The following is a 56,829-nucleotide window of genomic DNA, read 5'->3' on the forward strand; positions in this document are numbered from 1 at the left end:
ACGTACCCGACCACCCCTGCGGTGGTTTCGAGACAGGCGCCAGGGCGCCTTCCTCAACCACCGACGCCAGAGCTGGCGCGCCTTCCTCGACCACCGTGACCCCGACCAACCTGCCCATGACACGGCTAGGTTGGCTCACGTGGGCGTGATCGAGACCGCGGGCCTGACGAAGGAGTACCCGGGTGTCACCGCGCTCGACGGGCTCGACGTCACCGTGGGCGAGGGTGTCACCGGGCTCGTCGGGGCGAATGGTGCGGGCAAGTCCACGCTGATCAAGATCCTGCTCGGCCTGGTGCCGGCGACCAGCGGGACAGCGACCGTGCTCGACCACGACGTGGCGGGCGAGGGCGGCCGGATCCGCGGCCTCGTCGGCTACATGCCGGAGCACGACTGCCTGCCCGCGGACGTGTCGGCGAGCGACCTGGTCGTGCACCTGGGCCAGATGTCCGGGCTGCCGTACGCCGCGGCGCGGGAGCGGACCTCCGACGTGCTGCGCCACGTCGGGCTCGCGGAGGAGCGCTACCGCCCGATCGGCGGCTACTCGACCGGCATGAAGCAGCGCGCGAAGCTCGCCCAGGCGCTGGTGCACGACCCGCGGCTGGTGCTGCTCGACGAGCCGACGAACGGCCTCGACCCCTCCTCGCGCGACGACATGCTCGCGCTGGTGCGCCGGATCGGGACCGAGTTCGGGATCGCGGTGCTGGTGACCTCCCACCTGCTCGGCGAGCTGGAGCGGATCAGCGACCACGTCGTCGTCCTCGACGGCGGTCGCCTGCTGCAGTCGTCGGCGACCACGGAGTTCCTGCACGCGACCGGGAGCCTGCTGGTCGAGGTGCAGGGGCGCCACGACGCCGACCGGGTCCTGGGCCAGGCGCTCGTCGACGCGGGCCTGGCCGCGCGACCGGCGGACGGGACCCTCATCGAGGTCGACATCCGCGACGAGCGGACCGCCGACGTCGTCCGCGACCTCACCGTCGACCTCGGTCTCGGGCTGGTGCGCCTCCAGGAGCGCCACCACCGGATCGAGGACGTCTTCCGCGAAGGGGGTGCCGGCCGTGTCCAACCCAGCTGAGCACCGCGCGAGCCCCACGGGCGTCATCCACGACCTCGGCTACCGGCCGTACGCCGGGACCCGCCTCGGGGAGGGCTCGGTCGCCCGGTCGTTCTTCCTGACCGGGCTGCGCAACACCTACGGGCTCGGGCGGTCGGCGCGCTCGAAGGTGTTGCCGATGGGTCTGCTCGGACTGATGCTGCTGCCCGCGCTGATCCTCGTCGGCGTGCTGGTGCAGGCCCGAGACCTGCTCGGGCTGGACGAGCAGATCGTCGCGTACTCGACCTATCCGCTGACCACCCAGGTGCTGATCTCGGTCTTCGTGGCGGCGCAGGCCCCGGCGCTGGTCTCCCGGGACCTGCGGTTCAGCACGATCACGCTCTACCTCGCCCGGCCGATGCGGCGGTCGGTCTACGTGCTGGTCCGGCTCGCGTCGTTGACGGTGGCGACGCTCGTCCTCGTCGCCGCTCCGCTGCTGCTGATGTACGTCGGCGGGCTGCTCGCCGACCTCCCGGTCGGCCGTGAGACCGGGCGCATCCTCGGTGCCCTCGTCGGCGCGGTGCTGCTCTCGGCCTGTCTCGCCGGCCCCGCGGCGGTGGTGGCGGCGCTCACGATCCGGCGCGGCCTGGCGGTGGCCGCGATCATCGTCGTGCTGCTGGTCAGCTACACGGTCGTCGCCACGATCCAGGGCATCTCCGAGGAGTCCGGGAACGACGCGGTCGGCGAGGTGGCCGGCCTGTTCTCGCCGTACACCCTCGTCAACGGCGTGCAGGTCTTCCTCTTCGACTCCCCCGTGGCGACCCCGACGCCGCCGACCAGCGACGCCATGGGCGTCGCCTACCTGGCCGTCACCGTGCTGACCGTGCTCGGGTCCGTCGCGATCCTGATGGCCCGCTACCGCAGGATCAGGTCATGATCACCCCACGAAGATGCTCGCTTCGCTCCCATCTCCGCGGGGACCCCGGATGACGGAGATCCGGATCGACCACGTGTCGCGCTGGTTCCGCAACGTCGTCGCCGTCAACGACGTGACGATGACGATCGGCCCGGGCGTCACCGGCCTGCTCGGCCCCAACGGGGCCGGCAAGTCGACGCTGATCGCGCTGATGTCGGGCTTCCTCGCGCCCTCCGCCGGCAGCGTCACCCTCGACGACGAGCCGCTGTGGCGCAACGCGCGCGTCTACCGCCGCATCGGCCTGGTCCCCGAGCGCGAGGCGCTCTTCGACTACCTGACCGGGCGGCAGTTCGTCGTCGCGAACGCCGAGCTGCACGGGCTCGCCGACCCGGGCGCCGCGGCGCAGCGGGCGATCGCCTTGATCGAGATGACCGACGCGCAGGATCGCCGCATCGCGACGTACTCCAAGGGCATGCGGCAGCGGATCAAGATGGCGTCGGCGCTCGTGCACGAACCGGCCGTGCTGCTGCTGGACGAGCCGTTCAACGGGATGGACCCTCGCCAGCGGATCCACCTGATGGAGCTGCTGCGCAGCATGGGCGCCGAGGGGCGCACGGTGCTCTTCAGCTCGCACATCCTCGAGGAGGTCGAGCAGGTCGCCCGGCAGATCGAGGTAGTCGTGGCCGGGCGCCATGCCGCGTCGGGCGACTTCGGCGCGATCCGGCGGCTGATGACCGACCGGCCCAACCGGTTCGTGCTGCGCACGTCGGACGACCGGCTGCTGGCGTCGGTGCTGCTGGCCGACGAGTCCGTGCGCGGCGCACGGTTGCGCTCGGACGGCGGGATCGAGCTCGAGGCGTCGGACTTCGGCCGCTTCAGCACCGTGCTGCCGCGGGTCGCCCGCGAGCGCGGCGTACGACTCCACGAGGTCACTCCGACCGACGAGTCGCTCGAGAGCGTCTTCTCCTACCTGGTGGCCCCGTGACGTCCCGGGCGATCTCGCCGACGACCGTCCGGCTGGGGGTGCGCAGCATCTTCGGGCAGTGGCGAGGCGTGCTGCTCTTCGTGCTGCCGCTGGTCCTGGTCGGCCTGGCGGTCCTGGTGCGCGCCCTCGTCGGCGAGGACGAGAGCGCCGCGGAGCAGACCCTCTACCGGCTCGGGCTGGCCGTGATCGTCCCGCTGGTCGCGCTCCTCGCGACCTCCGGGCTCCTCGCCCCCGAGATCGACGACGGCTCGATCTCCTACCTGCTGGCCAAGCCGATCTCTCGGCACACGATCATCACCAGCAAGCTCGTCGTCGCGTTAACGTGCGTGCTCGCCTTCGGCGCCGTGCCGATGCTCGTCGCCGGGCTGATCGTGCGGTCGGGCGCCCCGTCGACGGCGGTGGGGTTCGCCGTCGGGGCGGCGGTCGGAGGCGCGGCGTACTGCGCCCTCTTCGCGCTGCTGTCGGTGCTCACGCGGCACGCGGTCGTGGTCGGGCTGGTCTACCTGCTGATCTGGGAGGGGCTGCTCGGCGGCCTGCTCGACGGGGTGCGCTGGCTGAGCGTGACCCGCTGGTCGGGCGAGCTCGTCGACGAGATCGCGGACCTGTCGCTCGTCGAGGGCCTCTCGCTGTCGTACGCCGTGGCCGCGGCGGCCGTGGTCGTGGTGGGCGGCACCTGGCTGAGCGGGCGCCGGCTGCGGGCCTTCAACCTCACGGGCGACGAGTAGGCGGCCCACGCGCAGACGACCAGCGCCGCGATCACGTAGGCGTTGCCGACGACGTGGTCGTGCCAGCGCCAGTCGTACTCCCGCCCCTCGCCCCACCCCGGCCAGAGCATCGGGCGCGCCACGAACACGGTGACCCAGGCCGCCGCCGCCCACCGGCTGCGCTCCCGGAGGACCAGCGCCACCGGCACCGCCCAGACCCAGTGGTGCGACCAGGAGACCGGCGAGGCGAGCAGCATCGCCAGCGCCGCCAGGCAGGCTCCGAGAGCGCGGTCGCGGCGCCACCACCGGGCTGCGACGCCCAGCACCACGAGGGCGAGCGGCCCGGCCACCGCCAGCCAGACGACGGTCGACGGCGGTCCGTCGAGGAGTCGCGTGAGTGCGCCGTCGACGGACTGGTTGTGCGCCAGCGCCGGCGGTCCGACCCGCTCCGGGTCGAGCAGGCCGTGCGTCCAGTACGTCGCCGCCGGGCCCGGCATCACCAGCAATCCGGCCGCGACCGTGACCGCGAACGCAGCGACCGCCCGGGCAGCGGCCGCGCGCCGGCCGAGCAGGACCAGCAGCACGACGAAGACGAGCGGGGTCAGCTTCACGCCGGCCGCGAGGCCGACCAGCACCCCGGACCAGCGACGCTCGGGGCGCAGCACGTCCACCAGCACGGCCGCCATCAGCAGCAGGTTGAGCTGGCCGAAGGCGGCGTTCTGCCAGACCGGCTCCATCGCGATCGCGACCAGGCACACCACGACGACCGGCCACGCGCCGGCCGACCGACCCTGCACCCGGCGTACCGCGACGACGGCCCCGGCGAGTGCGGCCGCCGACGCCCCGGTCAGCAGGGCGGCCGCGCACCAGGTGGGCAGCACGCCCAGCGGCACCATGAGCACGGCGGCGAACGGCGGATACGTGAACGGCAGGTCCATGACCGGGTCGCGGGTGCCGTACACCGGCAGCCCGTCGAGCACGGACCGCCCGGCGTGCTGGTAGACGAAGAGGTCGGTGAGTCCACCGCGAGTCGCGCCCCAGACGGCCGCCGCACCGACGAGGACCAGCATCGCGACCGGTGCGGATCGAGCCAGGGCGAGCGATCGACCCATGCGCCCACGCTAGCGGTCATGTCGCGACACGGCAGCCGGGAGCTCGGCTCGGTCGTACCGCACATCGAGTACGTCGCCCGGCGCTGTCGCCCGCTGCCCCGTCCCCTCGGGCATGGTGGAGGGCTTGGAGGAGGGTGCCGTGGCCCGACTGCTCCGCGCGCTGGGCGCGTTCTGCGCCAGGCACAGCCTGCCCGTGATCGCGGTCTGGGTCCTCCTCGTCGTCGGCGTGGGGGCGGCGATCGCCGGCCTGGGCGCGCAGACGAACAATGACCTCTCGCTGCCCGGCACCGACAGCCAGGCGGCCAAGGACCTCCTCGAGGAGCGCTTCGCGCCGCAGCAGAACGGCGTCAACCCGATCGTCTTCGACGTGTCGGCCGGCAAGCTCAGCGACGACGGGCTCAAGCAGGCGGTCAACGAGTCGGTCCAGGCGATGCGCCAGGAGCCGCACGTCCACAGCGTGACGAGCCCGTTGAGCAGTGCCGGTCGCAGCGCGGGGCTGGTGGCCGACGACGAGCAGACGGCGTTCGCGCCGGTGCTGCTCGACATCGGCTCCGGCGACCTGACGCCGGAGATCGCGCAGCGCGTCGTCGACGCCACGCAGCCCGCCCAGGACGCCGGCGTGACCGTCGAGGCGGCGGGGTCGATCGGCTCGACGCTGTCGACCGACGACTCCGAGACCAGCGAGGTGGTGGGCATCGTCGCGGCGATGATCATCTTGACCTTCGTCCTCGGCAGCCTGGTCGCGATGGGACTGCCGATCATCACGGCCGTGGTCGGCCTGGGCGTCGCGCTCTCGGTCGTCGGTCTGCTCGGCCACGCGCTCGCGATCCCGTCGAGCGGGCCCACCCTGGCCACGATGATCGGCCTCGGCGTCGGCATCGACTACGCGCTCTTCCTCATCACCCGCCACCAGGACCAGCTGCGGGAGGGCCGGTCGGTGGCCGACTCGGTGGCCGAGGCCGTGGCGACGTCGGGCAGCGCCATCGTCTTCGCCGGCTGCACGGTGGTCATCGCGCTGCTCGCGCTGGGCGTGGCGGGCATCCCGCTGGTCAGCACGCTCGGCCTGGCGTCGGCGATCGCCGTCGTCGCCGCGGTGCTCGTCGCGATCACGCTGCTGCCGGCGTTCCTGGGCCTGCTCGGGCACCGCATCGGCTGGCTGTCGCTGCCGGCATTCCTGCGCCCGCGACGCGAGCACGGCACCGGCCTGTGGGCGCGCTGGTCGGGCGTCGTACGCCGCCACCCGGTCGTCGTGTCCGTGGTCTCCCTCGCCGCACTGGCGCCGCTCATCGTCCCGGTCCTCTCGCTCGAGCTCGGGCAGGAGGACGTCGGCGCGACCTCGCCCACGACGACCGAGCGCCGGGCCTACGACCTGATCACGGACGGGTTCGGGGTCGGCTACAACGGACCACTCCAGATCGCCTCGGCGTTCGACCCGGTCGCGGCACCGAGCGAGGAGTACACGAAGAAGTACGACCGGGCGCGGTCACTGCAGCAGGACCTGGAGCAGAAGCAGAAGCAGCTTCCCCGGCAGCAGCAACAGCTGGAGGCCCGGAAGCAGCAGCTCGACGCGCAGCAGTCGCGCCTCGAGTCGCAGCAGGCCGCGCTCGAGCGACAGGCCGCGCAGCTCCAGCGGGAGCAGGCCGAGCTCGAGCAGCAGGCCGCTGCCCTCCGGGCGCAGCAGCAGCGGCTCGAGGGGCGGCGGGCCCGCCTGCAGGCGCAACGGTCGGTGCTGCAGCGGGAGGCCAGGGAGCTGGCCGACCGGATCCGGCCTCTGGCGCGGGAGCTGGCCCGGCTCGCCGTGCGCGAGCGCGTGCTCGAGCGCCGCATCGACCGCGCCCGGGGGCGCCCCGACCGGGTCGACCGGCTGCGCGAGCGCCTGGCCGACGTCCGGGCGCGGCAGGCCGTGGTCCGTGACCGGCTCGCGCCGCTGACCGCGCGCGCCCGCGTGCTGGCCGAGCGGGCGCGACGGCTGGCCGGTCAGGCGGCCGCACTCGCCCGCCAGGCGGATGCGCTGCGCAGCCGAGCCGACCAGCTGCAGCAGCAGAAGGCGTCCCTGCAGCGGCAGGCGGCCTCCCTCCAGCGCGACGGCGACCGGCTCCGGCAGGAGGCCGACCAGCTGCGGCGGCAGGGCGACGAGCTGCAGCAGCGGGCCGACGACCTGAAGGCCGAGCAGCAGCAGGCCGAGCAGGAGAAGAAGCAGGCCGAGCAGCTCGAGCAGCAGCTCACGGACATGATGACCCAGGCCGGCGGCGACGAGCGCGGCACCGACCCGCGCGTCGTGGCGCTGCAGCGCAGCCTCGCCGCCACCTCGGGCGTGATCGCCCTGACGCCGCCGCAGATCAACGGCGCGGGTGACGTCGTGCTGCTCTCGGCCGTGCCGTCGACCTCACCGGCGTCCGACGACACCGCCGACCTGGTCGGCGTCGTCCGCGACGACGTACTGCCCGCGACCGACGAGGGCTCGGGCGTCACCTCCCACGTGGGCGGCTACACGGCGTCGTACGTCGACCTCGCCTCGCTGATCTCGGCCCGGCTGCTGCTCGTCATCGGCACGGTCATCCTGCTCGGCTTCCTGCTGCTGATGGTGGCGTTCCGGTCACTGCTGATCCCCCTCCAGGCCGCGCTCACCAACCTGCTCTCGGCCGGCGCGGCGTTCGGGGTGCTGACCGCGGCGTTCCAGTGGGGCTGGGGCATCTCGCTGCTGGGCATCGACACCGCCGACAGCAGCGTGCCGATCGCCAGCTACGTCCCGCTGATGATGTTCGCCGGCCTCTTCGGGCTGTCCATGGACTACGAGGTGTTCCTGGTCAGCCACGTCCAGCAGCACCACCACGCCGGCGAGGAGGCGCGGCGCGCGGTGCGCGCGGCGCTGACGTCGAGCGCCCGGATCACCACGGCGGCGGCCCTGATCATGGCATCCGTCTTCGCGAGCTTCATCCTGAACGACGACCCGACGATCAAGCAGTTCGGCGTGGGACTCTCGGTCGCCGTGCTGCTCGCCGGGATGCTCGTCGTCACGCTCGCACCGGCCGTGCTCGTGCTCATCGGCGAGGCCGCCTGGTGGCTGCCGCGGTGGCTCGACCGCCTGCTGCCGCACGTGTCGATCGAGGGCGAGACCGGGCCGCCCGCCGGCGCCGTGCCGCCGCCCGATCGTGGTGCTCGCTCCGGCAGCGGCACCCGCCGGAAGGTCGGCCGGTAGCGGCCGGGTCGGTGAGGGCCCGCCCTACAGGTGGTCGGGCACGATGAGCGCGTCGGGATCCTGGCGCGGCGGGACGTGCGCGAGCGCTACCTGCACCAGCGCGACCCGGGCCTTGACCAGCACCACGCGACGGATCCGGCCGCCCTCGTCGCCGAGCCGATCCTCGACCGCGGCCGCGACCTGCTCCTCGGTGAAGGTCGGGCGGGTGCCGGGCGCGACCTCGACGTCCGGGAGCGCCACGAGCACCGGCAGGATCTGGTCGCCCAGCCCGTCGAGCAGCTGGAAGCGCTGGAACCGCCCGAGCGCCTCCCAGGCCTCGTCGGCGGTGCGGCGCCCCTTGCGCACGTCCTTGTCCTGCGCGGCGAGCACACCCTTGGCGGCCCCCGTCAGCGCCGCCGTCAGCTCGTGCTCGGTGAATCGCATGGGTCCATCATGGCGGTGGGCGTCGGACCACCACCGGACGGCGGTGTCTCCGGCTCGGTCTCAGCCCACCGAAACGGTGCTGTTCCCACCGCCGGGTGGCCGGGTGACCGGGACGTCGGGGACGACCTCGACGTCGACGGCGGCGACGGTGCCGCCGAAGTACATCTGGGCGAGGTGCGGGTCGGCGAGGATCGAGGCGGCGTCGCGCTGGGTGACGACCTTGCCGGACTCCATCACGATGCCGTCGGTGGCCATCTTCATGCCGAAGCGCACGTTCTGCTCGACGATGAGGATCGTCTTGCCGCTGTCGCGCAGCACCATCACCGAGTCGTAGAGCGTCTGCAGGGCCTTCGGGTCCAGGCCGAGCGACGGCTCGTCGAGCAGCAGGAGCACCGGGTCGAGCATCAGCGACCGCGCGAACTCCACCATCCGTCGCTGGCCACCCGAGAGGTTGCCGGCGTTGTCGTTGCAGCGGTCGGCGACGATCGGGAAGAGCTCGGCCACCTGGTCGTAGCGCTCCTTCACCAGCGCCTTCCTGCGCCGGATGATGTACGCCCCCAGCATGACGTTCTCGCGCACCGACATGGTCGGGAACAGGGCGTTGCTCTGCGGCACCTGCGAGATGCCGCGCTCGAGGATCTCGGCCGCGGACCCCTTGTGGATCGCCTCGCCCTGGAGGTGCACCTCGCCGAGCCGCGGGGTGAGCAGGCCGCTGACCGTCTTGAGCACCGTCGACTTGCCGGCGCCGTTCGGCCCGACGATGCAGGCCACCGAGCCCTGCGGGACGTCGATGTCGACGCCCTGGAGCACGTCGCCGCCGCCGTACCCGGCCACGACGCCCTGCATGGTCAGCATCGGCTGGTCGGTCATCGGGGCGCCTCCACCTTCTCCTCGAGCACGAAGTCGTCGCCGAGGTAGGCGTCGATCACCGCCGGGTCGTGCTGGATCTCCTCGGGCGTGCCGTGGGCCATGTCCTTGCCGCGCGCCAGCACGTGGACCGGGTCGCACAGACCGAGGACGAACGGCATGTTGTGCTCGACCAGCAGGAACGTCTTGCCGTAGGAGTTGAGCTCGCGGATCATCTCCGCCATCCGCTCGATGAGCACCGGGTTGATGCCGCCGGCCGGCTCGTCGAGGAGGATCACCTTCGGATCGAGCATCAGGATCTGGGCGAGCTCGACCAGCTTCTGCTGGCCGTAGGACAGCGCGTGCGCCTTCTGGTCGCGGAAGGCGCGCATGCCGACGTACTCGAGCAGCTCGTCGGCGGCCCGGGCCTCGGCGCCGCTGACCGCGATCCTGCCGAGCTGGCCGACGGTGAACCGGCGCTGCACGGCGACGACGTTCTCCAGCACGGTCATCTCGCGGAAGAGCCGGGTGATCTGGAAGGTGCGACCGAGGCCGCGGTGGGCGCGCTGCCACGACGGCATCCCGTCGATCCGCTTGCCGTCGAGCCAGATCTCGCCGCCGTCGGCGCGGATCGTGTCGTCGATCAGGTTGAAGATCGTGGTCTTGCCCGAGCCGTTCGGGCCGATCAGGCCGGTGATGGAGCCCTCCGGCACCGCGAACGACGCGCCGTCGACCGCCCGGACGCCGCCAAAGTGCTTCCGCAGGTCCCGCACCTCGAGGATCGCGCGGTCCGGGATCTCGGCCCGGTCGACCAGCTCCACCCGGTCGGTGAGCGACGCCAGGCTGCCGCCGCTCCCGATCCTGGCGCCGACCAGGCCGGCCTTGCCCCGGGTGCGGGCCCACTCGATCGCGGACTCGATCGCCGGGAGGATGCCCTGCGGCAGGAAGATCACGACCGCCACGAGCAGGCCGCCGAAGAGGAAGAGCCGCGCGTTGCCGCCGCCCCAGTCGTTGTTGGCCGTCTCGTTGAGCCACTCGATGAGGAAGGCGCCGAGCACCGGGCCCCACAGGGTCGCCTTGCCGCCGATGAGCATGGACAGCACGAGCTGGACGCTGAGCAGGATGCTGAACATGCCGCGCGGGTCGATGAAGGTCAGGTAGTAGCCGTAGACCGCGCCCGCCATGCCCACGAACAGCGCACTCGCCATGAAGGCGATGATCTTCTGCGTCGGGAGGTTGATGCCGATCGTGGCGGCCTTGGTCTCGTCCTCGCGGATGGCGATCAGGCCCATGCCGAGCTTGGTCCGCCGGATCCACCAGGTCATCAGCAGCTGGAGCGCGAGCAGGCCGACGAGCACGTAGTAGAAGGGCCAGTTGGCGATGTCGCGGTCCCACGTCGGCAGCGGGAGGGTCAGGCCGGCGGTGCCGTTGGTGAGCGAGACCCAGTTGACCGCGATCACCTGCACGAGGAAGAGGAACGCGACCGTGATGATGACGAACGACGGGCCGCGCGACCGGAGCGACACGAAGCCCAGCACCAGGGCGACGAGGGCCGCGACCACGCCGGCGACCGGCACCCACAGCCAGACGTTGGTGTCGGGCAGCTTGGTCGCGAGCACGCCGATCGTGTAGCCGCCGAGGCCGATGAACGCGCCCTGGCCGAGCGAGATGTAGCCGGCGAAGCCGGAGATGATGCTGAGCCCGCTGGCGCCGATGGCGAAGACCAGCGAGAGGATGATCATGTTCTGGTAGTAGAGGTCGTCGCTGACCATCGGGTAGACGACGAGCAGCACGGCCGCGGCGAGCGCGAGCACGCGGCCCACCCAGATCGGCTTGATGCGGGACCACGGGCGCCTGGTGCCGGCCTCGGCGGCGCGGGGTGCGGTGGTGCTCATGCGGCGACGGCGTCCTCTCGGAGTCGGGTGCCGAGGAGTCCCTGCGGCCGGATCAGGAGCACCGCGAACACGATGGCGTAGGGGACGGCGGTGGCCCAGGCCGGCGACACGTACGCCGACGTCAGGGTCTCGGCCACGCCGAACATCAGGGCGCCGAGCACCGCGCCGTTGAGACTGCCCAGGCCGCCGAGCACGACGATCGCCAGCAGGCGGGCGATCCACTGGTAGTGCGAGCCGGGCACGAACGGGTAGAGCACGCCGGTGATCGCGCCGCCGGCGCCCGCCGCCGCGATGCCGATCCCGAAGACCAGCGCGGCGACCGAGGCGACCTTGATGCCGACCAGCTCGGCCGACGCCGGGTTGGTCGCGGCCGCCCGGATCGCGCGGCCGAGCCAGGTCTTCGTCAGCACCAGCCACAGCAGGACGAGTACGACGACGGCGATCAGGCCGCCGTACACCTGAGCCTTCGGCAGGAAGAGCCCGCCGAACGTGAACGACTCGTCGGCGTACGACGGCCGGATCGCGGTCGAGTTGTTGCCCCAGATCTCCCCCATCGCGCCCTCGAGCACCAGCGCCAGGCCGAAGGTCAGCAGGACCGTCGACGCCATCGGCGCCGTGCGGACCGGCGAGACCACCAGCTTGTAGGTGATCCAGCCGACGCCGAAGACGATCGGCGTGGTGAGGACGACACCCAGGAGCGGGTCGAGACCGAAGGCATCCCAGAGCCAGTAGGTCACGAAGGCACCCAGGATCAGGAAGGCGCCGTGGGCGATGTTGATCACCCGCATGACGCCGAAGATCAGGGTCAGCCCGCTCGCCGCGAGGGCGTACACGCCGCCCAGCAGCAGGCCGAGGAGGAGCGTCTGGAGCAGCTCGGTCATCAGCCGGCGCCACCTGGGGTCCACCCCGGCTTGATCTCGGCCGTCGACGCGTCCTCGGGCAGCACGATCTCTGCCTTGCCGCCCTGCCACTGGCCGATGAGGAACTCGCCGGTGGGGGCACCGGTGTCCTCCCAGGACAGCGGGCCGAGGATGGTCTCGACCTCGTTCTCCCGCAGCCAGTCGGCCAGCGCCTCCTGGTCGTCGATGCTGCCGACGGCCTCGACGGCCGCCTGGAGCACCTGGCCGGCGGCGTACGCGTCCGCGGCGTCCTCGGGCGGGAGCCCGCCGAACTCGTCCTCGTAGGCCTGGACGAACTCGGCGTTGCCCGGGGTGTCGGCGTCGGGCGAGTGGCTGACGGCGAAGAACACACCTTCAGTGTTGTCCGCACCAACGCCCTCTGAGTACTGATCGCCGAACGAGGGCGCGTTGGTCTCGAAGAACATGTCCGGCGTGAAGTCGGCCTTGAGCATCGAGCGCGTCATGCCGATGCCGTCCTCGAACTGGGCCCCGTGGAACACCAGGTCGGGGTTCGCGTTCTTCATGGCGCTGACGATCGTGTCGAAGTTCTTGGTGTCGATCGCGTAGGTCTCTTCGTAGACCGTCTCGACGCCCGCTTCCTCGAGGGCGGCCTTGGCCCCCTCGACCACCGGCGACGCGAACGGGTCGTCGAGGGTCGGGTACGCCGCGGTCTTCGGGCGCTGGTCCTCCGGAAGGTTCGCCACCCAGTCCGCGAACACCAGGCCCTGACGGTCCGCCGTGGCCTGCTGGGCGAAGAACAGGTACTGGAAGCCTCGGCTGAACATCTCCGGCGACCCTCCGGCCGGCTCGACGTACAGCATCTGGTTCTTCTCGGCGACGGCGGACGCGGGCAGGTTGAGCAGCGAGGAGAAGGTCCCGAGGAGGAGATCCACCTTGTCCTGACCGATCAGTGCGTTGTAGTCGGCGACGATCGTGTTCTGGTTCGACGCGTCGTCCTTGACGACCAGCTCGACGTCGCGGCCGAGCAGGCCGCCGCCGTCGTTGACCATGTCCTGCCAGATCTTGTAGCCCTGCTCGGCCGCCTGGCCGGGCTGCGAGAACTCGCCGGTGAGCGGGAGCGACGTGCCGATGGAGATCGGGCTGTCGTCGTCGTCGCCGGAACCGGAGTCGTCACCACCGCAGGCGGCGAACCCGAAGGCCAGCGCACCCGTCAGGGCCAGGGCGGACAGGCCCCGGCGGCGTGATACGTGGGACATTCTTCCTCCTCGGTACTGCCATGGTTTGTCGCAATCGATTGCGGCTCTGGCAGTCTTGTGAACGGCGCCACAGTCTGTCAAGCGTCTACGCCGAAACGTCACCCGCGACCGGGGACGCGCGACCCCCGCCTCGGCCCTCGGATCGGCACCCTCTTGCAAACGATTGTGGCACCTGCCACGCTCGCCCGCATGACCGAGGCAGACCTCCCACCGTCGCCGAGCCCTCCCGCGGTTGCCGACGTCGTGGTCATCGGCGCCGGACACAACTCGCTCGTCGCCGGGGCGTACCTCGCCCGGGCCGGGCTCGAGGTCGTCGTCGTCGAGGCGAACGCCACCCCCGGCGGCAACACCCGCACCCAGGAGCTGACCCTTCCGGGCTTCGCGCACGACTCGTGCAGCAGCGCCCACGTGCTCATCCAGAACAACCCGATGATCCGCGACGACGAGCTCGGCCTGGTCTCGGACTCCGGCCTGGAGTACCTCGCCACCGACCCGGCCGTCGTCCTTCCCCAGGAGGACGGCGACCTGCTCGTCATGCACCGCGACCTGGGAGCGACCGCGGCCGAGCTGGCGCGGTGGTCGCCGGACGATGCGCGCGCGTTCGAGCAGCTGATCGGCGAGTGGCGCGGCGGGCTCGCCGCGGCGCACGGCCGGTGGAGCTCCCACCTGCCCCAGCCCGACGACCCCGTGACCCGGCGCTACCTCGACCTGCGGCGCCGCAGCGCCTGGGACGTCGTGCACGAGAGGTTCTCGCATCCGGTCGTCCGCTCCTTCATGCTCTGGCTGGCCCTCGCCACCATCCAGGACCCACGGCGTCCGGGCACCGGCTTCCTGCCGTCCTCGCTCGCCGCCGGGCGGCTCGACTTCGGCTGGACGACCCCCGTCGGCGGCAGCCAGGCACTGCCGTCGGCCCTCATCCGCATCATCGAGAAGCACGGCGGTCACGTCGTCTGCGGCGCGCCGGTGACGGGCGTCGGCACCGACGGCGTCCATGCCACGAGCGTGCGCATCGCCGACGGCAGCTCGATCCGCGCCCGCCGCGCGGTCGTCGCCGGCGGGCACCTGACGAAGCTGCCCGGCCTGCTCGAGGGACGCGCGCCGACCGCCGACCTCGAGCAGGCGCGGGACGCGTGGCGGCCGGGTCTCAGCGTGCTCGCCGTCCACGCCGCACTGCGCGGCGACCTCGGCTTCGGCCCCGACGGGCTCACCAGCGCCGCCGCCGGCCTCGGCACGGCCGCCGGGACCGTGCGCCACCTCGACCGGTTCGCGGCCGGCGAGTGGGACGCCGACGACCCGTGGCTGCTCGTCGTCAACCAGACCGCGGTCGACCCGACGCGCCGCCCCGACGACGGCGGCGGCACCTTCAAGATCCTCACGATCGCGCCGTACGAGCTCGCCGGCGGACGCTCGTGGGCCGAGGAGAAGGACGAGTACGGCGCGCGCATCGTCGAGCTCGTGCGCCGGCGCTGCACCGGTCTGGCGTCCGCCGACATCCTCTCCCTCCGGACGGAGTCGCCCGTCGACGTCGCGGCGCACAACCCGCAGAACGTCGGCGGCTCCTGCCACGGCGGCGAGTTCTCGCTCGACGGGGAGGTGCTCGCCGGGTGGCAGCGCTACGACACCGACGTGCCGGGCCTCTTCCTCACCGGCGCGTGCGTGCACCCCGGCGGGTCCGTGTCGGGGCGCCCGGGCCGCAACGCGGCCCGGGCCGTGCTGACCTCGCTCGGCCTCGACCCGCTGGACGTGATGGGCCCGACCTGAGCCCCGGCCACCGCAGTCAGGCGAGGATCCGCACGGGGTGCTCGAGCAGGTCCTTCAGGACGGCCAGCCAGCGGGCCGCGACGACGCCGTCGACGGGCCGGTGGTCGACGGAGAGCGTGACGGTCATCAACCTGCCGGGCACGACCGCGCCGTCCTCGACGACGGGTTCGTCGCGCACCGCCCCGACGGCGAGGATCGCGGCGTGCGGCGGGTTGATGATCGCGGCGAACTCCTCGACGCCGTACATGCCGAGGTTGGTGACGCTGATGGTGCCGCCCTCGAGCTCGTCCTGCCGGAGCCTCCCGTCGCGGGCCCGCCCGGCCAGGTCGCGCACCCTCTCGGCCACGGTGCTCACCGGGAGTGCCGTGACGTCGCGAAGCACCGGCGTCACCAGGCCACGGTCGGTGGCGACCGCGACCGCGACGTCGACGGTGTCGAAGGTGCGAACGGCGTCGGGCATCCAGACGACGTTCATCTCCGGTACGGCGCGGTGCGCCGCCGCGACCGCCTTGACGACGAGGTCGTTGAGGGAGACCTTCACCTCGCCCGCGTTGATCTCGGCGCGCAGCGCGACCAGGGCGTCGGCGCGCACGGTCGCGCGCGCGTAGAAGTGGGGCGCCGTCTGCTTGCTCTCCGTGAGACGCGACGCGATCGCCCGGCGCCGGCGGGTGTGCGGTACGGCGCCCTCCGCGGACGGTGGTTTCGAGACAGGCGCTAGCGCGCCTTCCTCAACCACCGAGGGCGGCGTACCAGCGCCTTCCTCGACCACCGGGGACGGCGTACCAGCGCCTTCCTCGACCACCGGGGAGGCCAGCGCCTTGTCGACGTCGCGGCGCAGGATGCGCCCACGCGGGCCGGTGCCGACGAGGTCCTCGATCGCGAGCCCGCCGTCCTTGGCGAGCTTGCGTGCCAGGGGGCTGGCGAAGACGCGGGTGGCCCCGTTGGTCGCGGGCGGCGCGGTCGTCGGGGCCTCGACCAGCGATGGGTCGTACTCCTCCCCCGCGGCGCCGAGGACCGCGATGGGCGACCCGACCTCGACCCGGGTGCCGGCTGCGACCAGCACCTTGAGCACGACCCCGTCCGCGTCGGCCTCGACGTCGACCAGCGCCTTGTCGGTCTCGACGGTGGCGAGGGCGTCGCCGACGGTGACCTCGGCGCTCTCGGCGACGAGCCACTCGGCGAGGACCGCGTCGGTCGCGTTGGCGGCGACCTCGGGCATGCGCAGCACCGTGGGCACGTCAGTACCTCGCGATCTCGACGAGCTCGGCGATGACCTCGTCCTTCTGGGCGATGGCGGCGCGCTCGAGCACCTTGCTGATGCTCGGCGACGCCTCGGCGCCGGTGACCCGCCGCACCGGCGCGTCGAGCAGGTCGAAGAAGCGGCGGTGGATCTCGTCGGCGAGCCACCCGCCGTACGACGTGCCGACCGCGCCCTGCTCGGCGATGAGCACCTGGTTGGTCTTCGTCAGCGACTGCTCGATGAGCTCCCAGTCGATGCTCGCGCGGTCGAGCCAGCGCAGGTCGATCACCTCGGCGTCGACCTGGCCGAACTCCTCGACCGCCTCGAGGACGAAGGGGACCATCCCGAGGTAGGTCAGCACCGTGACGTCGCTGCCGGGGCGGCGCACGACCGCCCGGCCGACGGGCAGCACGTAGTCGAGGTCGTCGACCGGCCCGGGGCCCGTCGAGCCGTAGAGGTCGACGTGCTCGAGCACGACGACCGGGTCCTGGCAGGTGAGGGCGGCGTTCATCAGCCCGACGTAGTCGTAGGGCGTCGACGGCGCGACGATGCGCCAGCCCGGGTTGGTCGCGAAGACGCCGGCCGGGTCCATCGAGTGCTGCGACCCGTAGCCGGTGCCCATCGCCACCTTGCTACGCAGCACCAGCGGGACGCCGGAGCCGCCGCCGTACATGTGCCGGGCCTTGCCGATCTGGTTGAACAGCTGGTCGGCGGCGACCCACATGAAGTCGGCGTACATGAACTCCACGACGGGCGTGTGGCGGCCGTCGAGGGCGATGCCGCCGGCGAGGCCGGCGAAGGCGTTCTCGCTGATCGGGGTGCCGAGGATCCGACCGGGGAAGCGGTCCGGCAGACCGCGCGTGGCGCCGTTCGTCCCGCCGTTGAGACGATGCACGTCCTCGCCCATCACGACGACGCCGTCGTCGGTCTCCATCCGGCGGCGCATGACCGCGGCGACGGACTCGATGAACTTCGTGTCCTGCACGGGCACGGCGAAGCCGGCCGGGTCGACCACCCGCGCGCCCTCGAACTCGGCGAGGTCGCCGCGCACGCCGACGTCCACCCAGTCCGGGTCGGGCCACTCCGTGGCCCGGATCTGCCGCTGGCCCGGCTTGCCGCCCGGCACCGGCTCGACCAGCCGGCTGCCGATCTCCTCCATGACGGCCCTGGCGGTGGCGACGGCCTCGGCGGTCTCGTCGGCGGTCATGATGCCGCGCCGCTCGAGGTGGGCGGCGGTCTGCCGGAGCGGGTCCCGGTCCCGCCAGGCGCGCTCCTCCTCCTTGTCGCGGTAGCCGAACGCGCTGCCGGCGAAGGCGCCGTTCTGGTGGAAGAAGCGGTAGGTGTCGGCCTCGACGACGGTCGGGCCGCGCCCGCGGCGCATGTGCTCGACGGCCTCGGTCATGGCGAGGTGGACGGCGAGCGGGTCCATGCCGTCGACCTTCCAGCTCGCGATGTTGAAGCCGAGCCCGCGGGCCGACAGCCGCGGCTCGGCGGTCGACTCGTGGACCGACGTCGAGACGGCGTACTGGTTGTTCTCGATGAAGAAGCAGACCGGGAGCTGCCAGGCGGCGGCGAGGTTCATGGTCTCGAGCGTGGAGCCGATGTTGACGGCGCCGTCGCCGAAGTAGGTCACCGCGACCGCGTCGGTGCCGGCCTGCCGGTGGGACCACGCGAATCCGGCCGCCTGGGGCACGCCGCCGCCGACGATGGCGTTGGTGCCCATCGCGCCGGCGGCCTTCCACTGCAGGTGCATCGAGCCGCCCCGGCCGTGGCTCCAGCCACGGTCGAGACCGCAGATCTCGGCGAGCGTGCGCAGCAGCACCTCCCGCACCTGCTCCGACGGCGCCTCCAGCGGGTCGAGGCCCTTGGGCTCGACGTGGTGCAGCGCCTTGGCCAGGAACTGGTGGTGACCGCGGTGGGAGCCGTTGACGGAGTCCTCGCTCGTGAGGGCGAGCACGGAGCCGACCGCGCCGCCCTCCTGGCCGATGCTCGAGTGCGCCGGGCCGTGGATCAGGCCGCCGCTGGCCAGGTCGAGCACCTGCTGCTCGAAGCTCCGGATCCACACCAACTGCGCGTAGATGCTGCGCAGCAGGTGCGGCTCGGCGGCGTCCCAGTCGGCCTCGGTCGCGACGACCTCGACCCACGGCGAGGCGGGCACGAGGGGGTGGTGCTCGGGCATGAGCCCTCCTTCGGCTGTCTTCTCTCGACCGCACGATGCCACAAGATTGGATCCAAATTCCAGATCCAGATGTGCTGGACGTCCTACACCTCCGGGTGCTTTGCTGATCTCGGAGGACGAATCGGATCCGAAAGGGATGCTCGATGCCGATGCCCGGGCTGCGCCGGATGGACCACGTCGGGTTCACCGTGCCCGACCTCGACCAGGCGCACCGGTTCCTGGTCGACGTGCTCGGCTGCGAGTACCTCTACTCGCTCGGGCCCTTCCGCTTCGAGGACGGCGACGACTGGATGCTGACCCACCTCAACGTCCACCCGCGCGCCGAGATGGTCGAGAACCGGTGGTTCCGCTGCGGCGACCAGACGATGCTCGAGGTCTTCCACTACAGCTCGCCCGACCAGCGCGACGCGATCCCGCGCAACAGCGACGTCGGCGGCCACCACGTCGCGCTGTACGTCGACGACCTCGACGCCGCGATCGCGCACCTGGAGGTCAGCGGCGTGCGCGTGCTCGCCGGCCCGACCGCCAGCAAGGGGCCGGCCGAGGGCAACCGCTGGATCTACTTCCTCAGCCCGTGGGGCATGCAGTTCGAGCTCGTCTCGTACCCGGGCGGCAAGAGGTGGGACCACGAGAATGCGGCCCATGACTGACGTGAGCAGCAGCCGCGTGGCGGCGTACCTCCGTGAGGCGATCCTCAGCGGCGACCTCCTGCCGGGCGACCGCATCCGGCAGGAGGAGATCGCCGCACGCCTGGGGGCGAGCCGACTTCCCGTGCGCGAGGCGCTCCGGATGCTCGAGGCCGAGGGCCTCACCGAGCACGAGCCCCACAAGGGCGCCCGGGTGCCCCGGCTGACCCAGCACGAGGTCGACGTCATCTACCGGATGCGCGAGCGCCTGGAGCCGCTCGCGCTGGTCGAGAGCCTGCCGCGCCTCGACTCCGCCGACCACGAGCGGCTCGAGGAGGTGCAGCGCCGGATCGAGGAGAACGACGACCTCGAGAAGTTCCTCGACCTCGACCGCGAGTTCCACATGCTCACCTACAGCGGCTGCACCATCGAGCCGCTGAACCAGAACGTCACCCGGCTCTGGAACGTCACCCAGCACTACCGCCGTTCCTACGTCGCGCTCGGCGGCCGCAGCCGGATGTGGATCGTGAATGCCGAGCACCGGCTGATCCTCGACGCCGCCGTACGCCGTGACGCCTCCGACGCCGAGCGCTACCTCGAGGGTCACATCCGGCGTACCCGCAACGAGCTCGCCCACCACCCGGAGGTCTTCGACTAGTGGTCATCACGGTCAACGGAGCGGACGTGAGCCTCGTCAGCGACGGCGAGACGACGCTGCTCACCGCACTGCGCGACGAGCTCGGGCTGGTCGGCACGCGGTTCGGCTGCGGACAGGGGCTGTGCGGGGCCTGCTTCGTGGACGTCGAGGGGACGGTGATGCCGTCGTGTCAGACGCCGCTCTGGCAGGTGGAGGGCCGGGCGGTGACGACGGTCGAGGGGCTGTCGCGCGACGGCGAGGCGCACCCGGTGCAGCAGGCGATCCTGGACCGGCAGGCGGCGCAGTGCGGCTTCTGCATCTCGGGCATCGTGGTGCGCGCGGCGGCGCTGCTCCGGGACGAGCCGGACGCCGACGCGGACCGGGTCGCCGAGGCGCTCGACCGCAACCTGTGCCGGTGCGGGTCGCAGCGCCGGATCGTCGAGGCCGTCCTCGCCGCCCGGGAGTCGGTGTGACCCAACTTCCGGCCCACGTCCCTCCGCACATCGAGGGCAACCCGCGACTCGGCACCTGGGTGACCGTGGCCGACGGACTCGTCCACGTCCACGTCGGGAAGGTGGAGCTCGGGCAGGGCATCGTCACGGCGCTCGCGCAGATCGCGGCGGATGCGATCGCCCTTCCGTTGAGCGGGATCCGCATGGTCCCGGCCCACACGACCCACGGCCCCGACGAGGGCCTCACCGCCGGCAGCCTCTCCGTCCTCCAGGCCGGCCCGGCACTGCGTCACGTCGGCGCGGTCGTGCGTGCCCTGGCCGACCCCGGCCGACAGGGGTACGTCGAGCGCATCGCCGCCCTCGACCCCGAGACGGACCTCCGCGCGGCCCCGGTCGCGGAGCCTGTCGCCACCGTCGCGGTCGGGAGCAGCGCCCCTCGTCTGGACCTGCCGGGCAAGGTGCTGGGCCGAGCGAGCTACCTGACCGACCGGCGACCGAAGGGCCTGCTCCACGGACGAGTGCTGCGACCGCCGTCGCCGGGCACCCGGCTGGTCTCCCTGGATCCGCAGTGGAAGGCCGCCGGTGTCACGCTGATTCGCGACGGCTCCTTCGTCGGCGTGGTCGGAGAGCACGAGGTCGACGTCGACCGCGCCCTCCCGCGACTCGCCGACGGCTGCACGTGGGTGGAGTCGGACACGCTTCCCGACGAGCGAGGCCTGCCCGAGTGGCTGCGCGCCGGCCCGCACGAGGACATCGAGGTGCTGGACGAGGGCCCGGTCGGGGCGACGCTGTCGGCGTCGTACTCCAAGCCGCTCCTGGCGCACGGCTCTATCGCCCCGAGCGTCGGCATGGCCCGGTGGGACCGGGCCGGGTTGCACGTGTGGAGCCACAGCCAGGGCATCCACCCGCTCCGGCTGGCGATCGCGGCCGCGCTGTCGCTCGACCCGGCGGCCGTCGAGGTGGAGCACGTCGAGAACGCCGGCTGCTACGGCCACAACGCCGCCGACGACGCGGCCTTCGACGCGGTGCTGCTGGCCCGCGCCGTGCCCGGCCGGCCGGTGCTGGCCCGGTGGTCCCGGCCCGACGAGCTGACCTGGGCGCCGCTGTCCCCCGCGATGACGGCGACGGTGTCGGCGGCGCTCGTCGACGGACGCATCACCGCCTGGTCGTACGACGTCTACGGTCTCGGCCACTCGTCGCGACCCGGCTACCGCGGCGCGCCCGGCCTGCTCGGGGCTGCGTACCTCGAGACGCCCGTGCCGCTGCCCCAGCCCACCGACCCGCCGCTGGCCGCCGGCGGCGGCACCACCCGCAACGCCGTGCCGATCTACGACGTCGGTCCCCGGCGGGTGACCGGGCACCGCCGCGTGGACGGCCCGTTCCGCACCTCGGCGATGCGGGCGCTCGGTGCCTACCTGAACGTCTTCGCGATCGAGAGCTTCATCGACGAGCTGGCGGACGAGGCCGGTGCCGACCCGGTGGACTTCCGGCTCGCGCACCTCTCCGACCCGCGCGCCGCTCGCGTGGTCGCCGAGGCCGCTCGCCTCGCCGGCTGGTCCGACCCGCTGCCCGACGACGTCGGCCGGGGGCTCGGCTTCGCGCGCTACAAGGACGAGGGCGCCTACTGCGCTGTGGTCGCCGAGGTCGGGGTCACGTCGTCGGTGGCGGTGCGCCGGCTGACGCTCGTCGCCGACCTCGGCCTGGTCGTGAACCCCGACGGCGCGCGCAACCAGCTCGAGGGCGGGGCGACCCAGTCGGTCAGCTGGACGACCAGGGAGCGGGTCCGCTTCGACCGCCGGCGGATCACGACGACCGACTGGGAGCTCTACCCGATCCTCACCTTCGGCGAGGCCCCGCCTGTCGACGTCCACCTCGTCACGTCCGACGCTCCCTCGGTCGGCGCGGGCGAGGCCGCCCAGGGGCCGACCGCGGCGGCCATCGCCAACGCGGTGCACCGCGCCCTCGGCGTCCGGGTGCGCGACCTGCCGCTCGACGCCGACGCGATCGTCCGAGCCATCGAGCAGTCCGAGTGAGTCCAACAGAGGAGTGATCATGAGCAAGCCCCGTATCTCCTACGTCCCGTTCGAGGACATGGATGAGCAGATGCAGGCCGAGATGCAGCGCGCCGCCCGAGAGGGCACCCCGCGCCCGGAGAGCAACGCGGTGCGCGCCCACGTGCCCGCGGCGTTCTGGGCGTTCGCCAAGCCGTGGGAGGAGATGTTCCGCAACGGCGTCTGCGACCACTCGATCAAGGAGCTGTGCCGGGTCTACATCTCGCGCACCGTGAAGTGCGAGTTCTGCGGCAACCAGCGCTCGGTCAAGGGCAGCAGCGAGGGGCTCGAGGAGGGCCAGTACGACGAGCTGCTGAACTTCGAGGCGTCGGCGCAGTTCGACGACCGGCAGAAGGCCGCGCTCGCCTACGCCCAAGCCATCGCCTGGAACGAGTCCGACCGCGACGGCCTCTGGGACCGACTGCATGCGCACTTCAGCGAGGACGAGCTGGTCGAGCTCGGCTGCGTCATCGCCCTGACCTTCGGGCAGCAGAGCTGGATCCGGCTGCTCGACATCGACCACCACCAGTACATGGCGGGGACGTCGGCGTCGATGGCGCCAGGCTTCGAGACCGCCGAGGCGCTCGCCACGTCGAAGGCCCGGTCGGACTACTGGGCGGCGAAGTGACCGAGCTCCGCGCGATCGAGCGCGTCGGGTTCGTCGGTCTCGGCGCGATGGGCGGCGGGATCGCGCGGCGCATCATCGACGCCGGCCACACCGTGGTCGGATGGAACCGCACGAAGGGCAAGGCCGACGACCTGCTCGCCGCCGGCATGGGCTGGGCGGACACCCCGCGCGAGGTCGCCGCGCAGTGCGACGTCGTCCTCACGATGCTGACCAACACGGCGGCGATCGAGGGCAGCGCCCACGGCGACGACGGCCTGCTGGCCGGGCTGCGTCCGGGCACGGTGTGGGCCGACCTGAGCACGATCGCCCCGGACGCCAGCGTCGCGCTCTCCGAGGAGGTCGCGGCGACCGGCGCTCTCTATCTCGACACCCCGGTGTCCGGGAGTCCCGCGACACTCGCCGCCGGCCAGATGTCGGTGATGGTCGGCGGCGACCGCGCGGCGTACGACCACGTCGAGAAGCTGCTCCAGGCGATCGGTCCGAAGGTGACCTACATCGGCCCCAACGGCCACGCCATCCTCACCAAGGTGGCGATCAACCTGTCGCTGGTCGTCTCGGTGACCGCGTTCGCCGAGGCCGTGACGCTCGTGGAGAAGGCCGGCGTCGACCGGGCCGCCGTGGTCGACGCCGCGCTGAAGAGCGTGATCGCCTCGCCCGTGATCGGCTACCGCGCGCCGCTGCTCGTCGACGACGACACGGTCTACGCCGACGTCGAGCTCCAGCAGAAGGACCTCGTGCTCGCCCAGGAGCTCGGCCGCAGGCTCGGCGCGATGGTGCCGACCTGCTCGGCCGCCAGCGAGATGCTGAGCGCGGCCCGCAGCAGCGACCTGGCCGACCGGGACTTCCTCGTGAGCGTCGCCGACGTCTACCGCCGAGCAGCAGGAGTGACACCGTGAGCGACGCGAGACCGCCCTTCCGCACGACCGTCGACGACGTCCCGCTCGAGGAGAACCTGCGCGAGGACGAGGGCTGGGTCGACATGCGCGTGCAGTACCTCGTCAACTCCGAGCGCGGCGGTTCGGACGGCCTGACCGTCGGTCGCACCGTGCTGCCGCCGGGCGCTCGCCACGACCGGCACCTGCACACGGACGCCGACGAGTTCCTCGTCGTCATGTCGGGGCACGGCGAGATCCACACCAACAGCGGCCGGGAGCCGTCTCGGGCCGGCGACGTCATCTTCACCCCCCGCGGCAACTACCACGGCTTCGTCAACACCGGCGACGAGGACGTGCTGCTGATCTGGGGCTGGAGCGGCGCCGGCTCGCTGGCCGCGGCCGGCTACGGCCTGCCCGGCCCGGACGAGACGTTCGACGACCCGGCATGATCGCGGCATGACCGGCCTCGATCCCCGCATCGCCCGCGGTACGTCGCGGATGCTCGCCTTCCGGGACGAGGCGATCGCCGTCGGCGCCGAGCCGCTCGGCTGGAAGGCGGGCTTCGGAGCGCAGGCGTCGCTCGCCTCGCTGGCGATCGATCGACCACTCGTGGGATTCCTGACCCGCGACCGCCTGCTGTCCTCCGGCGCCACCGTCTCGGTCGCCGCCTGGACGAGGCCGGTGCTCGAGGCCGAGGTCGCCGCCCACCTCGCCTCCGACATCGGGGCAGGAGCAACGCCGGTCGAGGCCCTGGCCGCCGTCGGCGGCTGGTCGGTGGCGATCGAGCTGGCGGACGTCGGGTACCCACCCGAGGACGTCGAGCTGATCCTGGCCGGCAACATCTTCCACCGGCTCGTGCTGCTCGGCCCGGTCGTGCCGGCTCGGCCGTCGTCGCTCTCCGTCTCCGTCCTGCGGGACGGCGAGCGGGTCGCAGAGACGTCCGACCCCGAGACCCTCACCGGCGGGCTGGGCCACGTGCTCTCGTCGATGGCCGACACCCTGGCGGCGTGCGGCGCCGCCCTGCGGGCAGGTGACGTGGTGATCACGGGATCGGTGATCCCGCCCGTCCCGCTGGAGGACGGTGCCACCTGGATCGCCGACGCCCCGGGGCTCGGCCAGGTCGACGTCCGGCTCGGCTGACGCCACCTGACGTCGCGGCGCCCCGGGAGCAGCAACGGAAGGGCGCCCCGCCCTTCCGTCTTCAACGTATACGGCAGGTGCGGGCTTGCCGCAAGACCCCCGACCTCCTGCACAATCGGGCGCTCGAAGTCAGATCCGGACGAGAACGCGGGGGACGCAACAGGTGACGGACGTGGATGCGGTCGTGGTCGGCGCCGGGCCGACCGGTCTCATGCTGGCCGGTGAGCTCGGCCGGGCCGGCCTGCGAACGCTGGTGCTGGAACGGCGGCCGAGCCCGTCGCAGGCGGCCAAGGCCGGTGGTCTCGCGGGGCAGATCCTGCAGCTGCTGCACTACCGGGGCGAGCTGGACCGGTTCCGCGAGGCGAGCACGAGCGCCTCCCAGCCGGCGGCGCGGTTCCCGTTCGGCGGGCTGCACCTGGACTTCACCCGGTTCGCGGACCCGCCCATGCACGTGATGCTGCTGCCGCAGCCGCGGCTCGAGGCACTCCTCGCCGAGCGCGCGGCCGAGTGCGGGGTCGACGTACGCCGTGGGCACGACGTGGTCGGCCTGGCGCAGCACGACGGATCGGTGACCGTCGAGGTGCGCGGGCGGGAGGGGTCGTACGAGGTGGCCGCACGCTTCCTGGTCGGCTGCGACGGCGGTCGCAGCCGGGTGCGCGAGCTGTCCGGGATCCCCTTCCCCGGCACGGCCTTCCCGGAGATCGAGCGGCTGGCCTCGGTCACCGTGCCCGACTCGGTGACCGTGCTCGACGACGGGAGCCTCGACGTCCGCGACGTCGGCGTTATCCCGTTCGGCTACACCGCGACCGAGCGCGGCGTCTTCGCGTGCTCGGGGTCGGGCGACACGATGGGCGTCTACACCGCCGAGGTGGAGGTGACCGAGTACGACGACGACGTGCCCATGACCGTCGCGGAGCTGAGCGCGAGCGTGAGCCGCGTGCTCGGCCTCGACCTGCCGTTGGGCGAGCCACGCCGGATGACGCGCTTCGGCTACTCGGCGAAGCAGGCCGACGCCTACCGGGACAGGCGGGTCTTCCTGGCCGGCGATGCCGCGCACCTCTTCCCGTCGGGTGGCGTCGCGATCAACGCCGGCATGCTCGATGCGGCCAACCTCGGGTGGAAGCTCGCCGGCAGCGTCCAGGGATGGGCACCGCCCGGCTTGCTCGACACCTACTCCGACGAACGCCGCGCGGCCGCCGAGCGCACCCTGCTCCACACGCGTGCCCAGGTCGCGCTGCGCCGCGGGCACGGGCCGGCCGGCGACGCCCTCCGGACCCTCTTCGCCGAGCTGACCACGGACGAGCAGCCGCTGCTCCGTCTCGGCGCGCTCATGGCCGGCACCGACACGGGGGCTCCGAGGTCGGCTGGGCACCCGCTCGTCGGCGCCTTCGCGACAGACCGAGCCCTGCACGTCGACCACGAGGACCCCAGGCTCGCCGGGCTCCTGCACCAGGCCCGGCCCGTGCTCCTCGACCTCGCCGACCGCGCGGACCTGCGGGACCTCGCCGGCGAGTGGGGCGGCCGCGTGGGCGTCGTCAGCGCCGCGATCGACGACCCACCCGCCGACGCACTCCTGATCCTGCCGGACGCTCGCATCGCCTGGGCTGCCGCGATCGACGAGCCCGGAGCGACCGCGGCGTCCGCACTGCGCGAAGCACTGACCACCTGGTGCGGCGCCCCCACCGTGGGCGTCACCAGCTGACGGCGACGTACTTCGACTCCAGGTAGTCGAGCATGCCCTCGTGGCCGCCCTCGCGGCCGATGCCGGACTGCTTGGTGCCGCCGAAGGGTGCGGCGGGGTCGGAGACGAGGCCGCGGTTGAGACCGACCATGCCGGCGTCGAGTTGCTCGCTGACGCGCAGGCCGCGGGCCAGGTCGCGGGTGTAGACGTAGGAGACCAGGCCGTACTCGGTGTCGTTGGCCATCCGGATCGCGTCGGCCTCGTCGGTGAAGGTGATGATCGGCGCGACCGGCCCGAAGATCTCCTCGCCGAGGATCGCGGCGTCGACAGGTACGTCGAGCAGCACGGTCGGCTCGTAGTAGAAGCCCTCGCGCTCGGGCCGCCTGCCGCCGACCACCACACGGGCACCGGCGGCGACCGCGCCCTGCACGAGCTCGTCGACCTTGGCGGCGGACTCGTCGTTGACGAGCGGGCCGACCTCGGTGTCGTCGGAGGTGCCCGGGCCGACCCGCAGCGCCGACATCCGCTCGGCGAGGCGCCGGCCGAACTCGGCGGCGACGGCCTCGTGCACGTAGAAGCGGTTGGCGGCGGTGCAGGCCTCGCCGGCGTTGCGCATCTTGGCGATCATCGCGCCGTCGACGGCCGCGTCGAGGTCCGCGTCGTCGAGCACGAGGAACGGCGCGTTGCCGCCGAGCTCCATCGAGCAGTTGACGACCTGGTCCGCGGCCTCGCGCAGCAGCACCCGGCCGACCTCGGTGGAGCCGGTGAACGACAGCTTGCGCACCCGCGGGTCGTGCAGCATCGCCGAGACGACGGGACCCGAGCGGCGGGCCGGGAGCACGTTGACGACACCGGCCGGGACGCCGGCGTCCTCGAGGATCTTCGCCATCAGCAGCGCGGTGAGCGGCGTGTCCGAGGCGGGCTTGAGGATCACCGTGCAGCCCGCCGCCAGCGCCGGTCCGATCTTGCGGGTGGCCATCGCGGCCGGGAAGTTCCAGGGCGTGACCAGGACGGCGATGCCGACCGGCTGCTGGAGCACCACGATCCGGTTCGCGCCCGACGGTGCGGTCATCACCGACCCGGACGCGCGGACGGCCTCCTCGGCGTACCAGCGGAAGAACTCCGCGGCGTACGCCGTCTCGCCGCGTGCGTCGGGCAGCGCCTTGCCGTTCTCGAGCGAGATCAGGTGGGCGATCTCCTCGCGCCGCTCGGTCATCAGCTCGAAGGCCCGGCGCAGGATCTCGGCCCGCTCGCGCGGGGGGGTCGCCGCCCAGCCGGCGGCCGCGGCATCTGCCGCGTCGACCGCGGCGACGGCGTCGTCGACGGTCCCGTCCGCGACCGTCGTCAGGACCGCGCCGGTGGCCGGATCGAGCACGTCGAAGCGGCCGCCGTCGGAGGCTGGCACGACCTCGCCGCCGAGGCAGAGGTCCAGCGGGAGGTCGGCGATCCGGTCGAGGGAGAAGTCAGCCATGGGCGGGCCTTTCAGTACGGGTTGGCGACGACGAGCTCCTGCGCGGGGAAGAGCGTGAGGATTTGCGGGCCGTCCTCGGTGATGACGATCTCCTCCTCGATCCGCGCGGCGGAGACGCCGTCGGTGGCGGGGCAGTAGGTCTCGAGCGCGAAGACCATGCCGACCTGGAGCTCGACCGGCTCCTTCATGGAGTTGAGCCGGGAGATGATCGGGCGCTCGTGGAGTCCGAGGCCCAGACCGTGGGCGAACTGGAGGCCGAAGGCCTCCATCTCGCTGCCGAACCCGAACTCCTCGGCGGCCGGCAGCAGCGAGGCGACCTCGTCGGTGCCGACGCCCGCCTTGATGCCGTCGATGCCGCGGTCCATCCACTCCCGTGCCTTGGTGTAGGCGTCGCGCTGGGCCGGCGTCGAGCTGCCGACCGCGAAGGTGCGGTAGTAGCAGGTCCGGTAGCCGTTGAAGGAGTGGATGATGTCGAAGAACGCCTGGTCGCCCGGGCGGATCAGGCGGTCGGTGAAGTTGTGCGGGTGGGGGTTGCAGCGCTCGCCGGAGATCGCGTTGACCGCCTCGACCTGGTCGGAGCCCATGTCGTAGAGCCGTTGGTTGGCGAGCGCGACGATCTGGTTCTCCCGGACGCCGGGCTTCAGCGCCTCGACGATGTCCTGGTAGACGCCGTCCACCATCGCGGCCGCCTGATTGAGCAGGACGATCTCGTCCTGCGACTTGAGGCAGCGCGCGTCGAGCATCAGCTGCTGGGCGTCGACCACGCGCAGCCCCTGACGCTCCATCTCGAAGAGGAACGGCGGCTCGACGATGTCCATGCCGACCGGCAGGTCGGCGACGCCGGCCTCGACGAGCAGCGACCTGATCTCCGAGACGGCGTCGGCCATCAGCCCGACGGACGGCGCGACGGCACCGCGGAAGCCGAGGAAGCCGGCCCGGTAGTTCTCCTCCGGGACCCACCGGGAGTACTTCTTGTGGTGCTTGACCGCGGAGCCGAAGTCCCACAGCACCGGGTCCTGGCCGCGCGCGAGCAGCGCGTAGCGGATCATCTTGTCGCCGAGCGCGCCGCCGATCCACGTCTGCGTCGTGTAGCGGATGTTGTAGAAGTCGAAGAGCAGGAACGCGCCGCACTCACTGGTCTCGAGCGCCTCCTGGGCCCGGCCGAGCCGGTAGCGGCGCAGCCGGTCGAAGTCGACCCGCTCCTCGTAGTCGACGCCCATGTGCCCCGGGGCGGGGACCGGACCGTTCATCCGGCCGGTCACCCACTCAGCCCGTCGTCGACCGGCACGTTCTCCGGCTTCAGGGTGATGCCGGAGCTGTGCGCCTGCAGCTCGAGCAGGATCGCGAAGTCCTCCTCGACCCGGCCGCTGCTGACGCTCGCCTGCACGGCGGCGGCCGCCGCCGCGGCGACCGGCATCGGTACGTCGAGGTCGTGCGCGGCCTCGAACCCGAGGTCGAAGTCCTTGCGCAGCAGGATCGGGGTGAAGGTCGGCGTGAAGTCGAGGTGCACGAAGGCCGGCGACTTGTAGCGCGTGAACACCGAGCCCATCACGGACCTGTTGAGGAACTCCAGGAACGCCGCGCGCGGGATGCCGCCCTTCTCCGCCAGCACGGTGATCTCGGCCAGGTTCTGGGTGACGACACCGAGCATCACGTTGTGGCAGATCTTCGCGAGCCTGGCGAGCTCACCGTCCCCGACGTACGTCGCACCCTTGCCGAGGTGGTCGAGCAGCGGGGCGACGCGCTCGAAGGCCTCCTCCGGGCCGGAGACCACCAGGGTCAGCCCGCCCGACCTCACGACCTTGCCGTTGCCGCTCACCGGCGCGGCCAGGAAGACGGCGCCGAGCTCCGTGCACGCGGCACGCATCGCGGCCGACGCCTCGGTCGACACCGTCGAGCAGTCGACGACCGTGCCGGGCACGTTCGCCGGGTCGGCGAGCAGCCCTCCCTCGCCGACGAGCACCTGCTCGAGGTCGGCGGGGGTCGAGACCATGGTGAAGACGACGTCGTGGCCGCGCAGGTCCGCGATGGTGTCGGCGACGCGGCACCCGACGTCGGTCAGCGCCTCGGCCTTGGCGCGCGTGCGGTTCCACACGGTCACGTCCTCACCGGCCCTCGCGAGGCGGCTGGCCATGGCGGCGCCCATCCGGCCGGCGCCGATCCAGCCGACCGAGAGGGTGCCGGGCTGGTGGGCGGTGGTGTCGGTCATGAGCCTGCCTTCTGGGTCGGGGGCACGGTGAGAGCGATGGACGCGGCCAGCCGGTCGGCCAGCCAGTCGGCGGTGCGGGGTCGGTGCCAGGGCGCGACGTTCGCGCACCCGTGGTTGCCGTCCTCGAGCATCAGCAGCTCGACGGGGCCCGAGACGGCGTCGCGGAGCCGGACGGCGTTCTCCCACGGGATCAGTCGGTCCTGCCGCCCGAAGACGATGAGCAGCGGCGCGACCAGGTCGGCGGCGGCCTCCTCCATCGAGAGGGTCAGCGCGATCTGTCGCGCCTCCTCGTCGCTGCCGGCGCCGCTGCGCACCCGGAAGGTGTCGCGGGTCAGCTGCGGCAGGCCGGACCAGTACTCCCCGAAGTTGAACGGGCCGGCCAGCGAGACGCACGCCGACACGCGGTCACCGAGCGCGGCGGCGATGCGGGGGGCGTAGTAGCCGCCGAGGCTCACGCCCCACACGCCGAGCCGGCTCCGGTCGAGCTCCGGGATCTCGCCCACCGCGGACCAGATCGTCTCGGCGACCGGGCCCCAGTCGCCCCGGATGCGCAGGTCGTACTCCGCCTCGCCCTGGCCGGGACCGTCGATGGTGTACGTCGCCATCCCCCGGACGAGGAACGTCTCCTCGGTCGACCGGAGCTCCTCCTTGGTCGAGTCGAGACCGGGGACGAGCACCACGACCGGGTGGGGTCCGTCGCCGGCCGGCAGGCGGAGCACGGCGACCAGGCGGCTGCCCTCGAACGGCATCTCCACGCGACGCCCCGGTGGGTCCAGGTGCGGCAGCGCGGCGTCGAGGCACGCGACCGCCCGGCCGTGCGCCGCGCGCATCTGGTCAAGGTCCTCGACGAAGACGAACTTGGCGAAGTGGTGGTAGACGGCCGCCTGGGCGAGGTGCTCGCCGGCGGAGCGCAGCCGGCCCTCGGCGAGCGCCGTGCGGCCGAGCTCCTCGTGCTCGGCGCCCGCCGCGACCCACGCGGCACACCAGTCCGACCAGCGCTCCAGCCCGCCGGTCACGCGCTCGAAGTCGGCCACGGTCACGCCGTTCACCGTGAAGCGCGGGCCCCAGTGCGACACCGCTGACGCGACCAGCTCGTCCATCTCGTCCTTCCCCGTGTCGTGCGGCGGCGGCACGCGCGCCTGCAAACGACTGCAGCGTCCTGCCTCCGACTCGGAATGTCAAGCCGCCGGCGCCTCGGAAGCCCGCTGCTGCAATCGACTGCACAATCCGCTACGGTGCGCGGGTGGCTCGCATCGTGGTCGGCTCGTTCACTCCGTCGCTCCTGCTCGACGTGGCGCGGTCCACCGGCCGCCTCACCAACCACGGCCTCGACGTCGACGAGGTCGCCGTCGCGTCGTCACCGGCGCAGTTCCGGTCCTTGCTCGACGGCGGGCTGGACGTCGCGCTGACCAGTCCCGACAACGCGCTCGCCTACCGCTTCGACCCGCGCAACCCCCTGGGCGAGCTGGCCGACGTGCGCATCGTCGCCGCGATCGACCGCGGGATGGGGCTGGGCCTCTACGGACGTCCGGGGTCGGCGCCGGCCGACCTCGCCGGTGCCCGGGTCGGGGTCGACGTGGCCACGTCCGGCTTCGCGCTCGCGCTCTACGCCCTCGCCGACTCGCTCGGCGTGCACCGTGACGCCTACGAGCTGGTCGCCCTCGGGTCGACCCCACGACGCCTCGAGGCGCTGCTGGCCGGGGACTGCACCGCCACGATGCTCAACGCCGGCAACGAGCTGGTCGCCGAGCAGCACGGCTGCGTGCGGCTGGCGTCGGTGGCCGATCGGCTCTCGCCGTACCTCGGGACGGTCGTCGCCGTGTCCGGCTCGGCGCGCCTCGACGCCGCCCGGCGGCTGGCGTCGGCCCTGCTCGAGACCGCCCACACCATCGTCGCCGGCGGGCTCGACACCGAGGTGGCCGCGTCGGCCGGTCGCCGGCTCGGCCTCGACGACGAGCTCGCGCGACGCTACGTCGACCGGTTGCGCGACCCGCGCGACGGCCTGGTGCCCGACGGCGTCGCCGACCGCGCCGCGCTAAAGACGCTCGTGCGCCTGCGCAGCACCTACCTCCCGAACCCCGGGCCGGACGGCGGCGACGTGCTCGACGCCGCTCTCGACGAGGACTCCGGCCTGGTGCACAGGTGAGGACCGCCCAGACCACCAGCCTGCGGCGGCTGCAGGCCACGACGTTCGTCAGCACGCTCGACCGGTTCGCGATGCCGCCGATGCTGGTGGCCATCGCCGCCGGCCTCGGCGCACCGCTGAGCGAGATCGTCCAGGCGGCGGGCGCGTACTTCCTCGTCTACGGCCTGTGCCAGCCGGTCTGGGGCGCGGTGTCCGACCGGCTGGGTCGCGTGCACACCATGCGGCTGACGCTGCTCGCCGCGGGCCTGCTCTCCCTGTTGTCGGCGGCGGCGTGGTCGCCGCTCTCGCTCGCCGTGACCCGCGGTCTCGCGGGCGGCTTCTTCGGCGCGGCGTACCCCTCGACCCTGATCTACGTCGGCGACACGGTGGCCATCTCCGAGCGGCAGCGCGACATCGCCCGGCTGATGGTCGGCGTCGCGGTCGGCACCGCACTCGCGTCCGTCGGCGCGGGCGTGCTCGCCGACGTGTCGTCGTGGCGGGTCGCGTTCGTGATCACCGGCGGCGCATCGGTCGTGCTGTCGTGGACGTTGCGGCGGCTGCCCGAGCCGGACGCCGCCCTGCGACCGGGCTCGGTGCGCGAGGCGGTCGGGTCGGTGCGCCGCTCGCCGGTGACGCTGCTGGTGCTGCTCTTCGCCTTCGCCGAGGGCGCCGTGCTCCTGGGTGGCCTGACGTTGCTGCCGCCCGCGGTCGAGGACGCCGGCGCCACCGCGGCGGTCGCCGGCGCGGTCACCGGCGTGTACGGCGTGTCGGTGTTCCTCGGATCCCGACTCGTCGGTCGTCTCGCCGGCTCCTGGCACCCGGCGCGACTGATCGGCTTCGGCGCCGGTTGCGCCGTCGTCGGGTGCGGGCTGCTCGCGATCTCGCAGGAGGCGCCGATGGCGGCGGCGGTCGCGGTGCTGCTCGGACTGGCGTGGACGTCGATGCACTCCTCGCTGCAGACCTGGGCCACCGAGGTGCTCCCGCAGGCACGGGCGACGGTCGTGTCGTTCTTCGCCGGAGCGCTCTTCGTCGGCAGCGCCCTGGCCGCCGTCCTCGTCGCGGGACTGGTCGACGAGGGCCGGTTCTCACTGATCTACGCGATGTACGCCGCCCTCGCCGTACCGCTCGGCGTGGTGGCGAGCTGGCGGCGGCGCCGGTGGCACCGCCCGTCGATCGGGGCACCCTAGGATGCCCCTTGTGCAGACCCCGACGCTCCGGGACGTGGCCGACGCAGCGGGCGTCCACCCAGCCACCGCCTCGCGTGCGCTCAATCCGGCGACGCGGGGACTGGTCAACGCCGAGACGGCACGCCGCGTCATCAAGGTCGCCGAGTCGCTCGGGTACCGGCCGAACCCGATCGCCCGCGGCCTGAAGACGGCGAAGTCCGGCACCGTCGGGCTGGTCATCCCCGACCTGACCAACCCGCTCTTCCCGCCGATCGTGCGCGGCATCGAGGACGTGCTCGAGCCCGCCGGCTACAGCGGTCTGATCGTCAACACCGACAACGACCCCCACCGCGAGCGCCAGCAGATCGAGTCACTGCGCTCGCGGCAGGTCGAGGGCCTGATCGTCGCCACCGCGCTCCTCGACCACCCGCTGCTCGGCCAGCTGCGCCGCGAGGGCGTGTTGATGGTGATGGTCAACCGACGTCCCGAGAGCGTCGACGTCCCCTCGATCACGCCGGATGACGCGACGGGCATCGAGCTCGCCGTCCGGCACCTCGTCGAGCTCGGCCACCGCCGGATCGCCCATCTCGCCGGCCCGCTGAACACCTCCACCGGGCTGGTCCGGGCCCGCGCCTTCCGCAGCGCGGTCCGCGACCTGGGGCTGGAGGACGACCCCGCGCTGGTCGCCCACTGCGACTACTGGAGCGAGGACGCCGGCGCCGCGGCCCTGCGCGCCCTGCTGGACAGCGGCACGGAGTTCACCGCGGTCGTGGCCGGCAACGACCTGATCGCGCTGGGCTGCTACGACGTGTTCGCCGAGCGCGACATCGACTGCCCGCGCGACGTCAGCGTCGTCGGCTTCAACGACATGCCGTTCCTCGACAAGCTGCGCCCGCCACTCACCACGGTCTCGGTCCCGCACCAGCAGATCGGCGGCGAGGCGGCCCGGCTGCTGCTCGACGCCATCGCCGACCCGACCCGGCCGTCCCGGTCCGTGCTGCTGCCGCTCACCCTGGTCGTGCGAGGCTCCACGGCGCCGCCGCGCTGATCACGGTCAGGCGGCCTTGGCGAGGCGCCGCGCCTGCTGCTCGAGGCGGGCCTGAGCGGCACGACGCACCCTCGGGCCCTTGGTGCTCATCGCCCACAGCAGCTTGGTCTGCTGCGGCACGTTGGTGAGGTCGGTCGTCGACAGCCAGCCGTTGGGCAGCGACAGCCGGACCACCTTGTGCCAGGCCGAGTGGACCTGCTGCGGCAGCGGCGCCGAGTGGTAGTTGAGGTCGTACTTCTCGAAGAGCGCCTTCACCTTCGGGGCGATCTCGGCGTACCGGTTGCTCGGCAGGTCGGGGAAGAGGTGGTGCTCGATCTGGTGCGAGAGGTTGCCGGTCATGATGTGCATGGCCTTCGACCCGGAGATGTTGGCGGAGCCGAGCATCTGGCGCACGTACCACTCGCCGCGGCTCTCGCGGTCCGGGATCGCCTTCCTCTCGAAGGTCTCCACCCCTTCGGGGAAGTGACCGCACATGATCACCGAGTGCGACCACAGGTTGCGCACCAGGTTGGCGGTGAAGTTCGCGGCCAGCGTCGGCAGGAACGACCCGGTCGGGATCGACAGCGCCGGGTGCACGACGTAGTCCTTGGTGGCCTGCTTGCGGATCTTCTTCAGCGTGCCCTTGAGGTTGCGCCTGAACTCCGCCGACCGCTTCTCCTTCGGCAGCCGCAGGTTGTAGCCGAGCTCGAGGTCGTACGCCGCGATGCCGTACTCGAAGAAGCAGGCGTTGATGAAGTTCCACAGCGGCTGGGCGAGGTGGGCCGGGTGCCAGCGCTGGTCCTCGTCGACGCGCATGATGCCGTAGCCGAGGTCGTTGTCCTTGCCGACGATGTTCGTGTAGGTGTGGTGGATCTCGTTGTGGGAGTGCTTCCAGCCGTCGGCGGTCGAGGCGTTGTCCCACTCCCATGTCGTGGAGTGGATCTTGGGGTCGCGCATCCAGTCCCACTGGCCGTGCATGACGTTGTGGCCGATCTCCATGTTCTCGAGGATCTTGGCGACCGACAGGCCCATCGTGCCGAGCACCCACGCGGGCGGGAACGTCGAGAAGAGCAGCACGGCCCGGCTGCCGAGCTCGAGGCGGCGCTGCACGTCGACGACCTTGCGGATGTACGCCGAGTCGCGGTCGCCGCGGGTGTCGAGGACCTCCTGGCGGATCGCGTCGAGCTCGACGCCGATCTGCTCGATGTCCTCCGGCGTGAGGTGGGCGGTCGGGTTCACGGGCTTCTTCGTGATGGCGGTCATGTCATCGCTCCTGGTGGTCGATGTGGCAAGGCCCGGCGGCCGCATTGATGCAGGTCTGGATCGGTACGCCGCCGGGGCCGGTCTCGCCGGGCACCGCGACGGTGAGCGCGCCGTTGCGCAGGTCGCGCACCGCGCCCTCCTTCAGCGGCAGCACACAGCCCATGCAGATGCCCATCCGGCAGCCGCTGGGCATCAGGACGCCGGCGTTCTCGGCGGCGTCGAGGATCGGGGTCGCGCCGTCGGCGTCGAGCTCGGTGCCGCCGGCGAACGTCACGGTGCCGCCTTCGGCGGCCTCGACCAGCTGCGGACGGAAGCGCTCGGTGGCCAGCGCGATGCCGCGCTCGTCGTAGTGCTCCTGGAGCGCGTCCAGCAGGCCCGCAGGACCGCAGGCGTAGGCGGTGCGCTCAGCCAGGTCGGGAACGATCCGGTCGAGCTCCGCGACGTCGAGCAGGCCGTGGGTGTCGGTGTGCATCTCGACGAGCCGCAGCCACCCGGCCTCGTCGTACTGCCGCAGCTCGCCGCCGAAGATCACCTCGTTGCGCGACATCGCGGAGTGGAGCAGCAGGATGTCGGTCGCCGGTCGCTCGGCGCGGTGGAAGAGGTTGCGGAGCATGCCGATGACCGGGGTGATGCCCGATCCGCCGGTGACGAGCAGCAGCTTGTCGGGGATCGGCTGCGGCAGCACGAACTCGCCCTCGGCCTGGTGCAGCTGGATCATCTGGCCCGGCTGCGCACGCCGGACGAGGTGGTTGGAGACGACGCCGTCGGGGATCGCCTTGACGGTGACGCTGATCCGGCGGTCGGCGCGCGGGCCGTGGGTGAGCGAGTACGTGCGCCAGAGGCGGACGCCGTCGACGTCGACGCCCACGCGGACGTACTGCCCCGGCACGTGACCGGCCCAGTCGCGCCCGGGCTGGAGCACGATGGTCGCCGACTGGTGGGTCTCGGGCCGGACCTCGACGATGCGCGCGCGCAGATCGGCCCCGCGGCGCAGCGGGTGGAAGACGTCGAGCACGTCGCTGAGCTCGAGCGGCGTCACGGCCGACTCCGCGACCCGGCGCAGCCCGTCCCGCACGGCCCGGAGCCGGGTCGACCGGCCGAGACCGGAGCGGGTCGTCGCAGACGGGACGGCGATGCTCATGACCACCAGTCTGCTGGCACCTGGATGCAAGATCATGACCACAGGACGTGAAGATCTGGCTCACAGTTGTTCGCAGATGACAAAATGAGCCAATGACCACCGCGCGGCACACCGCCGACCACCGCCTGCGCCTGCCGCCGAAGGCGGTGGAGCGGATGCGCGCCGAGCTGCCCGACGTCGCCGAGCACGTCGTCGCGGCGATCATCGAGGAGGTGCCCAGCTACACCGACGCGTTCAGCGGACCGATGGGCCAGACCATCCGCAACGCGGTGCAGCTCGCGCTGGGCGGATTCCTCTCGCTGGCGAGCGGCAAGCGCGGCGCGGACCAGTCGACGCCGACCGCGCCGGCGGTCGACGGCGCCTACCAGCTCGGTCGCGGCGAGGCCCGGAGCGGCCGGACGACCGAGGCGCTGCTCGCGGCGTACCGCATCGGCGCCCGGGTCTCCTGGCGTGAGATGTCGACGACCGCGGTGCGCAACGGGCTCGACGGCGAGACCCTGGCGGCCTTCGCGGAGCTGGTCTTCGCCTACATCGACGAGCTCTCCGCCGCCAGCGTGGCCGGCCACACCGACGAGCTCGCCACGACGGGGCGGGTGCGGCAGCGCCGCCTCGAGCGGATCGCCCACCAGCTGCTCAGCGGGGCACCGTCGGGCGCCGTCCTGGCGGCAGCCGAGCGCGCCGGGTGGGAGCCGCCGAAAACGCTGACCGCCGTCATCGTGCCCGAGGCGCAGGTGCGGCCCGTGCTCGCCGCGGTCTCTCCGGGCACGATCGCGGCGACCGAGCCGCCCGAGCTCGACGAGGCCGTGCTCCTGCTGGTGCCCGACGCGCACGGCCACCGGCGTGCGGCGCTGCTGCGCACGCTCGGCACCCGCGGCTGCACCGCGGGGCCGCCGCGGCCGTGGCTCGAGGTGCGCGCCTCCTACGACCGGGCCCTGCGGGCGCGCGCCGCGGGACTCGACCTCGACACCGAGGCGCACCTGGTGCCGCTCGTGCTGGAGGCCGATCCCGCCGCCCGCGCGGACCTGCGCGCGCAGGTGCTCGCGCCGCTGTCGGACCTGCGCCCCGGGACCGCCGAGAAGCTCACCGACACGCTGCGCTCGTGGGTGCTGCACCACGGTCGCCGCGACCAGGTGGCGGCCGACCTCTTCGTGCACCCGCAGACGGTGCGCTACCGGATGGGTCAGCTGCGGGAGCTCTACGGCGACCGGCTCGACGACCCGTCGTACGTGCTGGCCCTGACGGTGGCGCTGGGCTGACTCACGGGCGTCGGTCGTCCGGCGGGTCCTCGCCGACCAGCCCGTCGACCGACTCGCGGATCAGGTCGGCGTGGCCGACGTGCCGCCCGTACTCCTCGATCATGTCGCAGACCAGGCGGCGGGCGTTGACGTGGTTGCCCTCGTCGTCGCTCACGTCGGCGGCGAAGTCGAGCCCACCCGCGGCAATGGCCTCGGCGACCAGCGCGCGACCCTGCGCGACCGACTCCTCGAAGAGCGCCTCGAGCGACTCCGGGGTGTCGTCGTCCTCGACCCGGAAGTGCCAGTCGGGGTCGTCCCAGTCTGCCTGGTCGAACGGCGCGAACGGCCGGCGCCCGTGCAGCTTCCACGCGAACGTGATCGCCTCGACCGCGGACAGGTGCTTGAGCAGCCCGCCCAGGGTGAGGCTCGAGGGTCCGAGCGTCGCCCGGATGCCGGCGGCGTCGAGCCCGCCGCACTTCCACAGCAGGTAGCCGCGCAGCCGCTCCAGGGCACCGAGGAGGGCCTCGACCTCGCTGCCGGCCAGTGGGGGCTCGTTCCTGATGCTCAGCTCGCTCATGTCCGGCACACTAGGACCATTCCCGGACGATCTGCTTCCCCGACCTCGCGGGCGCTGCGCGCTCTCGAGCTCATCCAGGCGCGCCCCGGCATCACCGCCGACGACCTCGGCGTCGGGCTGGGCGTCACCGGCCGGGCCGCGCGGCGCTACGTCGCGATCCTGCGGGAGGCCGACCTGCCGATCGAGTCGGTGAGCGGACCGTACGGCGGCTACCGGGTCGGCCGCGGGCTGCGGCTGCCGCCGCTGATGTTCACGGCGGCCGAGGCCGCCGGGCTGGTGATGGCCACGCTCGAGGGGCATCCGGGCGCGGCCGACCCCTCCGACGTCGTCGGCGGGGCGTTGGCGAAGATCCTGCGCTCGCTGCCCGAGCGCGTCGTCGTACCGAGCCCGCGTCCGAGCGGGCACGCGACGCCGCACGGGCACCTCGAGCGGCTGCTCGCGGCGTGCGCGGCGAGCCACCCGCTCCGACTGTCCTACCGGATCGGCGCCCGCACCTCGGCGATGGAGGTCGAGCCGTGGGCCGTCGTCCTGCGACACAGCCGGTGGTACCTGCTCTGCTGGTCGCGCAGCCGCGGCGCGCAGCGGGTGCTGCGCGCCGACCGGGTCGAGGACGCCGCCGTGCTGCCGGGGAGCTTCTCGCCACCGCAGGACCTCGACGCCGTGCGCACGATCGAGGAGCACTTCTCGCAGGGCTGGCGGTACGGCGTGGAGGTGCTGGTCGACGCGCCGCCCACGTGGGTGCGTCGGTGGGTGCCGCCCAGCCTGGCCCGGCTCGAGGCTGTCGAGGACGACCGGACGCGGATGGTGGCCACGACCGATGACCCGGACTGGTACGCCCGACGGCTCGCTGCCGTCCCGGTGACGTTCCGGGTCGTCGGATCGCCCGAGCTGCGTCGGGCCCTCCGCGACCTGTCCGGGCGGCTGTCGTCAGCCGCCGACGAGTCGTAGCTGCCGGTCGAGCTCGGTGCGGAGCTCCGCCCGCAGCTCGTCGTGCTCGGGGCCCGTGGCGTGCTCCGGACCGACCCGCTTCGTCCAGTGGTGGAGCGCGGCCGGCCACCCGACGATGTCGTCGGGCTCCCAGTGGTAGCGCGGCGTGACGTGGGCGTGCAGGAACGCGTCGGTGTTGCCCTGGATCTCGAGGTTGATCCGCCTGAACTGCGGGTCGCGCCGGGCGCACACCGCCGACACGGCCCGGCCGAGGAGGGCCATGTCCTCGAGGAAGAGCAGCTGCCGGTCCGGCGTCAGGTCGGTCAGCTGGTCGACGCCGGGGGTGTCGGAGATCAGCACGCAGTAGCCCGGCAGGTGCTGCACGTCGGCGATCACGGCGTACCCCGCCCGCATCCTCCTCAGCACCATCGGGTTCGTGCCGGCCAGCGCCGTACCCACGCGGTCGTGGCGGAAGTCGTCGGTCACGGCCGTGAGCCTACGGCCCGCTTGCTCGGGGCCGGCCCGGCTCGTCGACGCGTGCGGACTTCTCGGGGTGTGCCTGCGCTTCTCGGGTGTTGCGGTGCCGCAGAAGTGCGGGAATACCCGGTGCACCGGGTATTCCCGCACCCACCGCGCCGCTCAGATCCCCTGCCAGGCAGGCTTCCCGGCGTACACCTCGCGGTAGTAGTCGAGCCGGGCGAGCCGGGAGGCGGCGTCGGGGTCGAGCAGCACGGTGGCGTGCGGGTGCAGCTGGAGCACGGACGCGGGGCAGGACGCGGAGACCGGGCCCTCGACGGCGGCGGCGACCGCGGCGGCCTTGGCCGCGCCGGCGGCGACGAGCAGCAGGTGCCGGGCGCGCAGGATCGTGCCGAGGCCCTGCGTCAGCACGTGCCGCGGCACGTCGCCGACCGAGCCGAAGAAGCGGGCGTTGTCCCGCCGGGTCTGCGCGGTGAGTGTCTTCATCCGGGTCGCGGACGCGAGCGACGAGCCCGGCTCGTTGAAGGCGAGGTGGCCGTCGGCGCCGATGCCGAGCACCTGCAGGTCCACCCCACCGGCGGCCTCGATCGCCGCCTCGTAGCGAGCGCCCGCCTCGGGCAGGCCGTCGGGCGTCGGGTCCGGGCTCGCGATCCGCGCCCGCGGGATGCCGAGCCCGTCGGTGCACTCGCGGAAGATGGTCTCGCGGTAGGTCTCCGGGTGGCCGGCGGGCAGCCCGACGTACTCGTCGAGGGTGAAGCACCGCACCGCGTCGTACGACGGGCCCGCGCCGGCCGCGTGGCGCCGGATCAGCTCCTGGTACGCCGGGAGCGGGCTCGACCCGGTCGCCAGGCCGAGCACGGCGTCGGGGCGCCGTCGCACCAGCGTCTCGATCGCGTCGGCGGCGACGGCGCCGAGCTCGGCGGCCGACGAGAGCGGCACGACCTCCATCAGTCGGCCGCCAGGCGCAGGTCGTCGGTGAGCCGGATCCGCTCCTCGCGCGCAGGCAGACCCAGGAGTCCGAGAGGCGTGGTGGTGGCGGTGGCCACGGCGTCGTCGAGCGTGCAGCCGGTCTGCGCGACGAGGACCCGCAGGCAGTCGAGCAGGGACGCCGCGGAGCCGGCGAGGGTGCCGTCGGCGAGCCGCACGGTGCCGCCGGCGACGACGACGTCCTGGTCGCCGAGCCGGGTCGGTCCGTCGGGCAGCCCGAGCGCGGCGGTGGTGTCGGAGACCGAGACGAACCGCTCCGGTCCCAGCGCCCGCCAGGCTGCTCGCACGAAGTGGGGGTCGAGGTGGTGGCCGTCGACGATCAGGCCCGCGGCGAGGTCGTCGCCGCCGAGCGCGACGCCCACGGGTCCGGGCTCGCGGGGCAGCATCGGCGCCATCGCGTTGCCCAGGTGGGTCACCCAGCGCGCACCGGCCTCGACCGCGGCGACGACGTCGGCGGTCCCGGCGGCCGTGTGGCCGACCGACACGAGGATGCCGCGGTCGACCAGTCGCTCGATCACCTCCAGCGCGCCGGGCAGCTCGGGGGCGATCGTGGCGATCACGACGCCGGCCTCGCGCGACCAGCCGTCGACGATGTCGAGCGAGGGCGGGCGCAGCCAGTGCTCCGGGTGGGCGCCCTTGCGGGCCGGGGCGATCATCGGCCCCTCGAAGTGGAGGCCGAGCGGCTCGGCTCCCGACCACCCGGCGGGCGGGCCGGCGGCGAACGTCGCCAGCGCCCGTTCTCGCGCCGCCGGATCGCTGGTGATGACGGTCGGGACGAACGCGACCACGCCGTGCGCCGGCAGCGCGGCCGCGACCTCCCACAGCCGGTGCGGCTCGTCGGTCAGGTCGATGCCGGCCGCGCCGTTGACCTGGATGTCGACGAGTCCGGGGATGGTCGTCATCGCTCCCCCCACTGCGCGGCGTCGACCGCGGTGGCGCGGGCGGCGGTGGGATATCCACCGAGTCTCGAGGCCGACAGGTGGATACGCCACCGCCGCGGTGCGGACGCCCCCGGCGGCGCTGCGATGTCCACCGCACTCCTGAACGAAGGCGTGGCGGAGCCACCGCCGGCCGGTGGCCGCCCGCTCATCGTTCCCCCAGCAGCGCGGCGCCCACGGCGGCCACGGGATGGTCGGCGGGCACCACGCGGACGCGTCCGGCGAGGTCGAGCGAGGCGAGGAACGGCGAGCCGGACGCCTGGTCGAGCAGGGCCTGCGCGACCGCGACGCGGAGCGGCTCACCGAGCTGGGCGACGCCGCCGCCGAGGACGACGGCCGCCGGGTCGACAGTCAGGCCGAGGGCGCGCACCGCACTCGCGACCCCGGCCGCGAAGTCGTCGCGCAGCTGGACCGCCTTCGGGTCGCCGGCCTGGGCCGCCGCGAAGAGCGCCTGCGCCGGGGGGACGTCGTCGGACGGCCACACCGCGGCGATGGCCGACCCGGAGGCGATCGTCTCGAGGCAGCCGCGCTGTCCGCAGGAGCAGATCGCGCCGTGCGGGTCGACCGGCAGGTGACCGATCTCGCCGGCCGCACCGTGCTCGCCGCGGCGGAGCACGCCGTCGAGCACCAGCCCGGCGGCGAGGCCGGTGCCGATGCTCACGTAGACCAGGTCGCTCTCCCCGCTGAGCGCCGCCGCGCCGAGGGCGGCGGCGTTGACGTCGTTCTCGACGACGGCGCGCAGGCCCAGTCGCTCGCCGAGCAGGTCGCCGAGCGGCACGAAGTCGCCGTCGAGACCGAGGTTGACGGCGTGCTTGACCGCGCCCTGTTCGACGTCGACCAGCCCGGGGATGCCCACTCCGACCGGACCGGTCAGTGGATCGCCGGTCGCGGCGCGGAGGGCGTCGACCACACGACCGGCCGACTCCACGACACCGTCGGCCCCGGGCGCGGTCCGCTCCCGGACCTCCGCCCGGATCTTGCCGTCGGCGTCGAGCACGACGCCGAGGGTCTTGGTCGCTCCGATGTCCAGCCCGAGCTTCACCGGCTCCACCCTGCCTCTCGCAGCAGCTCGGTCACCGCGGCCGCCATCGGACGAGAGTAGCCGCGAGTCAGGATCCGGGGCAGCGGTCCGTCGTACGGTCCCGGCCAGCCCCACTCGACGACGACGGCGGCGCCGTCGGTCACGATCTCCGGTCGCCGATGCGCGTCGCGCACCTGGAGGATCACCGGTGGGTCGACCTCCAGCGGCTCGCCGGGAGTCAGCGTCCTGTCGGGCACCAGACCCCACGGGACCTCGCCGACGGCGATGTTGGCGGCGGTCTCGACGCTGACGACGACGGCGTCCCGCAGGTCGGGAAGCTCTCCCTCCACCGTGACCGCGCGGCGGGCGGCGGCACGCTGCCGCTCCGCGTCGATGTCGTACGCCGTCACCGGCGAGAGCTCGTCGAGCATCCGCGCGATGCGCGCGGCCGCCGACTCCAGGCGCGCGCGCGACAGCCGGCCGTCGTGGACGGCGGCCACGATCGCGGCCTGCGTGCGGCGCACCAGCGACGCGGGCTTATCCGGACCGATGCAGAGCAGGTCGGCGCCGGCGGCCAGCGACAGCACGGCCGCCTCGGGGATCCCCCGCCCGGCCGAGGCGCCGGCCATGTCGAGGGCGTCGCTGACGATCACGCCGTCGTACCCGAGCTCGTCGCGCAGCAGCCCGAGCACCGGTGCGCTCAGCGTGCCGGGGAGGTCGGGGTCGAGGGCGGGTACGACGATGTGCGAGGTCATCACGGCCGCGACCCGGGCCTCGACGACCGCGGCGAACGGCACCAGCTCGCGGGCCCGCAGGGTCGCCGGGTCGGCGTCGACCGTCGGCAGCTCGAGGTGGCTGTCCTGGGCGGTGTCGCCGTGACCCGGGAAGTGCTTGGCGCAGGCGGCGGCGCCGGCCTCCTGGTGACCGCCTACCCAGGCGGCGACCTGGGCGGCCACCGCGCCGGCCTCGGTGCCGAAGCTCCGCGTGCCGATGACCGGGTTGTCGGGGTTGCTGTTGACGTCGGCGACCGGCCCGAAGTTGAGGTTGACCCCCACCGCGGCCAGCTCGGCGCCGATGGCGCGGCCGGTCTCGCGGGTGAGCTCGAGATCGTCGGCGGCACCGAGTGCGGCGGGGCCGAGCACTGGGCTGCCGTCGACGGCGTGCAGGCGGGTGACGTCGCCGCCCTCCTCGTCGACCGCGATGACCGCGTGCGGGTTGGCGGCGCGGATCGCCGCGCTCAGCCGCGCCACCGCCTCCGGGCCGTCGGCGGTGTTGCTGCCGAAGTAGCAGACGCCGCCGAGGCCCTCGGCGAGCAGCGCGGCGTACTCCGCGGGCAAGGAGGTGCCGGCGAAGGCCGGCAGCTGCACCGCGAGCGCCAGCGTCTCGAGTGGGGTGTCCGTCATGGGGGTGGTGGTCATCCCTTCACCGCGCCGGAGGTCAGGCCGCCGACCATGCGGCCCTGCACGATCAGGAAGAAGACCACGACCGGGATCGCGATCAGCGTGGACCCGGCCATGATGCCGCCCCAGTCCGTGCCGCGGTTGACGTCGGTGAACGTCGAGAGCCACAGCGGCAGCGTGCGCTGGTCCTCGCGGGTCATCACGACCAGGGCCAGGGTGAACTCGTTCCACGCCTGGATGAAGCCGAAGACGCCGGTCGCCACGAGACCGGGCGCGAGCAGCGGGAAGGTGATCCGGAAGAAGGCCTGCGTCCGCGAGCAGCCGTCCATCATCGCGGCCTCCTCGAGCTCGTAGGGCACCCCGGCGACGAAGCCGCGCAGGGTCCAGATCGTGAAGGGCAGCACGAGCGAGACGTAGACCAGCGACAGTCCGATGACGGTGTTGAGCAGGTCCATCGTCTCCAGCATCTTGTACTGGGAGATGAAGAGGCCCTCCACGGGGATCATCTGGATCACCAGCAGAGTGATGATGAACGACATCCGACCACGGAAGCGGAAGCGCGACACGGCGACCGCCGCGACGAAGGCGAACGCCAGGGCGACGGCGATCGTCAGCACCGTCACCATCAGGCTCATCTTCAGCGCGTTGACGAACTGGTCGGTCGCGAAGACCGTGCGGTAGTTGTCGAGGTCGCCGCCGAAGGGCACCCAGGTCGGCACAGGGTTGCGGATCTCGTTGCGCGCCAGGAACGAGCTGTTGACCATCCAGTAGACCGGGAAGATCGCGATCAGGAAGGCGATCACGCCCAGCACGTTGGCGGTGATCCGCAGCGAGCGGCGGGGAGCGCGGGCCATCAGAGTGATTCCCTCTCCTGCTTGAGCATGGCGCGCACGTACGGCGCGGTGAGGATGACCGTCAACGCCAGCATGAAGATCGCGACGGCGGCCGCCATGCCGAACTCGCCGCCGCCGATCCCGAGCCGGTAGATGTAGGTGCCCAGCAGGTTGGTGTCACGGGTCGACCCGCCGGCCTGCTGGAGGATGAAGATCTGCGTGAAGACCCGCAGGTCCCAGATGACCTGGAGCAGTCCCACGACGAGCAGCACCGGCCGGATGGCCGGGAGCACGACGTGACGCAGCCGCTGCAAGGCACCGGCCCCGTCGATCTCCGCCGCCTCGACCATGTCCTCGGACACCTGCGTCAGCGCGGCGTAGACCGTGAAGGCGACGAACGGCACGCTCATCCACACCACGATCACGGTCGCGACGAAGAAGAACGACAGCGGGCGGAGCAGCCAGGGATGGCCGACGAAGTCGAAGCCCAGCTCGGTCAGCAGGTAGTTGATGACGCCGTACTGCGTGTCGAAGAGCCACTGCCACACGGTGAGCGAGGCGACGACCGGCATCGCCCAGGCCAGCAGCAGCCCGGTCTGCACGAGGACGCGCACCCCCTTGGCCATGTGCCGCATCAGCAGCGCCAGGCCGACACCGATCGCCATCGTCACGGCGGCGTTGACGAGGCAGAAGGCGAGGGAGCGGAGCGTGACCCGCCACAGGTAGGGGTCGGTGATCAGGTCGCGGTAGTTGTCGACGCCGATCCAGGTCGGCGGCTGGCCGAACTGCTGGGCCAGTCCGAAGTCCTGGAACGAGAGGACGACCTGGCGCACCAGCGGGTAGCCGAGCGCCAGGGCCAGAGCGGCGACGGCGGGCAGCAGGAGCGCGTACGGCAACGGCGTACGACGTCGGCGCGGTGCGCGGTCACTCATGAGTCCTCCTCGCTGGTCTGTCGGGGCGTCCGGGCGCGGCACGGCCGGGGCGGCGGATCGCACCGCCCCGGCCGTCCTGCGTGTTCCCCCGTGTGTGGTGGCCGTCGGGTCAGCCGTTGATCTGCTCGTTCATCTGCTCGTCTGCCTTGGCCGCGAGCTCGTCGACGTCGCCGCCCTGGGCGATCGCGCTGAAGAGGTCCTCCAGGACCCGGGAGCCCTCGACGTTCGCCCAGCCGGGGGCGGCCGGGGTGAGCTTGGCGTTGGAGGCCGCGGCGATCGTGGCCTGCGCGAACTCGTCGTCGCCGAGCAGCGGTGCCAGCGAGTTCTTGGCCGGCGTGAGGCCGGCCTCGGCCATGATCGTCTGGTAGTCGTCGCTCAGCATCAGCGCGACGGCCTTCTGCGCCAGGCCCCGGTTGGCCGACTTGGCCGCGATCGCGATGTCGGAGCCACCGAGCAGCACCGGCGCCGGCTCGCCGTCGGAGCCGGGCAGCGCGAAGACGCCCATCTGCTTGCCGAGGGTGTCGGGGCAGCCGGTCTTCGGGTCGTTGATCAGGCCGGTGACCCAGCCCGGCGTCGACATCATGCCGACCTCGCCGGCGCACCACGGGGTCCACGGGTCGGCCTCGTTGCCGTCCTTCGGTGCGCCCGACGCCTCGGTGAAGAGTCTCTGCGCGGTCTCGAGGCCCGCGACCGACTCCGCCGACGCCAGCGACCCGCTCCACTCACCGCCGTCGTCGGTGGCGAGGTCGCCGCCGGCGTCCCAGATGAACGTCGCGCCGTTGCGCCAGTCCTGGCCCGGGAACCAGAAGCCGGAGAAGTTGGCGGGCTTCGGGTTGGCCTGCTTCAGCGCGACGGCCGCGTCGACGAACTCGTCGAGGGTGGTGGGCACCTCGAGGCCGGCCTTCTTGAAGAGGTCCTTGCGGTAGAAGATGTACTTCGAGCCGGCGTAGTACGGCACGGCGTACGTCTTGCCGTCGACGGTCGCCCCCTCGACGAAGCCGGGGAGCAGGTCGTCGCCGCCGAGGCCGTCGAGCTGGTCGGTGAGGTCGGCGAACGCGCCGGCGGAGGTGAACGTCGGGGCCTGCGTGTTGCCGATCTCGACGACGTCGGGGGTCTCCGACTCGCTGGAGAGTGCGGTCGTCAGCTTCTCGACGAGACCGTCCCACTCCTGCTGCTCGATGGTGAGCGTGGAGCCGGGGTTCTGCTCCTCGAAGGTCTTCTTCAGCCAGTCACGCGCGTCCTGCGGCGTGTCGGTGCCGTTGAGCCAGACGCGGATGTCCGCGGTCTTGGGGCCGCCGTCGCTCGACGAGCCGTCGTCACCGTCGTCGCTGCCGCAGGCGGCGAGGGTCGCCGTGGCCAACGTGGCCATCGCTGCGACCGCGAGTGTCTTCTTGATGCGCACCGCAGTGTTCCTCTCTTCGAGCTTCCGTGTTGCTGGTGTTGGTGGTGGTGTGGTGGTGGCCCCGAGACGGTTCTTCAGGAGACGCCGAGCTGTCCGGAGAGGACGAGGACGGCAGCACCGACGAGGACCACGTCCTCGCCGAGCGTCGAGGTGCGGACCACGAGGCCCGCGGAGCTGACCGGCATGGTCCGCTCCCGGATGGTGCGGTCGGCGGCCTCCCGCAGCGGCCCGTCGAGCAGCTCCTGCGGGCCGCTCAGCACGAGCTCGTGCAGGTTGAGGGTCCCGACGACCGGGGCGAGCGCCGCCCCGAGCTGCTTCCCCACCGTGGTCAGCACCTCGGCGGCGGCGCGGCCCGCGAGGCGCCGGCGCAGGTGGGGCACGGCGAGGATCGTCTCGAGGCAGCCGGTCCTGCCGCAGGCGCAGCGCTCGCCGTCGGGATCGACGACGACGTGGCCGATCTCGCCGGCGGCACCGAGGTGGCCGTGGAGCAGCGACCCCTCCAGGACGAGCCCGGCACCCACGCCGATCCCGACCCGGAGCACCATCAGCCCGCCGTCGCCGGAGGCGCCGAACGTGTGCTCGCCGAGGACGGCGGTGTTGGCGTCGTTGGCGACGAAGACGGGGAGGCCGAGGGCGTCGGCGAGGCTGGCGGCGAGCGGGGTGTCGGTCCAGGACAGGTTGGGTGCGTCGATGACGGTGCCCGCGGCGTCGACGACGCCGGGGCTCCCGACGCCCACGCCGAGCACCGGGCGGTCGGTCATCGCGATCAGCTCCGTCGCGAGCCGGTGCACCAGGGCGACCGCGGCCGCGCCGGTGGCGCCGTCGAGCGGGAGCTCGTGTCGGGCCTGGACGATGCCTGCGAGGTTGACCACCGCGCCGGTCATCCGGTCGGTCGCCGAGAGGTCGAGGCCGATGACGTGCGTGGAGTCGGCGTCGAGCCCGACCAGCGTCGGCGGCTTGCCGACCCGGCTCTCGGCCGGCGCGCCGAGCTCGCGGACCAGGCCGTCGGCCACCAGCTCCCCGACCAGGTCGGAGACCGTCACCCGGGTCAGCCCCGTGGTCCGGGCCAGGTCGGCGCGGCTCGCCGGCCCCTCCCGGAAGAGCTGCTGGAGCAGCAGCGAGCGGTGGTGGCGGCGGGCGTCCTCCTGGAGGAGCTTGCCGCGCGGCCGGAGCGGCCGGCCCACCGGTGAGGTCTGGGACACGTTTGTTAGTTCAGCGCACTTACTTATTGGCCGTCAAGGGTTCATCGGAAATTGCCGGTGTCGGAATACCCGGTGCACCGGGGATTCCTGCACTTCCCGGGTGTGGCAACACCCGAGAGGTGCGGGGAGTGCCCCAGGAGTCCCGGCCGCCGCACGAGCGCCCGGTCGCCCCGCTCGACCCGGCCTCCGCACCGCCGGGCTCGGCGGTGCGCGCCACCTGCGCGGTGCGTAGGGCCTACCGCCCGGCCGGCCGCAGCCGCCGGTCGAGGAGCGGGTAGACACGGCGGGCGTTGCGCTCGACGACGTCGGCGCGCTGGTCGTCGGTCAGCGGGGCGGCGTCGACGTACCTCAGGGTGTCGTCGAAGTGGTGGCCGGTCGTCGGGTCGATGCCCCGGGCCCCACAAGCACGCGATCCAGCAGACGTTCTTCCTCTACGTGTGGGAGCCGGGCGGCAACCGCATCGAGCTGTGCAACCCGCTCACGCGCCTGGTGCTCGCGCCCGACCGGCCGCTGGTCACCTGGACCGAGGAGGAGCGGAAGAAGGGCCAGGCCTGGGGCTTGCAGACCATCCCGACCTTCCACACCCACGGGATGCCGCCCGTCGGTTGACCGTCGGAGGCTCTCGATGCTCCGACTGTCGGCCGGCTGCAGGTCAATCAAGGGATGAAGGTCACGCCGCGGTTCCCTCGCCGAGTTCGCCGAGGGGAGCGCGGTTTCGCCTGCATCCCTTGATGAACCACCGACCGGCCCGCCGCGTCCGACCACGGCACCGCCGACCGCGTCAGTCCGCCGTCGCGGCGGGTCACTCAAGGGGTCAGCGACGCCTCGTCGGGAGGCGCGACGGTGAGCACGGCGTCCTCGATGAGCGGGTGCCGCTCGATGTCGGCCTCGACGGCGCGGAGTCGGAGCGCGAGGTGGTCCTCGGTGTCGTCGCCGACGAGGTCGACCGCGGCGACGACGAAGAGCCGCTGCGGACCGACGTACTCGAGGTGCAGGTAGGTGAGCCGCTCGACCTGGGGGTGCTCGAGGATCCCGGCGATGACCCGCGACCGGGTGTCGGCGGTCGGGCCCTCGCCGAGCAGGTAGTCCATGTTGCGACGGATCAGGAAGACCGCGACGAAGGCGAGCAGGAGGCCGATCGCGATGGAGCCGAGCGCGTCGTAGATCGAGTTGCCCGTGAGCTGGTGGAGCCCGATGCCGGCGGCGGCGATCAGGATGCCGAGCAGTGCGGAGAAGTCCTCGAAGAAGACCGCGCGCAGGGTCGGGTTGGACGTCCGGGCGACGTACCGCAGCGGGTGCATGCCGAACCGCCGCGAGGCGCCGTGCACCTGCCGGCTCGCCTGCAGGAACGACGACCCCTCGAGCACGAAGGCGAGACCGAGCACCACGTAGTTCACGGTGTAGCTCGCCTCGTCGGCCGACTCGGCGGCCAGCTCGGTGACGCCGTGCCAGATGGAGACCACCGCGCCGGCCGTGAAGAGCCCGAACGCCGCGACCATCGACCAGGCGTACGTCGCGCGCCCGTACCCGCGCGGGTGCTTCTCGTCGCGCGGCCTGCTGCCGCTGCGCTCGGCGATCACGAGGAACACCTCGTTGCCGGTGTCGGCCCACGAGTGCGCGGCCTCCGCGACCATGGCGGCCGACCCGGTCAGCGCCGCCGCGGCCGACTTGGCGATGGCCAGCAGCCCGTTGGCCACGAGCGCCACGAGCACCGTGAAGAGCGACTGGCCCTGGCTCGGTTCCTCCGGCACGTCGGTGGTCGCCATGCCTCCTTCGTACCCGGCCCGGGGCACGACGACCACCGCGTGAGCTGCGACACGCACGTACGGTCGTGGCCATGCGTCGCCCACCCGCCGGCCTCCCGGTCGCTGTCGTGCTCGCCCTCGCGACCCTCGCCGGCTGCTCGACCGACGGCGCCGACCCGGCGCCGGCGCCCGCCCGGACGACCGGCGACCCGGCGTCCTCGGCCACGGCGTATGACACCTACGTCGCCCTCGGCGACTCCTACACCGCCGCCCCGCTGGTCCCGCCGACCGACACCAGCACGGTCTGCCTGCGCTCCGGCGTGAACTACCCGGCGCTCGTCGCCGAGGCGATGCCGGGCACGGCGCTCACCGACGTCAGCTGCAGCGGCGCGTCCACCGCGAACGCCCGGCAGCCCCAGCGCGGCCGGACGGGGTCGGTCCCGCCACAGCTGGACGCCGTGGAGCGGGGCACCGACCTCGTCACGATCAGCCTCGGCGGCAACGACGAGAACCTCTTCGGCACGCTGCTCCTCGGGTGCACCAGGCTCGCGGCGGACGAGCCGACGGGGAGCCCGTGCACCGACCGTTTCGCCGACCGGGTCGCGCCGGTGCTGGTCACGGTGCGCGACAACCTCGCCCGGGTCGTCCGGGACGTCCACGACCGGGCGCGGCAGGCGCGGGTGCTCGTGGTCGGCTATCCGCAGATCGTGCCGGCCTCGGGCACGTGCGACGACCTGCCGCTCGCACCGGGCGACTACGCGTTCGCCCGGGACGCGAACGAGCGGCTGACCGAGGCGGTCCACGACGCGGCCGACTACGCCGACGCGGAGTACGTCGACGTGTGGGCCGCCACCGAGGACCACGACATCTGTGCCGACGACCCGTGGATCAACGGCCGCGTCACCTCGGCCGCGCGGGCGCTCGCCTACCACCCCCTCGACACCGAGCAGCGGGCCGTCGCCGACCTCGTGCTGGAGACGATCGGGTAGGCCGGAGGTCAGCGCTGGTCGTGCACGACGTGCCCGGCGACGACCGTCGTCGCGACGCGCATCGTGCGCAGCGCGCGGTCGACCGCCGCCGTGTCGGTCGCGTCGACGTCGCGCAACAGCGGGTCGCGGTCGACGAGCGCCAGGTCGCCGCGGGAGCCCGCGCCCACGGTCGGCTGGCCGTCGACGGAGGCGGCGAGCGCCTCGTGCACCGTGAGCGCCTGCTCGCCGTGCCACGGTCCACGGTCGTCGGCGCTGCGGTGCACGGCGGCGGCCATCGCCAGCCAGGGGTCCAGCGGCGACACCGGGGCGTCCGACCCGAGCGCGAGGTCGACGCCGTCGTCGGCCATCCACCGGAACGCGAAGCAGCGCTCCGACCGCTCACCCCAGATCCTCTCGGTGAGGTCGCGGTCGTCGAGCAGGTGCGCCGGCTGCACGCTGGCCCGGATCCCGAGTTCGGCCATCCGCCGCACGTCGTCGCGCCGACACATCTGGGCGTGCTCCACCGAGCCGCGGGCGCCGGTGTCGGCGTACGCCGCCAGCGCCTCCTGCACCGCCGCGTCGCCGATCGCGTGGGTGGCGACCTCCAGACCGCCGGCGTGCGCACGGGCGAGCTGCTCGCGCAGCTCGCTCCCCGAGAGGTTGGGCTGGCCGGCTGGGTACTCCAGGCGGTGCGCGTCGCCGTACGGCTCGCAGCACCACGCCGTACGGGTGTTGAGCGAGCCGTCGCTGATGATCTTGAGCGGCCCCATCGTCGCCCGCTCGTCGCACCCCGGCAGGGTGTCGCCGGTGCGCAGCCCGGCCGCGATCACGTCGTCGAGGGTGTCGGCGTACGTCGCCCAGCGGATCCGGATCCGGTCGCACCCCTGCACCCAGCGCTCGGCCCACTCCTCGCGGCTCGCGCCGAACTCGAAGTCGACCATGCCCGCAATGCCCTGGGACGCCGCGTGGTCGAGCATCCTGCGGTAGGCCTCGGGCGAGGTACCGTCGTTGCCGACGAGCGTGACGAGGCGGGGGTACGCCGCGAACCACTCGGTCTCGCGCACGACCGAGTCGCGCACCGGCATCGCCAGGTGGAGCAGGGCGGTCGTGTTGAGCCAGGCGTGATGGCCGTCGCCGCTGATCAGCACGACCGCGGTGTCGCCCGAGACGGCGTCGAGCTCGGAGACGGTGACCTCGCGGTCCCAGCTCGCCGAGCGGTGGCCCCAGCCGATGACCGGGAAGTCGGGGTACGCCGCGATCCGCTCCGCCACCGCCCGGGTGGCGTCCTCCGGGGAGCGGGCCCCGGCGAGGTCGAGCCGTTGCGAGGCGAGCGTCCACTGGGCGAGGTGGGTGTGCTGGTCCCACAGGCCCGGGATCATCCACCGGCCGTCGGCGTCGATCTCGTCGACGCCCGGCGGCCGCTCGAGGGCGGGGCCGACGCCGGTCACGGTGCCCCGCTCCACGAGGACGTCCACGGGCGCGTCCGGCGCGTGCTCCCGCGCTCCGATCGGGACCAGGCGGGCGTGGCGGATCAGGATGCTCGACACAGGGTCAGACGCTAACGGGCTCCTCGACGTCGACCTCGACCGGCGCCGCCATCGGCTGCGGCCTGAGGAAGACACCACCCACGAACGCGGCCAGCGCGGCGGCGACCGCACCGGCGGCGAAGGCGAGCTGGAAGCCGCCGTTGAGCGCCTCCAGGGGAGCCGCCCCCGCCGCCGCCAGCGACTCGGTGCGGGCCGTCGACAGGCTGACCAGCACCGCCAGGCCGAGCGCGCCGCCCATCATGAACGAGGTGTTCACGACGCCCGACGCGAGCCCAGCCTCCTGCGGCTCGACGTCTCCCATCGCGGCCAGCAGCACCGGGTTGAAGGCGATGCCGGCGCCGGCGCCCAACAGCAGCATCGACGGGAGCACGTCGATCGCGAAGCTGCCGCCGACGGGCGCCCGGGAGAAGAGCGCCAGGCTCACCGCGGCCAGGCCCAGCCCGACGACCAGCGGGGGACGGATGCCGAACCGCATGACGAGCCGGTCGGAGACCCGCAGCGAGCAGTAGGCCATCACCACGCTGGTCGGCACGAACGCGAGACCGACCTCGAGGGCGTCGTACCCGAGCACCTGCTGGAGGTAGAGCGCGGCCAGGAAGAACCAGGCGAACATGGCCGCGGCCCAGAGCACACCCACCACCTGGGAGACGGAGACGTTGCGGAGCCGGAAGAGTCGCAGCGGCACCAACGGCTCGGCGGTGCGCGACTCCCAGGCGACGAACGCCGCGAGCAGGATCGCGCTGCCGACCAACAGCACCGGACGGTCGTCGACGATGCCGTAGACCGAGGTCATCAGCGCCGCCGTGACGAGAACCGCCCCGAGTAGGTCGATGCGTCCGCGGCGCGCGCCGGCGTCGTCGGCGGGCAGCACGTGGCGGGCGGCCACCCAGACGACCACACCGATCGGCACGTTCACCAGGAAGATCCAGTGCCACGAGAACAGTCCGGTGAGCACCCCGCCGAGCAGCACGCCCACCGCGCCGCCGCCCGACATCACGAAGCCGAAGACGCCCATGGCTCGCGCCCGCTCGCCCGGGTCCGAGAAGAGTCCGACGATCAACGACAGCGCGACCGCCGAGACCGCGGCACCACCGAGGCCCTGGACGGCGCGGCCGACGACCAGCAGCCCGGCGGACGGCGCGAGACCGCACGCCACGGACGCGACCGTGAACGACACGACACCGCCCAGGAACACGCGCCGGTTGCCGAGGAGGTCGCCCAGCCGGCCCGACAGCAGCAGGAACCCGCCGAACGTGAGCAGGTAGGCGTTCACCACCCACGCCAGCGCCGACTGGGAGAACCCCAGGTCGGACTGGATCGATGGCAGCGCGACGTTCACGATGCTCGAGTCGAGCACGATCATGAGGTCGCCGAGGCACAGCACGTACAGCGCGAGCCAGCGGCTCCTGGTCGTCAGGTCGTTCATCGTCGTATCTCCTCGGTGGAAGGGCTCTCACCCTCTCCACGAAGCGGATCCATCGAAATCGACAGACCCGCCGAGATTTCCTTCCTCATCGCTCGCCGGTGGACGAGCTGGTCGGCACCACGCGGAGCGAGCACGCACGGCGGGCCGCGCCGGGGCCGGGTCGCCCGGGTTGCGCTTCATCAAGGGATGCAGGCGAAACCTCGCTGCCCTTGGTGAACTCGGCGTGGGAAGCGCCACCCGACCGTCATCCCGTGATGAAGCTGCGGCGGCAGTTGAGGCAACCTGGCACCCGGCAGGCGTCGAGCGGAGGACCGCGCATGGCCGGCCGAGCTCACCAGGACAGCTCGATCTCCAGCTCACCGCCGTCGGACTCGACCTCGACCTCGATCGAGAGGTCGACCTCGTCGGGCACGCGCACGGTGACCCGGCGCCCGTCGCGCTCGAAAGCGACCGCGTTGTTGCGGGCGAGGGCGTCGGCCAGCGCGTGCAGGCGGGCGGCGGCCTCCTCGCGACGGAGGCGCCGCTTCTCCTCGAGCTCGGACAGGTCCATCTTCGACTCCTCGCGTGGTGCGGTCAGACGTGGCGTCGCGACTGGACGACGCGGAACCGGGAGGCGACGTAGGCGCCGTCGGTGTACGTCGCGTTCGCGGCGGGATTGGCGCCGGTGCCGTGGAAGTCGGAGAACGCGGCCGACTGGTTGACGAAGACGCTGCCGGTGAGGTTCTCCGACAGGGCGACACCGACCTCGAGGGCTGCCTCACGCATCTCGTCGACGATCTGGTCCGAGGTCGAGTAGACCGATGCGGTCATCGCGCCGTGCCGGGTCACGGTGAGGCCGAACAACGCGATCGACTCGTCGGTCTCGGAGGTCTCGATGAGGTAGGCGACCGGCCCGAAGCACTCGTTGGCGTAGGCATCGGCGTCGTCGGCGGTCAGCGCGACCAGCAGCGGCGTGCGCACCGTCGCGTCTGCGTACGCCGGGTGCCGGACCTCGCGACTGGCGACCAGCACCCGCCCGGTGCCGGCGGCCTTGTCGACGCGGGCGGGGATGTCCTCGTTGACGATGCCGCCGAGCAACTCGACCGCGCGCGCGTCGTCGCCGAGCAGGCGGTCGAGGGCGCCGCCGATGCCGGCGGCGATGTCGTCGACCGTCTTGTGTCCCTGGTCGGTCTCGATGCCGCCGGCCGGGACGAACACGTTCTGGGGAGCAGTGCACATCTGGCCGGAGTAGAGGGAGAACGAGAACGCGAGGTTCTGGCACATCCCGGCGAAGTCGGACGTCGAGTCGAGGACGACGGTGTTGACGCCGGCCTTCTCGGTGAAGACGACCGCCTGCTCGGCGTGCGTCTCGAGCCACTCGCCGAACGCGTTGCCACCGGTGAAGTCGATGATCCGGACCTCCGGTCGCCGCGCCAGGGTGGCGGCGAGCCGGTCGTCCCGCTCCTCGGCCGCGAGCGTCACGAGGTGGGGATCGAAGCCCGCCTCGGCGAGCACCTCCTGGCACGCCTGCACGGTGATCGCCAGCGGCAGCACCGCGCCGGGGTGGGGCTTGACCACGACCGCGTTGCCGGTGACGAGCGAGGCGAAGAGCCCGGGCCAGGAGTTCCAGGTCGGGAACGTGTTGCAGCCGATCACGAGCGCGACGCCGCGCGGCACGACCGTGAAGGTCTTCTCCATCCGCAGCGGCTCGCCGCGCCCCGGCTTCTCCCAGAGCGTGGTCCGCGGCGTGCGCGACATCTCGATCCACGCGTAGGCGATCGACTCGAGAGCCCGGTCCAGCGCGTGGGCGCCGCCGGCCTGGAAGGCCATCACGAACGCCTGCCCGCTGGTGTGCTGCACGGCGTTCGCGATCTCGAAGATCCGGGCATGCAGGCGGTCGAGGATCTCCAGGCACACCCCGGCACGTCCGTCGGGACCGACCTCGCGCCAGGCCCGCATCCCGGCGGCCGCGGCCGCCAGCAGCTCGTCGACGGCGGTCACCCGCGGATAGCGCACCCCGAGGTCGAAGCCGTACGGCGACCGCTCGGTCGCCACGGTTCCGTCGGCGCCGGGCGTGGCGGCCGGGAACTCGGCGCCGAGCCAGGCGTCGAACGCCGCGCGACCCTGCGGCGCGGCCTCCTCGCCGTAGACGCGTGGCGACGGAGACTCGTCGAAGGCCGAGTAGTACTCGCGGCTCGCGATCGCCGCGACGGCGGCGTCCAGACGCGGCCGATGGCGGTCGAACCAGGTATCGCTCACGGTGCCCCTCCGTATTACTGAAGCCGGTCACACTCTGGCACATCGCGTCGCGCGGCGTACGGCGGCGACGCGCCGG

At 72.7% G+C, this 56,829-nt stretch carries 50 protein-coding genes and 1 pseudogene; 22 read left to right on the top strand and 29 right to left on the bottom strand.

Translation table 11 applies throughout. The features are described from left to right. The first annotated feature begins 139 nt into the window (after positions 1–139). The 4 genes from PZ894_RS11620 to PZ894_RS11635 are packed head-to-tail and all read left to right on the top strand — an operon-like array spanning position 140 to position 3,656. A complete protein-coding gene (locus tag PZ894_RS11620; RefSeq protein ID WP_275744914.1) occupies positions 140–1,072 on the top strand; it encodes an ABC transporter ATP-binding protein in 933 nt (310 codons plus the stop codon). Beyond that, entirely contained in the window at positions 1,056–1,967 is a 912-nt protein-coding gene (locus PZ894_RS11625; RefSeq protein ID WP_275744916.1) for an ABC transporter permease, read from the top strand. The genes PZ894_RS11620 and PZ894_RS11625 overlap by 17 nt, the downstream gene beginning before the upstream one ends. Before the next feature lie 49 nt (positions 1,968–2,016). Beyond that, positions 2,017–2,931: an ABC transporter ATP-binding protein gene (locus tag PZ894_RS11630; protein ID WP_275744917.1), complete on the top strand. Its 915-nt coding sequence runs from the start codon at positions 2,017–2,019 to the stop codon at positions 2,929–2,931. After that, positions 2,928–3,656, top strand: coding sequence for an ABC transporter permease subunit (locus PZ894_RS11635; protein WP_275744919.1), 729 nt, complete (start codon positions 2,928–2,930; stop codon positions 3,654–3,656). Before PZ894_RS11630 ends, PZ894_RS11635 begins: the two co-directional genes overlap by 4 nt. A 230-nt stretch (positions 3,657–3,886) precedes the next feature. Here the strand turns inward: PZ894_RS11635 and PZ894_RS11640 are convergent. Then, a pseudogene (locus tag PZ894_RS11640) lies at positions 3,887–4,747 on the bottom strand (glycosyltransferase 87 family protein); the annotation flags it as partial. A 139-nt stretch (positions 4,748–4,886) separates the two neighbouring features. Here PZ894_RS11640 and PZ894_RS11645 point away from each other — a divergent pair. Next, positions 4,887–7,946 (top strand): MMPL family transporter, encoded by a 3,060-nt coding sequence (locus PZ894_RS11645; RefSeq protein ID WP_275744921.1) that lies wholly within the window; start codon positions 4,887–4,889, stop codon positions 7,944–7,946. 24 nt (positions 7,947–7,970) lie between these two features. Here PZ894_RS11645 and PZ894_RS11650 read toward each other — a convergent pair whose 3' ends face one another. The 5 genes from PZ894_RS11650 to PZ894_RS11670 are packed head-to-tail and all read right to left on the bottom strand — an operon-like array spanning position 7,971 to position 13,226. Then, entirely contained in the window at positions 7,971–8,369 is a 399-nt protein-coding gene (locus tag PZ894_RS11650) for a hypothetical protein (RefSeq protein WP_275744923.1), read from the bottom strand. A 60-nt stretch (positions 8,370–8,429) separates the two neighbouring features. After that, positions 8,430–9,239, bottom strand: coding sequence for an ATP-binding cassette domain-containing protein (locus tag PZ894_RS11655; RefSeq protein ID WP_275744924.1), 810 nt, complete (start codon positions 9,237–9,239; stop codon positions 8,430–8,432). Continuing rightward, positions 9,236–11,110, bottom strand: a complete 1,875-nt coding sequence (locus PZ894_RS11660; protein WP_275744926.1) for a branched-chain amino acid ABC transporter ATP-binding protein/permease — start codon at positions 11,108–11,110, stop codon at positions 9,236–9,238. Before PZ894_RS11660 ends, PZ894_RS11655 begins: the two co-directional genes overlap by 4 nt. After that, a complete protein-coding gene (locus PZ894_RS11665; RefSeq protein ID WP_275744927.1) occupies positions 11,107–11,991 on the bottom strand; it encodes a branched-chain amino acid ABC transporter permease in 885 nt (294 codons plus the stop codon). The genes PZ894_RS11660 and PZ894_RS11665 overlap by 4 nt, the downstream gene beginning before the upstream one ends. After that, the gene (locus PZ894_RS11670) at positions 11,991–13,226 is read right to left on the bottom strand and encodes an amino acid ABC transporter substrate-binding protein (protein WP_275744928.1); all 1,236 of its coding nucleotides are present in this window, start codon (positions 13,224–13,226) and stop codon (positions 11,991–11,993) included. The genes PZ894_RS11665 and PZ894_RS11670 overlap by 1 nt, the downstream gene beginning before the upstream one ends. A 189-nt stretch (positions 13,227–13,415) precedes the next feature. Between PZ894_RS11670 and PZ894_RS11675 the strand changes: the two genes are divergently transcribed. Then, positions 13,416–14,987 (top strand): NAD(P)/FAD-dependent oxidoreductase, encoded by a 1,572-nt coding sequence (locus tag PZ894_RS11675; RefSeq protein ID WP_275744930.1) that lies wholly within the window; start codon positions 13,416–13,418, stop codon positions 14,985–14,987. A gap of 16 nt (positions 14,988–15,003) precedes the next feature. Here the strand turns inward: PZ894_RS11675 and PZ894_RS11680 are convergent, their stop codons facing one another. Together PZ894_RS11680 and PZ894_RS11685 are read right to left on the bottom strand one after the other, a co-directional pair. Beyond that, the gene (locus tag PZ894_RS11680) at positions 15,004–16,206 is read right to left on the bottom strand and encodes a dihydrolipoamide acetyltransferase family protein (RefSeq protein ID WP_275744932.1); all 1,203 of its coding nucleotides are present in this window, start codon (positions 16,204–16,206) and stop codon (positions 15,004–15,006) included. A gap of 19 nt (positions 16,207–16,225) precedes the next feature. Continuing rightward, positions 16,226–18,406 carry an alpha-ketoacid dehydrogenase subunit alpha/beta gene (locus tag PZ894_RS11685; protein WP_275744934.1) on the bottom strand — a complete coding sequence of 727 codons (2,181 nt, stop codon included), beginning with the start codon at positions 18,404–18,406 and terminating at the stop codon, positions 16,226–16,228. Positions 18,407–18,549: 143 nt separating this feature from the next. Here PZ894_RS11685 and PZ894_RS11690 point away from each other — a divergent pair, with 143 nt between their 5' ends. The 9 genes from PZ894_RS11690 (at position 18,550) to PZ894_RS11730 (ending at position 26,517) form a co-directional block, all read left to right on the top strand. Beyond that, on the top strand, positions 18,550–19,056 hold the full coding sequence (locus tag PZ894_RS11690) for a VOC family protein (RefSeq protein WP_275744935.1): 507 nt from the start codon (positions 18,550–18,552) through the stop codon (positions 19,054–19,056). Next, positions 19,049–19,690, top strand: coding sequence for a GntR family transcriptional regulator (locus PZ894_RS11695; protein WP_275744936.1), 642 nt, complete (start codon positions 19,049–19,051; stop codon positions 19,688–19,690). Before PZ894_RS11690 ends, PZ894_RS11695 begins: the two co-directional genes overlap by 8 nt. Further along, entirely contained in the window at positions 19,690–20,142 is a 453-nt protein-coding gene (locus PZ894_RS11700) for a 2Fe-2S iron-sulfur cluster-binding protein (protein WP_275744937.1), read from the top strand. The genes PZ894_RS11695 and PZ894_RS11700 overlap by 1 nt, the downstream gene beginning before the upstream one ends. Beyond that, a complete protein-coding gene (locus tag PZ894_RS11705; protein WP_275744938.1) occupies positions 20,139–22,154 on the top strand; it encodes a molybdopterin cofactor-binding domain-containing protein in 2,016 nt (671 codons plus the stop codon). Before PZ894_RS11700 ends, PZ894_RS11705 begins: the two co-directional genes overlap by 4 nt. Before the next feature lie 19 nt (positions 22,155–22,173). Beyond that, positions 22,174–22,800: a carboxymuconolactone decarboxylase gene (locus PZ894_RS11710; protein ID WP_275744940.1), complete on the top strand. Its 627-nt coding sequence runs from the start codon at positions 22,174–22,176 to the stop codon at positions 22,798–22,800. Beyond that, the gene (locus tag PZ894_RS11715) at positions 22,797–23,696 is read left to right on the top strand and encodes an NAD(P)-dependent oxidoreductase (protein ID WP_275744941.1); all 900 of its coding nucleotides are present in this window, start codon (positions 22,797–22,799) and stop codon (positions 23,694–23,696) included. Before PZ894_RS11710 ends, PZ894_RS11715 begins: the two co-directional genes overlap by 4 nt. Continuing rightward, the gene (locus PZ894_RS11720; RefSeq protein ID WP_275744943.1) at positions 23,693–24,124 is read left to right on the top strand and encodes a cupin domain-containing protein; all 432 of its coding nucleotides are present in this window, start codon (positions 23,693–23,695) and stop codon (positions 24,122–24,124) included. Before PZ894_RS11715 ends, PZ894_RS11720 begins: the two co-directional genes overlap by 4 nt. A 7-nt stretch (positions 24,125–24,131) precedes the next feature. Next, positions 24,132–24,815 carry a fumarylacetoacetate hydrolase family protein gene (locus tag PZ894_RS11725; RefSeq protein WP_275744945.1) on the top strand — a complete coding sequence of 228 codons (684 nt, stop codon included), beginning with the start codon at positions 24,132–24,134 and terminating at the stop codon, positions 24,813–24,815. Positions 24,816–24,978: 163 nt separating this feature from the next. After that, complete coding sequence (locus PZ894_RS11730) at positions 24,979–26,517, top strand: FAD-dependent monooxygenase (protein ID WP_275744963.1); 1,539 nt, start codon at positions 24,979–24,981, stop codon at positions 26,515–26,517. Here the strand turns inward: PZ894_RS11730 and PZ894_RS11735 are convergent. From PZ894_RS11735 to PZ894_RS11750, 4 genes are read right to left on the bottom strand one after another with little or no spacing between them, the layout of a single operon-like run. Further along, positions 26,507–27,967 (bottom strand): NAD-dependent succinate-semialdehyde dehydrogenase, encoded by a 1,461-nt coding sequence (locus PZ894_RS11735; protein WP_275744965.1) that lies wholly within the window; start codon positions 27,965–27,967, stop codon positions 26,507–26,509. The two genes, PZ894_RS11730 and PZ894_RS11735, sit on opposite strands and share 11 nt — an antisense overlap. A gap of 11 nt (positions 27,968–27,978) precedes the next feature. Further along, positions 27,979–29,217: a Xaa-Pro peptidase family protein gene (locus tag PZ894_RS11740; RefSeq protein WP_275744967.1), complete on the bottom strand. Its 1,239-nt coding sequence runs from the start codon at positions 29,215–29,217 to the stop codon at positions 27,979–27,981. A gap of 8 nt (positions 29,218–29,225) precedes the next feature. After that, entirely contained in the window at positions 29,226–30,176 is a 951-nt protein-coding gene (locus tag PZ894_RS11745; protein WP_275744968.1) for an NAD(P)-dependent oxidoreductase, read from the bottom strand. Beyond that, positions 30,173–31,276 carry a YqiA/YcfP family alpha/beta fold hydrolase gene (locus tag PZ894_RS11750; protein ID WP_275744970.1) on the bottom strand — a complete coding sequence of 368 codons (1,104 nt, stop codon included), beginning with the start codon at positions 31,274–31,276 and terminating at the stop codon, positions 30,173–30,175. The genes PZ894_RS11745 and PZ894_RS11750 overlap by 4 nt, the downstream gene beginning before the upstream one ends. Positions 31,277–31,419: 143 nt before the next feature. On the opposite strand from PZ894_RS11750, the gene PZ894_RS11755 reads away from it, so the two are divergent. Genes PZ894_RS11755 through PZ894_RS11765 form a run of 3 tightly spaced genes read left to right on the top strand, consistent with a single transcriptional unit; the run spans position 31,420 to position 34,515 of the window. Further along, the gene (locus PZ894_RS11755; RefSeq protein WP_275744972.1) at positions 31,420–32,322 is read left to right on the top strand and encodes a hypothetical protein; all 903 of its coding nucleotides are present in this window, start codon (positions 31,420–31,422) and stop codon (positions 32,320–32,322) included. Beyond that, positions 32,319–33,488 carry an MFS transporter gene (locus PZ894_RS11760; protein ID WP_275744973.1) on the top strand — a complete coding sequence of 390 codons (1,170 nt, stop codon included), beginning with the start codon at positions 32,319–32,321 and terminating at the stop codon, positions 33,486–33,488. The genes PZ894_RS11755 and PZ894_RS11760 overlap by 4 nt, the downstream gene beginning before the upstream one ends. Positions 33,489–33,522: 34 nt before the next feature. Next, complete coding sequence (locus tag PZ894_RS11765; RefSeq protein WP_275744975.1) at positions 33,523–34,515, top strand: LacI family DNA-binding transcriptional regulator; 993 nt, start codon at positions 33,523–33,525, stop codon at positions 34,513–34,515. A gap of 6 nt (positions 34,516–34,521) precedes the next feature. On the opposite strand, the gene PZ894_RS11770 is transcribed toward PZ894_RS11765, so the two are convergent. Together PZ894_RS11770 and PZ894_RS11775 are read right to left on the bottom strand one after the other, a co-directional pair. Beyond that, positions 34,522–35,757: an acyl-CoA desaturase gene (locus PZ894_RS11770; protein WP_275744976.1), complete on the bottom strand. Its 1,236-nt coding sequence runs from the start codon at positions 35,755–35,757 to the stop codon at positions 34,522–34,524. Between the two features lies 1 nt (position 35,758). Then, entirely contained in the window at positions 35,759–36,898 is a 1,140-nt protein-coding gene (locus PZ894_RS11775; RefSeq protein ID WP_275744977.1) for a ferredoxin reductase, read from the bottom strand. Positions 36,899–36,990: 92 nt separating this feature from the next. On the opposite strand from PZ894_RS11775, the gene PZ894_RS11780 reads away from it, so the two are divergent. Further along, the gene (locus tag PZ894_RS11780) at positions 36,991–38,154 is read left to right on the top strand and encodes a PucR family transcriptional regulator (RefSeq protein WP_275744979.1); all 1,164 of its coding nucleotides are present in this window, start codon (positions 36,991–36,993) and stop codon (positions 38,152–38,154) included. Between the two features lies 1 nt (position 38,155). Here the strand turns inward: PZ894_RS11780 and PZ894_RS11785 are convergent, their stop codons facing one another. Beyond that, on the bottom strand, positions 38,156–38,710 hold the full coding sequence (locus tag PZ894_RS11785; RefSeq protein WP_275744981.1) for a DUF664 domain-containing protein: 555 nt from the start codon (positions 38,708–38,710) through the stop codon (positions 38,156–38,158). Positions 38,711–38,764: 54 nt separating this feature from the next. Here PZ894_RS11785 and PZ894_RS11790 point away from each other — a divergent pair, with 54 nt between their 5' ends. After that, the gene (locus tag PZ894_RS11790; protein WP_275745769.1) at positions 38,765–39,658 is read left to right on the top strand and encodes a WYL domain-containing protein; all 894 of its coding nucleotides are present in this window, start codon (positions 38,765–38,767) and stop codon (positions 39,656–39,658) included. On the opposite strand, the gene PZ894_RS11795 is transcribed toward PZ894_RS11790, so the two are convergent. The 9 genes from PZ894_RS11795 to PZ894_RS11835 form a co-directional block, all read right to left on the bottom strand. Continuing rightward, positions 39,638–40,123: a diadenosine tetraphosphate hydrolase gene (locus PZ894_RS11795; protein ID WP_275744982.1), complete on the bottom strand. Its 486-nt coding sequence runs from the start codon at positions 40,121–40,123 to the stop codon at positions 39,638–39,640. The genes PZ894_RS11790 and PZ894_RS11795 overlap by 21 nt on opposite strands. A 153-nt stretch (positions 40,124–40,276) precedes the next feature. Further along, complete coding sequence (locus PZ894_RS11800; protein WP_275744984.1) at positions 40,277–41,062, bottom strand: glucosamine-6-phosphate deaminase; 786 nt, start codon at positions 41,060–41,062, stop codon at positions 40,277–40,279. After that, a complete protein-coding gene (locus PZ894_RS11805; RefSeq protein WP_275744986.1) occupies positions 41,062–42,003 on the bottom strand; it encodes an amidohydrolase family protein in 942 nt (313 codons plus the stop codon). Before PZ894_RS11805 ends, PZ894_RS11800 begins: the two co-directional genes overlap by 1 nt. A 184-nt stretch (positions 42,004–42,187) precedes the next feature. Further along, positions 42,188–43,081, bottom strand: a complete 894-nt coding sequence (locus tag PZ894_RS11810) for an ROK family protein (RefSeq protein ID WP_275744987.1) — start codon at positions 43,079–43,081, stop codon at positions 42,188–42,190. Beyond that, the gene (locus PZ894_RS11815; protein WP_275744988.1) at positions 43,078–44,478 is read right to left on the bottom strand and encodes a glycoside hydrolase family 3 N-terminal domain-containing protein; all 1,401 of its coding nucleotides are present in this window, start codon (positions 44,476–44,478) and stop codon (positions 43,078–43,080) included. The genes PZ894_RS11810 and PZ894_RS11815 overlap by 4 nt, the downstream gene beginning before the upstream one ends. Then, positions 44,475–45,314, bottom strand: a complete 840-nt coding sequence (locus PZ894_RS11820; protein WP_275744989.1) for a carbohydrate ABC transporter permease — start codon at positions 45,312–45,314, stop codon at positions 44,475–44,477. The genes PZ894_RS11815 and PZ894_RS11820 overlap by 4 nt, the downstream gene beginning before the upstream one ends. Further along, a complete protein-coding gene (locus tag PZ894_RS11825) occupies positions 45,314–46,225 on the bottom strand; it encodes a sugar ABC transporter permease (protein WP_275744990.1) in 912 nt (303 codons plus the stop codon). The genes PZ894_RS11820 and PZ894_RS11825 overlap by 1 nt, the downstream gene beginning before the upstream one ends. Positions 46,226–46,334: 109 nt before the next feature. Then, positions 46,335–47,627 (bottom strand): extracellular solute-binding protein, encoded by a 1,293-nt coding sequence (locus tag PZ894_RS11830; RefSeq protein WP_275744992.1) that lies wholly within the window; start codon positions 47,625–47,627, stop codon positions 46,335–46,337. A gap of 74 nt (positions 47,628–47,701) precedes the next feature. Continuing rightward, complete coding sequence (locus PZ894_RS11835; protein ID WP_275744993.1) at positions 47,702–48,829, bottom strand: ROK family transcriptional regulator; 1,128 nt, start codon at positions 48,827–48,829, stop codon at positions 47,702–47,704. Between the two features lie 435 nt (positions 48,830–49,264). Here PZ894_RS11835 and PZ894_RS11840 point away from each other — a divergent pair, with 435 nt between their 5' ends. Next, on the top strand, positions 49,265–49,438 hold the full coding sequence (locus PZ894_RS11840) for a hypothetical protein (protein WP_275744995.1): 174 nt from the start codon (positions 49,265–49,267) through the stop codon (positions 49,436–49,438). A gap of 197 nt (positions 49,439–49,635) precedes the next feature. On the opposite strand, the gene PZ894_RS11845 is transcribed toward PZ894_RS11840, so the two are convergent. Then, positions 49,636–50,595 (bottom strand): cation diffusion facilitator family transporter, encoded by a 960-nt coding sequence (locus PZ894_RS11845; RefSeq protein ID WP_275744996.1) that lies wholly within the window; start codon positions 50,593–50,595, stop codon positions 49,636–49,638. 71 nt (positions 50,596–50,666) lie between these two features. Here PZ894_RS11845 and PZ894_RS11850 point away from each other — a divergent pair, with 71 nt between their 5' ends. Beyond that, on the top strand, positions 50,667–51,563 hold the full coding sequence (locus tag PZ894_RS11850; RefSeq protein ID WP_275744997.1) for an SGNH/GDSL hydrolase family protein: 897 nt from the start codon (positions 50,667–50,669) through the stop codon (positions 51,561–51,563). A gap of 8 nt (positions 51,564–51,571) precedes the next feature. On the opposite strand, the gene PZ894_RS11855 is transcribed toward PZ894_RS11850, so the two are convergent. The 4 genes from PZ894_RS11855 to paaN all read right to left on the bottom strand — a co-directional run bounded on the left by PZ894_RS11855 (position 51,572) and on the right by paaN (position 56,753). Then, a complete protein-coding gene (locus PZ894_RS11855; RefSeq protein WP_275744998.1) occupies positions 51,572–53,089 on the bottom strand; it encodes an amidohydrolase family protein in 1,518 nt (505 codons plus the stop codon). Positions 53,090–53,093: 4 nt separating this feature from the next. Beyond that, on the bottom strand, positions 53,094–54,515 hold the full coding sequence (locus PZ894_RS11860) for a DHA2 family efflux MFS transporter permease subunit (RefSeq protein ID WP_275744999.1): 1,422 nt from the start codon (positions 54,513–54,515) through the stop codon (positions 53,094–53,096). A gap of 331 nt (positions 54,516–54,846) precedes the next feature. After that, the gene (locus PZ894_RS11865; RefSeq protein WP_275745001.1) at positions 54,847–55,065 is read right to left on the bottom strand and encodes an amphi-Trp domain-containing protein; all 219 of its coding nucleotides are present in this window, start codon (positions 55,063–55,065) and stop codon (positions 54,847–54,849) included. Positions 55,066–55,088: 23 nt separating this feature from the next. Beyond that, a complete protein-coding gene (gene paaN, locus PZ894_RS11870; protein ID WP_275745002.1) occupies positions 55,089–56,753 on the bottom strand; it encodes a phenylacetic acid degradation protein PaaN in 1,665 nt (554 codons plus the stop codon). Between the last annotated feature and the right edge of the window lie 76 nt (positions 56,754–56,829).

Source organism: Nocardioides sp. YIM 152315, from assembly GCF_029210375.1.
Lineage (GTDB): Bacteria > Actinomycetota > Actinomycetes > Propionibacteriales > Nocardioidaceae > Nocardioides.

Bases quoted from the DNA above. Each gene is read 5' to 3' on its own strand.
- PZ894_RS11630 (WP_275744917.1), top strand. From the start codon at position 2,017: ATGACGGAGATCCGGATCGACCACGTGTCGCGCTGGTTCCGCAACGTC.
- PZ894_RS11650 (WP_275744923.1), bottom strand. From the start codon at position 8,369: ATGCGATTCACCGAGCACGAGCTGACGGCGGCGCTGACGGGGGCCGCC.
- PZ894_RS11655 (WP_275744924.1), bottom strand. From the start codon at position 9,239: ATGACCGACCAGCCGATGCTGACCATGCAGGGCGTCGTGGCCGGGTAC.
- PZ894_RS11660 (WP_275744926.1), bottom strand. From the start codon at position 11,110: ATGAGCACCACCGCACCCCGCGCCGCCGAGGCCGGCACCAGGCGCCCG.
- PZ894_RS11665 (WP_275744927.1), bottom strand. From the start codon at position 11,991: ATGACCGAGCTGCTCCAGACGCTCCTCCTCGGCCTGCTGCTGGGCGGC.
- PZ894_RS11670 (WP_275744928.1), bottom strand. From the start codon at position 13,226: ATGTCCCACGTATCACGCCGCCGGGGCCTGTCCGCCCTGGCCCTGACG.
- PZ894_RS11675 (WP_275744930.1), top strand. From the start codon at position 13,416: ATGACCGAGGCAGACCTCCCACCGTCGCCGAGCCCTCCCGCGGTTGCC.
- PZ894_RS11680 (WP_275744932.1), bottom strand. From the start codon at position 16,206: ATGCCCGAGGTCGCCGCCAACGCGACCGACGCGGTCCTCGCCGAGTGG.
- PZ894_RS11685 (WP_275744934.1), bottom strand. From the start codon at position 18,406: ATGCCCGAGCACCACCCCCTCGTGCCCGCCTCGCCGTGGGTCGAGGTC.
- PZ894_RS11690 (WP_275744935.1), top strand. From the start codon at position 18,550: ATGCCGATGCCCGGGCTGCGCCGGATGGACCACGTCGGGTTCACCGTG.
- PZ894_RS11695 (WP_275744936.1), top strand. From the start codon at position 19,049: ATGACTGACGTGAGCAGCAGCCGCGTGGCGGCGTACCTCCGTGAGGCG.
- PZ894_RS11710 (WP_275744940.1), top strand. From the start codon at position 22,174: ATGAGCAAGCCCCGTATCTCCTACGTCCCGTTCGAGGACATGGATGAG.
- PZ894_RS11725 (WP_275744945.1), top strand. From the start codon at position 24,132: ATGACCGGCCTCGATCCCCGCATCGCCCGCGGTACGTCGCGGATGCTC.
- PZ894_RS11735 (WP_275744965.1), bottom strand. From the start codon at position 27,967: ATGGCTGACTTCTCCCTCGACCGGATCGCCGACCTCCCGCTGGACCTC.
- PZ894_RS11740 (WP_275744967.1), bottom strand. From the start codon at position 29,217: ATGAACGGTCCGGTCCCCGCCCCGGGGCACATGGGCGTCGACTACGAG.
- PZ894_RS11745 (WP_275744968.1), bottom strand. From the start codon at position 30,176: ATGACCGACACCACCGCCCACCAGCCCGGCACCCTCTCGGTCGGCTGG.
- PZ894_RS11750 (WP_275744970.1), bottom strand. From the start codon at position 31,276: ATGGACGAGCTGGTCGCGTCAGCGGTGTCGCACTGGGGCCCGCGCTTC.
- PZ894_RS11770 (WP_275744976.1), bottom strand. From the start codon at position 35,757: ATGACCGCCATCACGAAGAAGCCCGTGAACCCGACCGCCCACCTCACG.
- PZ894_RS11775 (WP_275744977.1), bottom strand. From the start codon at position 36,898: ATGAGCATCGCCGTCCCGTCTGCGACGACCCGCTCCGGTCTCGGCCGG.
- PZ894_RS11780 (WP_275744979.1), top strand. From the start codon at position 36,991: ATGACCACCGCGCGGCACACCGCCGACCACCGCCTGCGCCTGCCGCCG.
- PZ894_RS11785 (WP_275744981.1), bottom strand. From the start codon at position 38,710: ATGAGCGAGCTGAGCATCAGGAACGAGCCCCCACTGGCCGGCAGCGAG.
- PZ894_RS11800 (WP_275744984.1), bottom strand. From the start codon at position 41,062: ATGGAGGTCGTGCCGCTCTCGTCGGCCGCCGAGCTCGGCGCCGTCGCC.
- PZ894_RS11805 (WP_275744986.1), bottom strand. From the start codon at position 42,003: ATGACGACCATCCCCGGACTCGTCGACATCCAGGTCAACGGCGCGGCC.
- PZ894_RS11815 (WP_275744988.1), bottom strand. From the start codon at position 44,478: ATGACCACCACCCCCATGACGGACACCCCACTCGAGACGCTGGCGCTC.
- PZ894_RS11820 (WP_275744989.1), bottom strand. From the start codon at position 45,314: ATGGCCCGCGCTCCCCGCCGCTCGCTGCGGATCACCGCCAACGTGCTG.
- PZ894_RS11825 (WP_275744990.1), bottom strand. From the start codon at position 46,225: ATGAGTGACCGCGCACCGCGCCGACGTCGTACGCCGTTGCCGTACGCG.
- PZ894_RS11845 (WP_275744996.1), bottom strand. From the start codon at position 50,595: ATGGCGACCACCGACGTGCCGGAGGAACCGAGCCAGGGCCAGTCGCTC.
- PZ894_RS11850 (WP_275744997.1), top strand. From the start codon at position 50,667: ATGCGTCGCCCACCCGCCGGCCTCCCGGTCGCTGTCGTGCTCGCCCTC.
- PZ894_RS11860 (WP_275744999.1), bottom strand. From the start codon at position 54,515: ATGAACGACCTGACGACCAGGAGCCGCTGGCTCGCGCTGTACGTGCTG.
- PZ894_RS11865 (WP_275745001.1), bottom strand. From the start codon at position 55,065: ATGGACCTGTCCGAGCTCGAGGAGAAGCGGCGCCTCCGTCGCGAGGAG.